The organism is Dactylosporangium sp. NPDC048998 (genome assembly GCF_043197855.1).
In the GTDB taxonomy this organism is placed as follows: Bacteria; Actinomycetota; Actinomycetes; order Mycobacteriales; family Micromonosporaceae; genus Dactylosporangium.
Genome location: NZ_JBICTV010000017.1, coordinates 1 through 55,188, shown reverse-complemented (window position 1 = coordinate 55,188; position 55,188 = coordinate 1). Strand labels below are relative to the sequence as shown.

The 55,188-nt window shown below is 72.5% G+C and carries 57 protein-coding genes, 2 tRNA genes and 2 pseudogenes (1 of these 61 only partly in view); 32 read left to right on the top strand and 29 right to left on the bottom strand.

Features of this window, described 5'->3' with window-relative positions:
* The 4 genes in view from ACGFI8_RS30600 to ACGFI8_RS30585 are tightly spaced (at most 2 nt apart) and all read left to right on the top strand, a layout consistent with a single transcriptional unit that may run on beyond the window.
* Positions 1-20, top strand: the end of a protein-coding gene (locus ACGFI8_RS30600) for an ABC transporter permease (RefSeq protein WP_392810191.1). It extends 775 nt beyond the left edge of the window; 20 of the gene's 795 nt are visible here — the last part of the coding sequence; its start codon lies beyond the left edge, outside the window; its stop codon occupies positions 18-20.
* Positions 17-979: an ATP-binding cassette domain-containing protein gene (locus ACGFI8_RS30595; RefSeq protein WP_392810190.1), complete on the top strand. Its 963-nt coding sequence runs from the start codon at positions 17-19 to the stop codon at positions 977-979. The genes ACGFI8_RS30600 and ACGFI8_RS30595 overlap by 4 nt, the downstream gene beginning before the upstream one ends.
* Positions 976-1,614 (top strand): HAD family hydrolase, encoded by a 639-nt coding sequence (locus ACGFI8_RS30590; protein WP_392810189.1) that lies wholly within the window; start codon positions 976-978, stop codon positions 1,612-1,614. Before ACGFI8_RS30595 ends, ACGFI8_RS30590 begins: the two co-directional genes overlap by 4 nt.
* Positions 1,615-1,616: 2 nt before the next feature.
* Positions 1,617-2,243: a maleylpyruvate isomerase N-terminal domain-containing protein gene (locus tag ACGFI8_RS30585; RefSeq protein WP_392810337.1), complete on the top strand. Its 627-nt coding sequence runs from the start codon at positions 1,617-1,619 to the stop codon at positions 2,241-2,243.
* A 50-nt stretch (positions 2,244-2,293) separates the two neighbouring features.
* Here the strand turns inward: ACGFI8_RS30585 and ACGFI8_RS30580 are convergent, their stop codons facing one another.
* The 4 genes from ACGFI8_RS30580 to ACGFI8_RS30565 form a co-directional block, all read right to left on the bottom strand.
* The gene (locus ACGFI8_RS30580) at positions 2,294-2,527 is read right to left on the bottom strand and encodes a hypothetical protein (RefSeq protein WP_392810187.1); all 234 of its coding nucleotides are present in this window, start codon (positions 2,525-2,527) and stop codon (positions 2,294-2,296) included.
* A gap of 88 nt (positions 2,528-2,615) precedes the next feature.
* Positions 2,616-4,706 carry a xanthine dehydrogenase family protein molybdopterin-binding subunit gene (locus tag ACGFI8_RS30575; RefSeq protein WP_392810185.1) on the bottom strand — a complete coding sequence of 697 codons (2,091 nt, stop codon included), beginning with the start codon at positions 4,704-4,706 and terminating at the stop codon, positions 2,616-2,618.
* The gene (locus tag ACGFI8_RS30570; protein WP_392810184.1) at positions 4,703-5,680 is read right to left on the bottom strand and encodes an FAD binding domain-containing protein; all 978 of its coding nucleotides are present in this window, start codon (positions 5,678-5,680) and stop codon (positions 4,703-4,705) included. Before ACGFI8_RS30570 ends, ACGFI8_RS30575 begins: the two co-directional genes overlap by 4 nt.
* The gene (locus tag ACGFI8_RS30565; protein WP_392810183.1) at positions 5,677-6,126 is read right to left on the bottom strand and encodes a (2Fe-2S)-binding protein; all 450 of its coding nucleotides are present in this window, start codon (positions 6,124-6,126) and stop codon (positions 5,677-5,679) included. The genes ACGFI8_RS30570 and ACGFI8_RS30565 overlap by 4 nt, the downstream gene beginning before the upstream one ends.
* A 106-nt stretch (positions 6,127-6,232) precedes the next feature.
* On the opposite strand from ACGFI8_RS30565, the gene ACGFI8_RS30560 reads away from it, so the two are divergent.
* The gene (locus tag ACGFI8_RS30560) at positions 6,233-7,192 is read left to right on the top strand and encodes a zinc-binding dehydrogenase (protein WP_392810182.1); all 960 of its coding nucleotides are present in this window, start codon (positions 6,233-6,235) and stop codon (positions 7,190-7,192) included.
* On the opposite strand, the gene ACGFI8_RS30555 is transcribed toward ACGFI8_RS30560, so the two are convergent.
* On the bottom strand, positions 7,189-7,614 hold the full coding sequence (locus tag ACGFI8_RS30555; protein WP_392810180.1) for a rhodanese-like domain-containing protein: 426 nt from the start codon (positions 7,612-7,614) through the stop codon (positions 7,189-7,191). The genes ACGFI8_RS30560 and ACGFI8_RS30555 overlap by 4 nt on opposite strands.
* Positions 7,615-7,686: 72 nt before the next feature.
* On the opposite strand from ACGFI8_RS30555, the gene ACGFI8_RS30550 reads away from it, so the two are divergent.
* Positions 7,687-8,658: a helix-turn-helix domain-containing protein gene (locus ACGFI8_RS30550; RefSeq protein ID WP_392810178.1), complete on the top strand. Its 972-nt coding sequence runs from the start codon at positions 7,687-7,689 to the stop codon at positions 8,656-8,658.
* 59 nt (positions 8,659-8,717) lie between these two features.
* Here the strand turns inward: ACGFI8_RS30550 and ACGFI8_RS30545 are convergent, their stop codons facing one another.
* Both ACGFI8_RS30545 and ACGFI8_RS30540 read right to left on the bottom strand, forming a co-directional pair.
* Positions 8,718-9,347, bottom strand: a complete 630-nt coding sequence (locus tag ACGFI8_RS30545) for an LUD domain-containing protein (protein ID WP_392810176.1) — start codon at positions 9,345-9,347, stop codon at positions 8,718-8,720.
* An 80-nt stretch (positions 9,348-9,427) separates the two neighbouring features.
* Entirely contained in the window at positions 9,428-10,321 is an 894-nt protein-coding gene (locus tag ACGFI8_RS30540; protein WP_392810175.1) for a Dyp-type peroxidase, read from the bottom strand.
* Positions 10,322-10,423: 102 nt separating this feature from the next.
* Between ACGFI8_RS30540 and ACGFI8_RS30535 the strand changes: the two genes are divergently transcribed.
* From ACGFI8_RS30535 to ACGFI8_RS30510, 6 genes are all read left to right on the top strand, one after another.
* On the top strand, positions 10,424-11,296 hold the full coding sequence (locus ACGFI8_RS30535) for an ABC transporter ATP-binding protein (RefSeq protein ID WP_392810173.1): 873 nt from the start codon (positions 10,424-10,426) through the stop codon (positions 11,294-11,296).
* 2 nt (positions 11,297-11,298) lie between these two features.
* Positions 11,299-12,036 carry an ABC transporter permease gene (locus ACGFI8_RS30530; RefSeq protein ID WP_392810171.1) on the top strand — a complete coding sequence of 246 codons (738 nt, stop codon included), beginning with the start codon at positions 11,299-11,301 and terminating at the stop codon, positions 12,034-12,036.
* Between the two features lie 13 nt (positions 12,037-12,049).
* On the top strand, positions 12,050-13,144 hold the full coding sequence (locus tag ACGFI8_RS30525) for a sensor histidine kinase (RefSeq protein ID WP_392810170.1): 1,095 nt from the start codon (positions 12,050-12,052) through the stop codon (positions 13,142-13,144).
* Positions 13,145-13,277: 133 nt separating this feature from the next.
* Positions 13,278-13,628, top strand: coding sequence for a hypothetical protein (locus ACGFI8_RS30520; RefSeq protein WP_392810168.1), 351 nt, complete (start codon positions 13,278-13,280; stop codon positions 13,626-13,628).
* Positions 13,625-14,233 carry a DNA-binding response regulator gene (locus ACGFI8_RS30515; protein WP_392810166.1) on the top strand — a complete coding sequence of 203 codons (609 nt, stop codon included), beginning with the start codon at positions 13,625-13,627 and terminating at the stop codon, positions 14,231-14,233. Before ACGFI8_RS30520 ends, ACGFI8_RS30515 begins: the two co-directional genes overlap by 4 nt.
* A gap of 180 nt (positions 14,234-14,413) precedes the next feature.
* Positions 14,414-14,830 (top strand): Hsp20/alpha crystallin family protein, encoded by a 417-nt coding sequence (locus tag ACGFI8_RS30510; protein ID WP_392810164.1) that lies wholly within the window; start codon positions 14,414-14,416, stop codon positions 14,828-14,830.
* Between the two features lie 940 nt (positions 14,831-15,770).
* Here the strand turns inward: ACGFI8_RS30510 and ACGFI8_RS30505 are convergent.
* Complete coding sequence (locus ACGFI8_RS30505) at positions 15,771-16,127, bottom strand: Lsr2 family protein (RefSeq protein WP_392810162.1); 357 nt, start codon at positions 16,125-16,127, stop codon at positions 15,771-15,773.
* Positions 16,128-16,460: 333 nt separating this feature from the next.
* Complete coding sequence (locus ACGFI8_RS30500; RefSeq protein ID WP_392810160.1) at positions 16,461-16,871, bottom strand: TIGR02611 family protein; 411 nt, start codon at positions 16,869-16,871, stop codon at positions 16,461-16,463.
* 677 nt (positions 16,872-17,548) lie between these two features.
* Here ACGFI8_RS30500 and ACGFI8_RS30495 point away from each other — a divergent pair.
* A complete protein-coding gene (locus tag ACGFI8_RS30495; RefSeq protein ID WP_033356715.1) occupies positions 17,549-17,980 on the top strand; it encodes an SsgA family sporulation/cell division regulator in 432 nt (143 codons plus the stop codon).
* Positions 17,981-18,559: 579 nt separating this feature from the next.
* On the opposite strand, the gene ACGFI8_RS30490 is transcribed toward ACGFI8_RS30495, so the two are convergent.
* Both ACGFI8_RS30490 and ACGFI8_RS30485 read right to left on the bottom strand, forming a co-directional pair.
* Entirely contained in the window at positions 18,560-19,408 is an 849-nt protein-coding gene (locus ACGFI8_RS30490; protein ID WP_392810159.1) for a CAP domain-containing protein, read from the bottom strand.
* A 106-nt stretch (positions 19,409-19,514) separates the two neighbouring features.
* Positions 19,515-20,042 (bottom strand): TetR/AcrR family transcriptional regulator, encoded by a 528-nt coding sequence (locus tag ACGFI8_RS30485; protein ID WP_392810157.1) that lies wholly within the window; start codon positions 20,040-20,042, stop codon positions 19,515-19,517.
* 136 nt (positions 20,043-20,178) lie between these two features.
* On the opposite strand from ACGFI8_RS30485, the gene ACGFI8_RS30480 reads away from it, so the two are divergent.
* Positions 20,179-20,847 (top strand): pentapeptide repeat-containing protein, encoded by a 669-nt coding sequence (locus tag ACGFI8_RS30480; protein WP_392810156.1) that lies wholly within the window; start codon positions 20,179-20,181, stop codon positions 20,845-20,847.
* Here the strand turns inward: ACGFI8_RS30480 and ACGFI8_RS30475 are convergent.
* A complete protein-coding gene (locus tag ACGFI8_RS30475) occupies positions 20,792-21,250 on the bottom strand; it encodes an STAS domain-containing protein (RefSeq protein ID WP_392810154.1) in 459 nt (152 codons plus the stop codon). The genes ACGFI8_RS30480 and ACGFI8_RS30475 overlap by 56 nt on opposite strands.
* 69 nt (positions 21,251-21,319) lie before the next feature.
* Entirely contained in the window at positions 21,320-21,886 is a 567-nt protein-coding gene (locus ACGFI8_RS30470) for an O-methyltransferase (RefSeq protein WP_392810153.1), read from the bottom strand.
* 51 nt (positions 21,887-21,937) lie between these two features.
* Here ACGFI8_RS30470 and ACGFI8_RS30465 point away from each other — a divergent pair, with 51 nt between their 5' ends.
* Positions 21,938-22,645, top strand: a complete 708-nt coding sequence (locus ACGFI8_RS30465; RefSeq protein WP_392810151.1) for a hypothetical protein — start codon at positions 21,938-21,940, stop codon at positions 22,643-22,645.
* On the opposite strand, the gene ACGFI8_RS30460 is transcribed toward ACGFI8_RS30465, so the two are convergent.
* From ACGFI8_RS30460 to ACGFI8_RS30435, 6 genes are all read right to left on the bottom strand, one after another.
* Entirely contained in the window at positions 22,642-23,856 is a 1,215-nt protein-coding gene (locus ACGFI8_RS30460) for a serine hydrolase domain-containing protein (RefSeq protein WP_392810149.1), read from the bottom strand. The two genes, ACGFI8_RS30465 and ACGFI8_RS30460, sit on opposite strands and share 4 nt — an antisense overlap.
* 29 nt (positions 23,857-23,885) lie before the next feature.
* Positions 23,886-24,461 (bottom strand): ClpP family protease, encoded by a 576-nt coding sequence (locus ACGFI8_RS30455; RefSeq protein ID WP_392810147.1) that lies wholly within the window; start codon positions 24,459-24,461, stop codon positions 23,886-23,888.
* A 75-nt stretch (positions 24,462-24,536) separates the two neighbouring features.
* Entirely contained in the window at positions 24,537-26,414 is a 1,878-nt protein-coding gene (locus tag ACGFI8_RS30450) for a propionyl-CoA synthetase (RefSeq protein WP_392810336.1), read from the bottom strand.
* Positions 26,415-26,605: 191 nt separating this feature from the next.
* Positions 26,606-26,884 carry a DUF6295 family protein gene (locus ACGFI8_RS30445; protein WP_392810145.1) on the bottom strand — a complete coding sequence of 93 codons (279 nt, stop codon included), beginning with the start codon at positions 26,882-26,884 and terminating at the stop codon, positions 26,606-26,608.
* Between the two features lies 1 nt (position 26,885).
* The gene (locus ACGFI8_RS30440; RefSeq protein WP_392810144.1) at positions 26,886-27,620 is read right to left on the bottom strand and encodes a dienelactone hydrolase family protein; all 735 of its coding nucleotides are present in this window, start codon (positions 27,618-27,620) and stop codon (positions 26,886-26,888) included.
* Positions 27,621-28,259: 639 nt separating this feature from the next.
* The gene (locus tag ACGFI8_RS30435; RefSeq protein ID WP_392810143.1) at positions 28,260-31,016 is read right to left on the bottom strand and encodes an ATP-binding cassette domain-containing protein; all 2,757 of its coding nucleotides are present in this window, start codon (positions 31,014-31,016) and stop codon (positions 28,260-28,262) included.
* A 115-nt stretch (positions 31,017-31,131) separates the two neighbouring features.
* On the opposite strand from ACGFI8_RS30435, the gene ACGFI8_RS30430 reads away from it, so the two are divergent.
* The 11 genes from ACGFI8_RS30430 to ACGFI8_RS30380 all read left to right on the top strand — a co-directional run bounded on the left by ACGFI8_RS30430 (position 31,132) and on the right by ACGFI8_RS30380 (position 40,658).
* Entirely contained in the window at positions 31,132-32,301 is a 1,170-nt protein-coding gene (locus ACGFI8_RS30430; RefSeq protein ID WP_392810142.1) for a S8 family serine peptidase, read from the top strand.
* A 98-nt stretch (positions 32,302-32,399) separates the two neighbouring features.
* Positions 32,400-32,990, top strand: coding sequence for an RNA polymerase sigma factor (locus ACGFI8_RS30425; RefSeq protein WP_392810140.1), 591 nt, complete (start codon positions 32,400-32,402; stop codon positions 32,988-32,990).
* Between the two features lie 28 nt (positions 32,991-33,018).
* Positions 33,019-33,468: a hypothetical protein gene (locus ACGFI8_RS30420; RefSeq protein ID WP_392810137.1), complete on the top strand. Its 450-nt coding sequence runs from the start codon at positions 33,019-33,021 to the stop codon at positions 33,466-33,468.
* 46 nt (positions 33,469-33,514) lie between these two features.
* On the top strand, positions 33,515-33,691 hold the full coding sequence (locus tag ACGFI8_RS30415) for a VOC family protein (RefSeq protein WP_392810135.1): 177 nt from the start codon (positions 33,515-33,517) through the stop codon (positions 33,689-33,691).
* Positions 33,682-33,754: transfer RNA gene (locus tag ACGFI8_RS30410), tRNA-Ala, on the top strand. The genes ACGFI8_RS30415 and ACGFI8_RS30410 overlap by 10 nt, the downstream gene beginning before the upstream one ends.
* Positions 33,755-33,961: 207 nt before the next feature.
* Positions 33,962-34,038, top strand: a tRNA-Met gene (locus tag ACGFI8_RS30405).
* A 30-nt stretch (positions 34,039-34,068) separates the two neighbouring features.
* Positions 34,069-35,301, top strand: a complete 1,233-nt coding sequence (locus tag ACGFI8_RS30400) for an SDR family NAD(P)-dependent oxidoreductase (RefSeq protein ID WP_392810133.1) — start codon at positions 34,069-34,071, stop codon at positions 35,299-35,301.
* The gene (locus tag ACGFI8_RS30395) at positions 35,295-36,407 is read left to right on the top strand and encodes a gala protein (RefSeq protein ID WP_392810131.1); all 1,113 of its coding nucleotides are present in this window, start codon (positions 35,295-35,297) and stop codon (positions 36,405-36,407) included. Before ACGFI8_RS30400 ends, ACGFI8_RS30395 begins: the two co-directional genes overlap by 7 nt.
* Positions 36,404-38,014 (top strand): ankyrin repeat domain-containing protein, encoded by a 1,611-nt coding sequence (locus tag ACGFI8_RS30390; protein ID WP_392810130.1) that lies wholly within the window; start codon positions 36,404-36,406, stop codon positions 38,012-38,014. Before ACGFI8_RS30395 ends, ACGFI8_RS30390 begins: the two co-directional genes overlap by 4 nt.
* Before the next feature lie 71 nt (positions 38,015-38,085).
* On the top strand, positions 38,086-39,264 hold the full coding sequence (locus ACGFI8_RS30385; protein ID WP_392810129.1) for an AAA family ATPase: 1,179 nt from the start codon (positions 38,086-38,088) through the stop codon (positions 39,262-39,264).
* Positions 39,261-40,658, top strand: coding sequence for a VWA-like domain-containing protein (locus ACGFI8_RS30380; protein ID WP_392810127.1), 1,398 nt, complete (start codon positions 39,261-39,263; stop codon positions 40,656-40,658). Before ACGFI8_RS30385 ends, ACGFI8_RS30380 begins: the two co-directional genes overlap by 4 nt.
* A 393-nt stretch (positions 40,659-41,051) precedes the next feature.
* Here ACGFI8_RS30380 and ACGFI8_RS30375 read toward each other — a convergent pair whose 3' ends face one another.
* Complete coding sequence (locus ACGFI8_RS30375; protein ID WP_392810335.1) at positions 41,052-41,381, bottom strand: cellulose binding domain-containing protein; 330 nt, start codon at positions 41,379-41,381, stop codon at positions 41,052-41,054.
* Between ACGFI8_RS30375 and ACGFI8_RS30370 the strand changes: the two genes are divergently transcribed.
* On the top strand, positions 41,281-41,529 hold the full coding sequence (locus tag ACGFI8_RS30370) for a hypothetical protein (RefSeq protein WP_392810334.1): 249 nt from the start codon (positions 41,281-41,283) through the stop codon (positions 41,527-41,529). The genes ACGFI8_RS30375 and ACGFI8_RS30370 overlap by 101 nt on opposite strands.
* A 656-nt stretch (positions 41,530-42,185) precedes the next feature.
* On the opposite strand, the pseudogene ACGFI8_RS30365 reads toward ACGFI8_RS30370, so the two are convergent.
* From ACGFI8_RS30365 to ACGFI8_RS30355, 3 genes and pseudogenes are all read right to left on the bottom strand, one after another.
* Positions 42,186-43,025 (bottom strand): annotated as a pseudogene (locus ACGFI8_RS30365) (glycoside hydrolase family 44 protein); the annotation flags it as partial.
* Between the two features lie 390 nt (positions 43,026-43,415).
* Positions 43,416-44,156: a TetR/AcrR family transcriptional regulator C-terminal domain-containing protein gene (locus ACGFI8_RS30360; RefSeq protein ID WP_392810126.1), complete on the bottom strand. Its 741-nt coding sequence runs from the start codon at positions 44,154-44,156 to the stop codon at positions 43,416-43,418.
* A 26-nt stretch (positions 44,157-44,182) separates the two neighbouring features.
* Complete coding sequence (locus ACGFI8_RS30355) at positions 44,183-45,103, bottom strand: SDR family oxidoreductase (protein ID WP_392810124.1); 921 nt, start codon at positions 45,101-45,103, stop codon at positions 44,183-44,185.
* An 83-nt stretch (positions 45,104-45,186) separates the two neighbouring features.
* On the opposite strand from ACGFI8_RS30355, the gene ACGFI8_RS30350 reads away from it, so the two are divergent.
* Positions 45,187-45,849, top strand: a complete 663-nt coding sequence (locus tag ACGFI8_RS30350; protein WP_392810122.1) for a TetR/AcrR family transcriptional regulator — start codon at positions 45,187-45,189, stop codon at positions 45,847-45,849.
* A gap of 64 nt (positions 45,850-45,913) precedes the next feature.
* Entirely contained in the window at positions 45,914-46,840 is a 927-nt protein-coding gene (locus tag ACGFI8_RS30345) for a proteasome assembly chaperone family protein (RefSeq protein ID WP_392810118.1), read from the top strand.
* Between the two features lie 10 nt (positions 46,841-46,850).
* Here ACGFI8_RS30345 and ACGFI8_RS30340 read toward each other — a convergent pair whose 3' ends face one another.
* From ACGFI8_RS30340 to ACGFI8_RS30330, 3 genes are read right to left on the bottom strand one after another with little or no spacing between them, the layout of a single operon-like run.
* Positions 46,851-47,681, bottom strand: coding sequence for a phosphoribosylaminoimidazolesuccinocarboxamide synthase (locus ACGFI8_RS30340; RefSeq protein ID WP_392810117.1), 831 nt, complete (start codon positions 47,679-47,681; stop codon positions 46,851-46,853).
* A 57-nt stretch (positions 47,682-47,738) separates the two neighbouring features.
* Positions 47,739-48,479, bottom strand: a complete 741-nt coding sequence (locus tag ACGFI8_RS30335) for an ABC transporter permease (protein WP_392810115.1) — start codon at positions 48,477-48,479, stop codon at positions 47,739-47,741.
* 1 nt (position 48,480) lies between these two features.
* On the bottom strand, positions 48,481-49,377 hold the full coding sequence (locus tag ACGFI8_RS30330) for an ABC transporter ATP-binding protein (RefSeq protein ID WP_392810113.1): 897 nt from the start codon (positions 49,375-49,377) through the stop codon (positions 48,481-48,483).
* Positions 49,378-49,508: 131 nt separating this feature from the next.
* Here ACGFI8_RS30330 and ACGFI8_RS30325 point away from each other — a divergent pair, with 131 nt between their 5' ends.
* The gene (locus tag ACGFI8_RS30325; protein ID WP_392810111.1) at positions 49,509-51,284 is read left to right on the top strand and encodes a histidine kinase; all 1,776 of its coding nucleotides are present in this window, start codon (positions 49,509-49,511) and stop codon (positions 51,282-51,284) included.
* Complete coding sequence (locus tag ACGFI8_RS30320; protein WP_392810110.1) at positions 51,248-51,889, top strand: LuxR C-terminal-related transcriptional regulator; 642 nt, start codon at positions 51,248-51,250, stop codon at positions 51,887-51,889. The genes ACGFI8_RS30325 and ACGFI8_RS30320 overlap by 37 nt, the downstream gene beginning before the upstream one ends.
* Positions 51,890-52,179: 290 nt before the next feature.
* On the opposite strand, the gene ACGFI8_RS30315 is transcribed toward ACGFI8_RS30320, so the two are convergent.
* Genes ACGFI8_RS30315 through ACGFI8_RS30305 form a run of 3 tightly spaced genes read right to left on the bottom strand, consistent with a single transcriptional unit; the run spans position 52,180 to position 54,439 of the window.
* The gene (locus ACGFI8_RS30315; protein WP_392810109.1) at positions 52,180-53,961 is read right to left on the bottom strand and encodes a hypothetical protein; all 1,782 of its coding nucleotides are present in this window, start codon (positions 53,959-53,961) and stop codon (positions 52,180-52,182) included.
* Between the two features lie 57 nt (positions 53,962-54,018).
* Positions 54,019-54,237 carry a hypothetical protein gene (locus tag ACGFI8_RS30310; RefSeq protein ID WP_392810108.1) on the bottom strand — a complete coding sequence of 73 codons (219 nt, stop codon included), beginning with the start codon at positions 54,235-54,237 and terminating at the stop codon, positions 54,019-54,021.
* A gap of 4 nt (positions 54,238-54,241) precedes the next feature.
* Positions 54,242-54,439: a hypothetical protein gene (locus ACGFI8_RS30305; protein WP_392810107.1), complete on the bottom strand. Its 198-nt coding sequence runs from the start codon at positions 54,437-54,439 to the stop codon at positions 54,242-54,244.
* A gap of 359 nt (positions 54,440-54,798) precedes the next feature.
* Here ACGFI8_RS30305 and ACGFI8_RS30300 point away from each other — a divergent pair.
* Positions 54,799-55,188: pseudogene (locus ACGFI8_RS30300) on the top strand (LuxR family transcriptional regulator); the annotation flags it as partial.

Sequence of the window (55,188 nt, the reverse complement as noted above, 5' to 3'; positions counted from 1 at the left end):
ACACCGGGACGGGCTCATGATCATCGAAGTTTCCCAGCTTCGGCGGTATTTCAAGAAGGTCGCCGCCGTCGACGGCCTGACGTTCGGCATCGAACGGGGCGCCGCGGTCGGCTACATCGGCGCGAACGGCGCCGGCAAGTCCACCACAATCAAGATGCTGACCGGCATCCTGCGCCCCACCTCCGGCACCGTGCGCACCTGCGGCCTGGAGCCGCTGCGGCAGCGCCGCCGGCTGGCCCGGCGCATCGGCGTCGTCTTCGGCCAGCGCAGCCAGCTGTGGTGGGACCTGCCGCTGCGCGACTCCTACCGGGCGCTCCGCGCGATCCACCGCATCGACCACCGCCCGCGCCTGGCCGAGCTCGCCGAGCGCCTCGACCTGGTGTCCTTTCTGGACACTCCGGTGCGCCAGCTGTCCCTGGGCCAGCGCATCCGCGGCGAGGTCGCCGCCGCGCTGCTGCACGCGCCGGAGCTGCTCATCCTCGACGAGCCGACGATCGGCCTGGACGTGCTGAGCAAGGAGCGGCTGCGCGCGTTCCTGGTCGAGCAGCGCGCCGCGTTCGGCACCAGCCTGCTGCTGGCCACGCACGACATGGGCGACGTGCGCCGGCTCACCGAGCGGATCCTGCTCGTGGACCACGGCCGGCTCGCGTACGACGGCACGCTCGACGGCCTCGCCCGGCACGCCGGCGCCGAGCGCATCCTCGTGCTCGACCTCGTCGAGCCGGCCGCCCCGCTCGACGCGGTCCCCGGCACCAGGCTCGTCGGCGTCGAGGCCGGCGGCCTGCGCCAGCGCCTGTCGTTCGCCCCCGGCACCACCACCGTCGCCGCGATCCTGGCCGCGGTCGCCGCGACCGCGCAGGTGCACGACCTCACCATCGAGGAGCCCGACATCGAGGCCGTCGTCCGCGAGCTGTATCAATCCCCCGGCGGGGCTTCCTCCGCCGGAGTTCCGGTACAGCGAGACGGAGGGCGGCCATGACGGTGCTGCACGTGTTCGACATGGACGGCACCCTGCTGCGGGGCAGCACCGCGAGCCTGCAGATCGCCGCGGCCCTCGGCGCCCTCGATCCGCTCGTCGCCCTGGAGCGCCGCTTCGCCCTCGGCGAGCTCGACACCCGCGGCTTCGCCCGCGAGCTCCGCTCGCTGTGGACCGGCCTCACGCCCGCCCACGTGACGGCCGCCTTCGCCGGCAGCCCGTGGCTGCACGGCATCCGCGAGGTCTGCGAAGACATCCGCGCCCGCGGCGAGCGCAGCGCGGTCGTCACGATGTCGCCGGACTTCTTCGCCCGCGGCCTGCTCGACCTGGGCTTCGACGAGGTGATCGCGTCGGCGTACCCGCCGCTGCCGTTCGCCGTCGACGTCGACCCCGCCGCCATCCTGACCCCCGCCGACAAGGTCACCGTCGTCGACGGGCTGCTCGGCCGCTTCGAGGCGACCCGCTGCGTGGCGTACGGCGACTCGGTGTCCGACGCCCCGCTGTTCCGGCACCTGTCCGCCACCGTCGCGGTCAACGCCGACACGCACCTGACCGGTCTGGCCTCCGCGTCGTACCGAGGGGACTCGTGCATCGCCGCCTACGAGATCGGCCGTGGCCTGCTAGCGTCGGCGCCGTGACGATGAACGGCACCGACGTGCTCACCTCCGTCTCGCTCGTACGCCACGCATTCGGCGACGTCCCCGACGACGGCTGGGACCGCCCGGCCGGCACTCTGTCGTGGTCATGCTGGGAGACGGTCGAGCACATGGCCGACGACCTGTTCGCCTACGCCGGCCAGATCGCCCCGTCCGACAGCCCGCAGGAGTCCTACCTCCCGTTCGTCTGGCGCGAGATGCGCGCGGGCGGCCCGTCGAGCACGGTCTTCGTCGAGCGCACCGCCGGCACCCTGGGCCTGCTGCGCGTCCTGGAGGCGTGCGCCGCCATGCTCGCCGGCGTGGTCGACGCGGCCCCGTCCACCCGCCGCGGCTGGCACCCGGAGGGCATCAGCGACCCGGAGGGCTTCGCCGCGATGGGCGTGGTCGAGGTCCTGGTCCACGCCTGGGACGTGGCCGACACGGTCGACCGCCCGTGGACTCCCCCGCCCCACCTCTGCCAGGCCGTCCTGGACCGCCTCTTCACAGACCTGCCACCGCACCCGGACCCGTGGGAGACCCTGCTGTGGGCCACGGGCCGCGGCGAACTCCCCGGCCACCCGGCCCGCACCTCATGGCGCTGGGACAGCCGCCCACCGGCCGAACGCACCTGACCGCGCCCACGAACATCCCGAACGAGGACCGCTGAACCGCAGGCCGCGGCTCAGGCACCGCCGACCTCGATCAGGTCCCACAGGGCGCGCGCCCACCAGCACTGGAACTCGCCGGTTTCGGCCTGCCGGGTCAACTCCTCGCGGGTTATGCCGATCTCGTCGAGCGCCCGCTGGATCGACGCGGTCAGTTCCTCCTTCGTCGGGCGCCAGATGCCGAGTTCGTCGAAGCCGTCCTCGTCCAGTTCCGGTCGTGGGGGTCGTTGGGTTGGGATGGTCGTGGTCATCGCGTCGTTCCTCCCGTGTACGCGAGCCGCCGGCGACCATGATGGCACATGTGGTCAATCGCCACAACCAAATAGGGCCATAATTGACCTAGAACAGGGAAGACGGGGTGATCGGGAGGCTTCTGACCCGGGTGCCCGTCGCGTGGTGGACGGCGTTCGCGACCGCGGCGGCCGCGCCGACGATGCCGAGTTCGCCGATGCCCTTCGAGCCCATCGGGTTGAGGTGCGGGTCCTCCTCCGGCACGAACTCCACGTCGATGCGCGGGACGTCGGCGTTCACCGCGACGTGGTACGACGCCAGGTCCGACGTCACGAAGTCGCCGCTGCGCGGGTCCAGGATGGTCTGCTCCATCAGCGCCATCGACGCACCCATCGTCATCGCGCCGAGGAGCTGGGAGCGGGCCGTGGTCGGGTTGATGATCCGGCCCGCCGCGAAGACGCCCAGCATGCGGTCGATGCGGACCTCGCCGGTGGACGGGTCGACGCGCAGCGCGCAGAACTGGGCGCCGAAGGCGTGCCGGGCGTACTCGTCGCGGGCGGCGATGTCGGCGGTTGTGTCGGCGCTGACCGCGACGCCCTCCGGCGGGACGCTGCCGTCGTGGTCGCGTTCGATGCGCTCGATCAGGAGGCGGCAGGCCTTGGTCACGGCCCAGCCCCACGAGGAGGTGCCCATCGAGCCGCCCGCGACCGCGGCCGGGCCGATCGCGCTGTCGCCGACGGTGATCTCGACGCGGGACGCGTCGCAGCCGAGGGCGTCGGCGGCGATCTGCCGCATGACCGTGCGCGCGCCGGTGCCGATGTCCGCGGCGTTGACCGCGACCTCGAAGTGCTCGTCGGCGGTGGCGCGCGCGGTCGCGGTCGACGGCCAGGTGATCGCCGGGAAGGAGGCGGACGCCACACCGGTACCGAGGAGCCAGCGTCCCTCGCGGCGGGCCGCGGGTCGCGGGTCGCGCCCGGCCCAGCCGAACAGGTCGGCGCCGTGCCGAAGGCACTCGACGAGGTGCCGGCTGCTGAACGGCAGGCCCTCGGCGTCGGTCGCGGTGTCGTTGCCGATGCGCAGCTGCACGGGATCCCAGTTGCCGGCGATGGCCAGCTCGTCGATGGCCGACTCGAGGGCGAACGAGCCCGGGCAGTCGCCGGGGGCTCGCATCCAAGTCGGCGGCGGCACGTCGAGGGCGACGACGCGGTGCGTGGTGACGTGGTCGGGCGGGTTGTAGAGGACGCGGCTGACGACGGCGCTCTGTTCGGTGAACTCCACGAGCCGCGACGTCTGCGAGATGGCATCGTGGGCGAGGGCGAGCAGGCGCCCGTTGCGGTCGGCGCCGAGCCTGACCCGCTGGATGGTCGGGGTGCGGTACCCCGCCAGGGCGAACAGCATCTGCCGGCTGAGCGCGAGCTTGACCGGCCGGCCCACGAAACGGGCGGCCATCGCGGCGAGGACCACGTTCACCCGCGGCTGGCCCTTCGAGCCGAAGCCCCCGCCCACATGCTCGTTCTGCACGCGCACGAGCTGCGGCGGGAGCTCGAAGAGGGCGGCGAGGGTGTCGCGTACCGTGGTCGAGGACTGCGTCGCGTCGAACACGACGAGCCTCCCGCGCTCCCAGAACGCCGTCGTGGCGTGCGGCTCCATCGGGTTGTGGTGCTCGATCGGCGTTCGGTACGTCGCGTCGACGCGCACCTCCGCGGCGGCGAACCCGGCGTCGAAGTCGCCCTTCTCCACCCGGCCGACGTAGCCGGCGTTGACGGTCGCCGGTTCGTAGAGACCCGGATGGTCGGCGCGCAGCACGGTGTCCGCCGGCTGGACCTCCGCCTGCACCACGACCGCCTCCGCACCCTCCCGCGCGCTCTCCAGGGTCGTCGCCACGACCAGCGCGACGACCTGCCCGTGGAAGGCGACGCCGGGCGACTGCAGCACGAGCAGCGTAGGGTCATTGGCGGGCTCGAGGCGCGGCGCGTTGCCGTGCCACAGCACCGCGAGGACCCCGTCGATCGCGAGCGCGGGAGCGGTGTCCACGCCTTTCACGCGCCCGCGGGCGAACGCCGCCTGCACCGGCCAGGCGTAGACGGCGCCGGGCAGGGGGCGGTCCACGGCATACAGCGCCTGCCCGGTGACCTTCTCGCGCGCCTCCAGCCGCGGCTGGGCGGTGCCGACGTTCGCGGCGGTGCGCAGCGTCGTCATGAGATCATCTCCCGCAGTACCTCGACGGTCAGGTTGCGCAGCAGCGGCACCTTGTAGCCGTTGTCGCGCAGCGGCCGGGCGCCGGCCAGCTCCTCGTCGGCGGCCCGCGCGAAACTGTCCGCTGTGGCCGGTGCGCCGCGCAGCGCGCGCTCCGCGGCCCAGGCGCGCCACGGCAGGTGGGCGACGGCGCCCCAGGCGATACGGGCGTCGTGCACGACGCCCTCGCGCACGTCCAGCGCGGCCGCGATCGAGCCGGCGGCGAAGGCGAAGGACGCGCGGTCGCGGACCTTGCGGTAGACCGACGTCGCGGCGATGGGCAGCTCCGGCAGGACGATCCCGGTGATCAGCGCGCCGTGGGGCAGGTTGGTGTCGCGGTCGGGCCGGTCGCCCGGGCGGCGGAAGAGGTCGTGCACGCTGATCGCGGCGGTGCCGTGCGGTCCGATGTACTGCACCGAGGCGTCCATCATGGACAGTGCCACGGCCATGTCCGACGGGTTGGTCGCGACGCAGTGCGGGGACGCGCCCAGGATCGCGAGGTCGCGGTGCTCGCCCTCGCGCGCGTCGCAGCCCGAGCCCGGGGCGCGCTTGTTGCACGCCTTGGTGACGTCCTGGAAGTACCGGCAGCGGGTGCGCTGCAGCAGGTTGCCGGCCACGGTCGCGCGGTTGCGCAGCTGCCCGGAAGCGCCGGCGAGCACCGCTTGCGACAGGGCCGGGTAGGCCGCGCGCACGGCCGGATGCGCGGCGAGGTCGCTGTTGGGCACCAGCGCGCCGACGTACAGGCCGCCGCCCGGCAGGGCCTCGATGTCGCGGTACGGCAGGTGACTGAGGTCCACCAGCACGTCGGGCGCGGTCACCCCGAGCTTCATGAGGTCGACGAGGTTGGTGCCCCCGGCCAGGTACACCGCGCCGGGCTTGACCATCGTCGCCAGCGCGCCCTCGGCGTCGCCCGGTCGTTCGTATGCGAATGGTCTCATGACGCCGACGCCGCCTCGTAGACGGCGGCGGTGATGTTCACGTACGCCCCGCAGCGGCAGATGTTGCCGCTCATCGCCTCCCGGACGTCGGCCAGGGAGGCGGTCTCCTCCGGCGTGAGCCCGGCCGCGGAGCAGATCTGGCCGGGCGTGCAGTAGCCGCACTGCAGCGCGTCGTGCTCGATGAACGCCTCCTGAATCGGGTGCAGGCCGTCCCCGGCGCTGAGCCCCTCCACGGTGGTCACCTCCGTGTCGTCGGTGGTGACCGCAAGGATGAGGCAGCTCACCACCCGGCGGCCGTCCAGCAGCACCGTGCAGGCGCCGCACTGGCCGTGGTCGCACCCCTTCTTCGTGCCGGGCAGGTCGAGCCGCTCGCGCAGCACGTCCAGCAGCGTCGCGCGGTTGTCCACGTGCAACTGATGCGCGTGCCCGTTGACGCGCAATGTCACGTCGCTCGAGGTTCGTGTCTCACGCACGGCGCGTGTGCTGCCCCGGCCCCGGCCGTTTAACCCGTCCGCTTGACATGAACCGCGCTTGAGGTCCGAGGGTGGTTTCATGCGTGCGATAGAGGTTGCCCGCTTCGGCGGGCCGGAGGTCCTGGTCCCGATCGACGCGCCCGACCCGTTCCCCGGGCCCGGGCAGGTCGTCGTCGACGTGGCGGTCGCCGACACCCTGTGGCTGGAGACCATGGTGCGGGCCGGGCGCGGCGGCGACGTGTTCCCGGTCGAGCTGCCGTACCGGCCGGGCGTCGGCGTCGCCGGTACGGTGTCCAATGTGGGCAGCGGCGTCGCTCCACAGTGGATCGGCAGGCGGGTGGCGGCCCGCACCGGCCACGCCGGCGGCGGCTACGCGACCCGCGCCCTCGCGGAGGCCGACGCGCTGGTGGTGATCCCCGACGGCGTCGAGGCGGCCGACGCCGCGGCCGTGCTGCACGACGGCGTGACGGCGCTGGCCCTGCTCGAGGTGGTGCCGGTGCACCCCGGCGACCGGGTGCTGGTGACCGCGGCCGGCGGCGGCATGGGCGCGATCCTGGTCCAGCTGGCCAGGGCGCAGGGCGCGACGGTGGTCGCCGCGGCACGGGGCGCGGCGAAGCTCGAGCGCCTGCGCCTGCTCGGCGCCGACCAGGTCGTCGACTACTCGACGCCGGACTGGACCGCCGCGGTCGAGCCGGTCGACGTGGCGCTCGACGGCGCCGGCGGCGACTACGGCCGCGCCGCGTTCGCGCTGGTCAAGGACGGCGGCCGGTTTTCCGGGCACGGCACGCCGGCGGGCGGCTTCGCCATCGCCGACCCCGAGGCGGCGCGGGCGCGCGGGATCACGGCCACCGGCATCGCGGCGGTGCAGTTGCGCCCCGCGAGCTTCCGCGCGTACCTCGGCCGCGCCCTCGCCGCCGTCGCCGAGAGGCGCTTCACGCCGCTGGTCGGGCAGGTGTACGGATTATCCCAGGCGGCCGAGGCGCACCGGGGCATCGAGCAGCGCACCGCGATCGGCAAGACCTTGCTGGCAGTGGGCTAACAGTCGCACGACACGGCCCGGCGCGGGGCGGTGAGCTCGTCGGCGGGCCGGCGCTGCGGGCCCGCCGGCGTGGCGAACTCCAGACCCTCGCGCACCCAGTACTCGTAGCCGCCGAGCATCTCGCGCACCCGGTAGCCGAGCTTGGCGAACTCCAGCGCCGCGCGGGTGGCGCCGTTGCAGCCCGGGCCCCAGCAGTACGTGACGACCTCGGAGCCGGCCGGGATCAGCTCAGCGGCGCGGACGGCGATGTCGGCCGTGGGCAGGTGCACGGCGCCCGGGATGTGCCCCTGCGCCCACGCCTGCGCGCCGCGCGAGTCGACGACGACGAGGCCCGCCGCGCCGTCGGTCATGGCCGCGTGCACGTCGCTGACGTCGGTCTCGAAGGCGAGGCGGGCGGTGAAGTGCTCGATGGCGTCGGTCATGCCCAGAAGCATGATCCCGCGGCGGTACCGCGGGACAGTGGCGAAAACGACGCCGTCCGCTAACATCTCGCCATGCGCGTCCACGTCGGTGGCCCCACCGTCTCGGTCCTGGCCTTCAGGGGGATGTCGCTGTTCGAGACCGGGATCGTCACCGAGGTCTTCGGGCTGCCGCGGCCGGAGTTCGACGTCCCGTGGTACGAGCTGCGCATCTGCGCCCCGACCTCGGCCCCGGTGCCGGTGGTCGGCGGCGCCACCCTGCACCCCGGCGGCGGCCTCGCCGAACTGGCCGCCGCGGACACGGTCATCGTGCCCGGCGTCGAGAGCGTCCACGCCGACCCCGCGCCCGCCGTCCTCGACGCGCTGCGGTCCGCGCACGAGCGGGGCGCGCGGATCCTCTCCATCTGCTCGGGCGCGTTCGCGCTCGCCGCCGCGGGCCTGCTCGACGGCCGCCACGCCACCACGCACTGGCGCTACGCCGGCGTGTTCCGCGCCCGGTTCCCGCACGTCGAGCTCGACCCCGACGTGCTGTACCTGGCCGACGGCGACGTGTGGACCAGCGCCGGCAGCGCCGCGGGCCTGGATCTGTGCCTGCATGTCGTGCGGACCGACCACGGCGCCGCGATCGCCAACGCCGTGGCCCGCCGCCTGGTCGTGCAGCCGCATCGCGACGGCGGCCAGGCCCAGTTCATCGAGGCGCCGATGCCCGCCGACGCGTCGGACGACCGCATCGCCGCGAGCCTGACGTGGGCGCTGGCGCACCTGTCCGAGCCGCTGACCCTGCCGGCCCTGGCGCGGCAGGCGCACATGTCGCCGCGCACGTACCTGCGCCACTTCACGCGCGCCACCGGCACCAGCCCGATCCGCTGGCTGCTGCGCCAGCGCGTGCAGGCCAGCCTCGCCCTGCTGGAGACGACCGACGCCCCGATCGAGCAGATCGCCGCCACGGTCGGCTTCGAGACGCCGGTGACGTACCGCCACCACTTCGCCAACGCCATGCGCACCTCGCCGTCGGCGTACCGGCAGGCCTTCCGCTCCCGGGTCTAGCCTGTTCGCGCACTGCGCCGCCGCGGCCGAGGCCGTCATCGCCGCGAAACGGTCTGGTTTCAGAATCCGATGGCTTCCCTGAGCAGCAGGACGGTGCCGCGCCCGGGGTGGAGTTCCGCATTGAGGACGAGAAGGCGGTTGATCGCACTGGGCTGCCCGTAGGCCACCTGGGCGCGGGCGCTTTCCAACGGGAGGGCATGGTCTTCGACGCGGCGTAGCGCGGTGCTCAGGTCGGGTACCACCTTCTGTGCCCCGACGATCCAGATCGCGCGGGCGGCGCCGCCGCCGTAGGCGGGCACCTGGCTTCCGCTCGCCGAGGCGACCACGAGGGAGCCGGTCTCGGTGAGCGCGGCGACGCTGCCCACGACGACGTCGGGGGTGGCGGCCAGCCGCCGGATCTCGTCGGCGCCGGTGGCACGGTCCATCGCCAGAAGGCGTGGCTTGAGGGCCTGGTACCGCCCGCTGGCATTGATGTCCTCATCAATGCCGGACAGGCGCAGGGTCTCGCTGGCCGCGGTGAACACGCTGGCGCCCTCGGGGATCAGATCTTTGACGCGGGTACGCGCCGCGGCGGCGTCGTCGAGGATCTCGGCGGTGAAACCGTTCGCCATCAGGGAAGTGGCCGCCCGCTCCAGGCGCTCCGCGGGCGCCGGGTCGGTGAACAGCGCTGCCGGAATCGGGGTGGTCATGATGCCTCCTGGGCTGGTCGTGGTGTGTTCCTCTCAGCAGTCCGACGACACAGTTCCCCGGAATGTGAGGCGACGCGCCCTCAGTCCTCCGCGGCGGGGGCGAAGGGTGCCAGCGCCTCGACCGGCGGGATCACGTAGTACGCGCCGGTCAGCGGCGCCGTGTAGCGGGTCAGCGCATCGCGGACGCCGTCGCCGACGCCCGCCATGCGGCGCAGCATCTCGGCCAGCGGGTGCTGGCTCGCGCAGAAGCCGACGAACATCGTGCCGTGGTCGCGCACCGTGCCGTAGGCGGTGTTGCGGCGGAAGATCTTCAGCTCCTCCCCGTTCTCCTCCACGACCGTGCGGGACACGTGCGACGTCGGCGGCTTGTGGTCCTCGTCGAGCTCGACGGAGTCCGCCTTGGTGCGGCCGATGACCAGCTCCTGCTCCGCGACGCTCAGCGCCTCGAAGGCGGCCGAGTCGTGCCGCCACTGCTGGACCAGCGCCACGCTGCAGCCCGCGCCTGGGCCGTCCGCGGCGGCGGCGACCGTCGGGGCGAGGCTGCGGGACGGGTTCTCGGTGCCGTCGATGAACCCGGTGAGGTCGCGGTCGTGGTGGTACACCCAGCCGGAAACCTCGCAGGCGCAGGTCGCGACGGGCTCGAGCAGGCCGAGCGCGGCGCGCGTGTAGTCGAACAACGCGGTGCGGTCCGCGCCCGACAGCCACAGCCACGCGTCGTGCTGCGTGGCGGGCATCGTGAACCCGTCCGGGCCGGCCACCGCCTCGCTGAAGTCCGCGGCGACGATCGGCTCCCACAGCGACGGCCGGATCCCGATCACCACGTTGATCGCGCCGGTCGCCGGCATCGGCTCGCCGACCGCGGTCAGTGCCGCGATCAGGGCCCGCAGCGGCACGCCCGGGCGCAGATCGAACTCCAGGTACGAATGCTCGGCCAGGGCAGCGGCGAAGATGCCCGGCTGCGGGGTGGGTGCCATGCGGCGATGGTATCCGCGTCAAGATTCACAGGACATTTGTCACCGCGGTGTTGCGACGGACGAATCTGTACCCACCGTCACCGCCTCCCTAACGTTGCGTGCATGAACGCCGTCGATCTCCAAAAACTGTCGTACGCCTATGGCAGCGTCCACGCCGTGGAAGACATCACGCTCAGCGTCGCCGCCGGGGAGGTCGTCGCGATCCTCGGGCCCAACGGGGCCGGCAAGTCGACGATGCTGCTCATGCTGCTCGGGCTGCTGCCGCCGCGCACCGGCAGCGTGCGGCTGTTCGGCGGCAGCCCACAGGCGGCCGCGGCGGCGGGCCGGATCGGCGCCATGCCGCAGGCGGGCGGGCTCCTGCCGCGGTCGACGGTCGGTGATCTGCTGACGTTTCTCCATCGGGTGTACGCGCACCCGATGCCCGTCGCCGAGGCGCTGGACCTCGCCGACCTGACCGCGCTGGCGGGGCGGACGGTGGAGAAGCTCTCCGGCGGCCAGGCCCAGCGGCTGCGCTTCGCGATGGCCGTCATCGGCCGGCCCGACCTGCTGGTGCTCGACGAGCCCACGGCCGCGCTCGACGTCGAGTCCCGGCACGCGTTCTGGGCCGCGATGCGCGCCTACGCGGGGCAGGGCCGCACGGTGCTGTTCTCCACGCACTACCTGGAGGAGGCCGACGCCAACGCCGATCGCATCGTGGTGCTCGACCGGGGCCGGGTGCTCGCCGACGGCACGGCCGCCGAGGTCAAGCGGCGGGTCGAGGTCCGCACCGTGAGCGTCACAAACCTGGAACAGGATTATTCGGTACTGCCCGGTGTGGTCGCGTTCGTCGTCAAGGACGGCCGGGCGGTTCTGACCAGCACCGACTCCGACGCCACCGTCCTGGCGCTCGCCGAGGCGGGCCTGCTGCGCGACCTCGAGGTCGCCGGCGCCGGCCTCGAGGAGGCCTATCTCGCACTGACCCGGTTGGAGGCCTGACCGTGCTGCCCTACATCCGCCTGGAGCTGCGCCGGCTCGCGCGCATGCCCGGCCTGCTGATCTTCGTAGTGCTCATGCCGCTGCTGAGCTACCTGCTGTTCACCAACCTCAACACGATCACCGGCCAGGACAAGAGCACCGCCGCGACGTACACGATGGTGTCCATGGCCGGCTATGGCGCGATCGGCGCGCTGCTCAACTACGCGTCGGGCCTCGTCGTCGACCGCTCCATCGGCTGGCTGCGCCAGCTGCGGCTGACCCCGCTGCCGCCGGTCAAGGTGGTGCTGGGCAAGGGCCTGGCCGCGATGGCGGCCGCCCTGCTGCCGGTGTTCGCGCTGTGCGGGGCGGCGGTGCTGGTCAACGGCGTGCAGCTGCGAGCCGGTCAGTGGCTGGCGATCCTGCCGCTGCTGTGGCTCGGCTCGCTGCCCTTCGCCCTGCTCGGCCTGGCGATGGGCTACCTCGCCACGAGCCAGACGGTGCAGCCGCTCAATTTCCTGGTGTACCTCGGGCTGTCCATCGTCGGCGGCCTCTGGCTGCCGCTGGACGTGCTGCCCGGCTGGGTCGCCGCGGTCGGGCGGCTGTTGCCGACCCACGCCTACGCGGACATGTCGTGGCGGGTCGCGTTCGGCGGCGCCCCGACCGTCCGCGACGTGGTGACGCTGGCCGTGTGGCTGGCGGTGTTCGCCGCCCTGGCGGTGCTCGGGTTCCGCCGGTCCGTGCGCAGCGTCGCGGCGCTGTGAAAGGGTGGACGCCGTGAAGCGCACGCGGTGGCGCCCGTCGATCGGGGGGATGCTCTGGGTCGCGGTCTGGACGTTCCCGCTGCTCGAGCCGCTGAGCAACGCCACATCCGCGCTCGCCGTCGCCGGCCTGGTCGCGTTCGAGCTCCTCTACGTCTACACCGCCACACTCGGCTTCGACGGCGGGGGCACGCCCCGGATGCGCTCAGTGCTGTTCGTGATGGTCGCGGCGCTGGGCCTGGCGCTGCCGATCGCCTCCGGGGAGCACTCGCTCATCCTGCTGCTGTACGTCTCGTGCTGCGGCATGGCCGTATACGCGGGGGCCGAGCGCCCGGTCACCGCCGTGCTCGTGTTCCTCGGCGTGCTCGCCGCGCAGGTCGCCATCGGCCTGGCGATCGGCGCGCAGGGGTGGACGCTCGGCTCCACCGTCGTCGGCACGATCCTGTCGTCGCTGCTCGTCGGTGCGATACGGCGAATGGGCCGGCTCATCCACGAGCTGCGGCACACCCGCGAGGCCCTCGCCGAGGCCGCGGTCGCCGAGGAGCGGCTGCGGTTCTCCCGCGACCTGCACGACCTGCTCGGCCACACGCTGTCGGTCATCGTCGTCAAGGCCGAGATCGTGCGCCGCCTCGCCGAGCGCGACCCGGCCGCGGCCGCCGCGCAGGCCGCCGACATCGAGCAGGTGGGCCGGCGCGCGCTCGTGGAGATCCGCGAGGCGGTCACCGGATACCGGGAGATCGGACTGACCGCCGAGCTCACCCGCGCAAAGGGCGCCCTGTCCGCGGCCGGCATCGCCGCCGACGTGCTGCGCACCGCCGACCCGCTGCCGGACTCCGCCGACCGCCTGCTGGCCTGGGTGGTACGCGAGGCCACCACCAACGTGGTCCGCCACAGCGGCGCCCGGCACTGCGAGATCGCCGTCACCATCGACGACGGCGCCGCGAGCCTGCGGGTCACCGACGACGGCGACTTCGCCGCCACCGCCGCGCCCCCGCCACCGGGCAACGGCCTGCGCGGCCTGACCGAACGGCTCGACGCCGCCGGCGGCACCCTGGAGACCGGTCCCCGCCCCGGCGGCGGCTTCGCCCTCACCGCAAGGCTCCCCCTATGACCGCCCACCGCACTCCCCCACCACCGCGCAACGCCCCGCCCCGCCCAACCAAACGCCCCAACGCCGCACACAGCACCCCGGAAACCGGCCCCCGCCCCGGCGGCGGCTTCCCCCTCACCGCAAGGCTCCCTCTATGACCCTGCACCGCATGACCCCGCACCGCACGCCCCCACCGCCACGCGACTGGACGGCGCCCGCACGCTCCCGCACTGCCAGGCCCGCCATCGCGTCCCCGGCTCCCTGCTCCGCCGCTCCGATCGCCGCCGCGGCGCCAGCCACCTTCGCCCAGGCCGAGAACCAGGCACGGCGGACCACCCCGACGGTCTCCTTCGTCGGAGCCGGGGACCGGGCGCGCCCGACCATCCCGACGGCCACCACGGCGCCGGCCACCTCCGTCCGGGCCGGGGACCGGGTGCGGCAATCGGTCTTGCCGGCCCACGTGGTGCGGGCGGCGGGCGCGGACGGGACGGGGGTGGCGGCGTGACGATCCGGGTGCTGCTGGCCGAGGACCAGGGCATGATGCGCAGCGCGCTGGCGCTGCTGCTCGACCTCGAGCCCGACCTCGAGGTGGTGGCGCAGGTGCCCACCGGCGACGCCGTCGTGCCGACCGCGCTGCGGGTGCGGCCCGACGTGGCGCTGCTGGACATCGAGATGCCCGGCGGCGACGGGATCACCGCGACGGCCGAGCTACGGCGGCGGCTCCCCGGCTGCCGGGTGCTGATCCTGACGACGTTCGGGCGGCCCGGCTACCTGCGCCGCGCGATGGAGGCGGGCGCGAGCGGCTTCCTGGTCAAGGACGGCCCGGTGGAGTCCCTGGCCGCGGCCGTGCGGCGGGTGCTCGCCGGCGAGCGCGTCGTCGACCCGGCGCTGGCCGCCGCCGCCCTCGCCGCCGGCCCCGACCCCCTCACCGAGCGCGAGCGCGACGTGCTCCGCGAGGCCGCCGACGGCTCGACGGTCGCCGACATCGCCGCGCGCCTGCACCTGTCGGAGAGCACCGTGCGCAACTACCTGTCGGCCGCGATCACCAAGACCGGCACCCGCAACCGCATCGAGGCCGTCGGCGTGGCCCAGTCCAACGGCTGGCTCTGACCAAACAGCGCCGGCGGCGGTCCCGGGCCACGCGGCCTCGGGTCGAGATCGCGCAGCGGGGCGCGCGGGCAAAGTTGAGTCTGGGTGACTCAGGTCACGTGCATTGACGGAAGAGGGTGGGTGGTCCGTCCGTTGTAGGACTTGAGCGACACGGGCTCAACCTTGGAGGGACTCACCATCATGTTGCTGCGCACCGCACCGTTCCGGAACTTTGACGCGTTCGACCAGTTCTTCGGTGGGCCGGCCGTCCGCGCCGCCGCGCCGCTGGACGCCTACCGCGACGGCGACACGTTCTACGTCGAGATCGACCTGCCCGGCGTGGACCCGGCGACGATCGACGCCACCGTCGACCGCAACGTGCTCACCGTGCGCGCCGAGCGCACCCACACCCAGCGCGAGGGCGTCCGCCGCGTCATCACCGAGCGCGCCACCGGCACCGTCACCCGCCGCCTGGTCCTCGGCGACACCCTGGACACCGACCGCCTCGAGGCCAGCTACGACGCCGGCGTGCTCACCCTGAGCATCCCGGTCGCCGAGAAGGCCCGCCCGCGCAAGATCGAGATCAGCACCTCGCAGCGCGAGCTGGCGAACGCCTGATCAACGCCTGATCTCAGCCGGCCGGACCGGCCGCTTACCGGGGGCACGCCGCCCAAAACGGCCGAGCTCCGGGCAAGCCGACCGGACCGGCCGAACGAGCTTCCGCCGATCGAGGCGCCGGGCCCGAGTGCGTCGACCCGCCATCGGGATGCCCCGACCGGGTCGGCCGGATCGATCGGAGCGGGGGCGCCGGCGTTCCGAGCGCCTGACGAGGTGCGATCCGCGTCCGCGAACGAGCCGCGATCCGGGCACGGGTCGCGGCTCGTCGCGTTTCCGTACGCATTCCTCATCGATCGTCGTCGCCACAGCCGGTTATTCTCGCCGCGCCCGCGGTGATCATCCGGCGTAATTGGCTCCCTGGCGAAATGCCTTGCAAGGCGGGCCTGGAGTCCGGACCGGGCGCGATGCTAACGACGCCGCGCGGTGCGCAAAGGCGAGCAAAGCCGCCCCGGCCGGCGGCCAAAGCGGAGCCGCGCGGACCCGCCGCCAATGGGGTCGGGTGCGACGGACGGGCAAAGCAGACCGGATCGATGGGCAATACGAACCCGCCGCCGGCGGCAAACCGAGCGACCCGGGTGGGCCGGAAGGCAAAGCGTGCAATGCCCGCCGCGAAGTGCAAATCCGGGCCGCATAGCGGCAGCAGATCGGACGTATGGCCTCAGGAATGAGGCCGAACATGCACGTGAAAAAACGAGCGGGCCGGGCGCGTGAATCGCGCACCCAACCCGCCCGAATACCGTTCACACCACCCCGGCGGCGGCCCGAGCGCCACCGCGAGGGGCGGCACGCAAGCCGCCCTGCCGGCGCCGGGAACGCCCGGCACCTCGACGGGTGTCGTGCTGACGACGCCGCGACGGCGGCCTCACCGAGCCGTGGAGGCGGCCCGGAAGGCGCCGTCGAGGCCGCACGAGGCTCCGCCCGGACGGCCGCGAAGCATCGGTCAGCGACCGGCCTCCGCGTGGTACCGGTCGACGATCTCCTGCTTGATGCGGCCCCGATCGGACACCTCGATGCCCTTGGCCTGCGCCCATTCGCGGATCGCGCGGTTCTGGTCACGATCGCCGCGGGTCACGGCGCGGCCGCGGGCCTCGCGTCCCCGCGAGGTCGCAACCACACCACCCCGGCCGATCTTCGTCGCGGCGGCGACGAAGGGGGCCACCGCGTCGCGCAGCTTCGCTGCGTTGGCCGCGGACAGGTCGATCTCGTACTGCACGCCGTCGAGCGCGAACACGATGCTCTCGGCGGCAGGCTTGCCGTCGATGTCATCGATCAGCTCGTGGATGACGCGTTTTGCCATGAGTGGCCTTTCCTCGGTGGTACCCAGGTGTACAGAACCGATGTGTACGGAACCGATCCGGACCTCGGCACTGAGCGCACCGGCCGTATCATTCGGGCACAAACAAGATGCTTGACGACATGCTACGCCGGGACTCGCAGAGATTACCTCCACGGTAGCCCTTTCGCGCGCCCGCCACGTAAATCAGCATGTCACGAAACGCATACAACACGAAACGCACACGATCGGTAAAGGCAACGCGGCGATATTGGGGGAACGATCAGGCCGCGGAGAGCCACCCGGGCAGGATGGGGGGAACTCACCCGCACGATCCAGAAGATCGCAGATGTGGAGTCAGGCGAGCATCCGCAGCGACAGCAGCAACGCCCCACCGACCACCAGGAGCAGGCCGCCGACGGATACGATCCGTACCAGCCACGAACCCTCCCGCACGAGTCGGGTCCAGCGCAGCAACTGCTCGCGCGTGAAGTGCAGCAGCCGCCTTGCCCAGTGGAATTCCATCGCGAGCAGGGCCAGGCCACCAAGGATGACCACCCAGCCGGGGCCGGGCAGCGGCAGCAGCACCACACCGACGGCGATGATCAGGGCGCCCACCACGGCGACCGCGATCTTCACGATCAGCCGGCCCAGCGGGGTGGCGTAGGCGCGCGCACGCAGCCGCAGCATCGCGGCCCGCGCGCGAGCGACCCGTTCCCGCCAGGGGCTCGTCGCCGCAGTTCGCGGCCTGGACTCGGACTCGGGCACGGACTCAGGATCGGGCTCGGCCGCGGCGCCGGGGAGACGAACGGCGCCATTGTCACGAGAACCGCTGACACCGTCACGAGGACCGTCGCCACCGTCATGAGAACCGTCGACAGCGTCGGGACGACCGTCGGCACGGCCGGGACGACCATCGGCAGCGTCACCGGCCTCGGAGGCCGCCGGACCATCTCCCGAAAGGTCGGCGGAACGCCCCGAATACGCCGTGGAAACGGACGAATGGTCCAGGTCAGGTTCAAATGGGGCGAGATCGGTCGAACCAGTTGGGTCGACGACCGGTACCGCGCCATCATGGGGTGCGGCAGCGACACGCCGGAAGTCACTCGCGCGTGCGGCCGGGCGTCCGGAATCAGGCGTAACGCCCGACCCGTCCGCCTCACTACCGCGCAATTCTCGTTCCACTCACTCGATAACCCGTCACTCCCATGGACCACTGGACGTTACCGGAATGAATTGGCGTACGGCCCACACGTCACGCCGAGGACCCCGACCGCGCCCAGAAAACTGGACATCAGACGCACGATGTTCGGTTGACGGCAAATCGGGCCCAGAAACACTACAGAGTGAGATCGTAGAATCACTACGCGTAACACTGGGAATCGCCTCAACATAGGAGAGGCGGGGCACGGCATGCTCCGCAGCGGTGCCGGGGGGAGTACGACATGAGCGCTATCCGACCATCGACCGTCGAGGTCGAGACATCCCTACGACTCGTCGCGCCCGACGCGACCGCACTGCCGGTGCGAGCCAGCCTGCGCTACGACCCGAACGACCCATACGCGGTGCACGTCCTCTTCCACGCCGAGTCGGCGGGGGGCGAGCCGGTGAGCTGGTCGTTCGCTCGTGAGCTGCTGTTCACCGGGCTGGACGAGCCGGCGGGCATCGGCGACGTGCGGGTCTGGCCGTGGAACGGGCCGCGCGGCGACTTCGTCGCCCTGGCGCTGTCGTCGCCGGACGGCAACGCGCTGTTCGAGGTGCCACGCAGCGTGTTGGTGCGATTCCTGCGCCGCACGTACAGCGTAGTGCCACGCGGGCACGAGACGGACCACCTCGACGTCGACAACGCCGTGAACCGGCTGCTGGCCGGTCGCTGAGCCTCCGCAGCGCGATCTCGCCGGCACTACCGCGGCACGACCGGCCACGCCGGCGAGCGAGCGCGAAGCGTCACCACCGCCGCCGGGAGCCGGCACGAGGAGGCAGCTCCCGCGGCGAGCACGCGCACCACGGGCGGTGCACCCCGCGGCACCACCCACCGGCGAGCAGGCGCGAAGCGGCACCACCGCACCGAAGCGCGGCACCGGCAAGGTGCGCATCACCAGGACGGGCGACACCGGGCGCCACGCCGGCCCACTTCCCAAGCAGTCCGCCAGCTGCGGGGACCGAGGGCCGGGCGTGGCGCCCGACGCCGTTTCCGGGCGCGTGCCACGTGCACATGGTTCGACCCTCATCACGAGGCCTGTGATCTCTTGCATGCCGGGATCGCGGGACACTCCCCCGGAGGCGCGCTACTGTTCATGGAGTCGGTGTGCTGTGTGTCCCCGGGCCTCACCACACTGCCTTCACGGAATACCGTTCGGCTGGAGCCGTGTCGCGCCTATCGCCGCGAGGCGACCTGGCACACCGACCCAAAACTTCCCACGGCGAACCGGCTACCGCAGCACCGCGTCCCGCGGCTACATCTGGGTGCCGAAGTCCTGGGTCCAGATCGGGGTCTTGCCCTGGTAGGCCAGGCCCACGCCGAGGTCCTTGAGCTTGCAGTTGAGGATGTTGGCGCGGTGCCCGGAGCTGTTCATCCACGCGTTCATGACGTCCTCGGGCGTGCGCTGCCCCTTGGCGATGTTCTCGGCCGCGTTCGACCAGCGGTATCCCTCGTTGGTGATCCGGGTCGCGAACGAGACCCCTTCCGGGGTGTCGTGCGAGAAGTAGTTGCGCGCCGCCATGTCGGCCGAGTGCTTGTACGCCGCGGCCCGCAGCTTCGCGTTGTAGGCGAGGGGCTGGCAGCCGGCCTTCGCCCGCTCGGAGTTCACGATCGTGAGGACCTGCGCCTCGTACGCCGCGTTGCCGCCCTGGGCCGCGGCCGAGGTCTTGGGCTTCGCCGGCGGCGTGGTCTGCTTCGTCGGCGCTGCGCTGGTGGCACGGGTCGTCGGCGTCGGGGCCGGCGAGGCGGTCGCCTTCTCGACGGGGTCGTCGGACCCGGCGGCCGACGGGTCGCCGCTCGCGCCGCCGAACAGGTCGCCGGGCTCGGCCGAGGCGGCGCCGGCCACGTTGGACTGCGGCGCGTGGCTGGAGGTGCGCGACATCACCAGGGAGCCGGCGAAGGCGACGGCGCCGACCACGATCAGGGCGATGGTGCCGATCACGGCGGCCACGAGCATGCGCGAACCGTGCCGGTGTCGCGGCGTGTGCGGCTCGACGCCGCCGTCGAAGGCGCCGCCCGGAAAGCCACCGTCCTGGAAACCGCCGCCCGCGTACCCGGCGTATGGGTCGTAACGGTCCGGGTCGCCCTCACCGAACGCTGACACCAGGGGCCTCCATGATCACGCAGCGACGCAGCCGCAACAGACACTAGAAGGCCGCAGACACGAAAAACGATCGCGGAAGGCGATTTAACGGCGGTCTAAGCCAAACTTATGCCGGCACTGGGGCCGGCAGCAGCGCGCTCACGACCAGGCGGAGCACGGCCGTGGCGGCGGGCACGTCCAGGTGCAACTGGTCGCGCCACATCGACCAACCGGCAAACGTCGCGGCGACCATGAGCGCGTCGAGCACCTCGCCGCGGCCCGGGCCGGCGGCGGCCAGCTCCGGGGCGAAGAGCGTCTCGATCTCTTCGCGGACGATCTGGAGGTACCACGCCCGGTTCTTGCGCAGCTGCGCGGAGAACGGCTCGCGGATGCGGGCGGCGCGGGCGGCCGGGGCGATGAGCTCCAGCAGGCGCGCACGCTGGGCGCAGTACCGCTCGATGCGCTCCGGCAGGGGCAGCTCCGTCGGGATCGGGCGCCACTCCGCGCGCTGCCGCTGCATCAGCCGCTCGCCGGCCGCCGCGAACAGGCCCTCCATGTCCTTGAAGTTGGTCCACAACGCGCGCAGGGACACCCCGGCGCGCTCGGCGATCCGCTCGGCGGTGGGGCGCAGCTCGCCCTCCTCCAGCAGTGCCAAGTGGGCGTCCGTTATGGCCTGCCGGGTCCGCTCCGCCCGTAAGGTCCGTCCGTCCACCCGCTGACGCACCCCAGCATCGTTCATGACCTGAGAGCCTACGTGCCGGACCGTCGGCCGACCCTTTACGGTGAGGTACGTGGCATTGCGCACCGTGCACGACATCGATATCGAGCTGCCGGTCTTCGACCCGGGTGAGCTCGAGCCGGTCAGCGCGCCCTGGGGCGGCAACCTCAACGAGGCCCACGTGCAGACCGGCCGCGCCATCCGCACGACCCTCATCGACGCCCGCCTGCGCCGGTCCCACCTGGAGAACCTCGACCTCAACGGGGTCGTGTGGGAGGACGTGGCGATCAGCGGGTGCCGGTTCGAGAAGGTCGACTTCACCGCCGCGCGGCTCACCGGGCTTTCCCTCGAACGGGTGCATTTCGTCAACTGCAAGCTGACGTGGGCCAATCTCGCCGAGACGCGCCTGTCGGACGTGCTGTTCGAGGGCTGCCGGCTCGACGGCGCCTCCCTCGACGACGTCAGCACCGCCGGCCCGACCGGCTTCGTGGGCTGCGTGCTGGTCAACACCAACCTGCGCGACTGCGTGCTGCCCTACGCGGCGATGCAGGGCTGCCGGCTGCGGCAGATGTCGTTCGAGAGCTGCGACCTGCGCGGCGCCGACCTGCGCGGCAACCAGCTGTCCGAGGTCAGCGGGATGAGCAGCCTGCGTGGCGTGACGATCGAGCCGGCCCAGCTGCCCGGGCTCACCGACGCGGTGATGCGGGACCTCGGCGTGATCGTGCGCGGCCCGAAGGGTTGACCCGCCAGCGCGGGCGGCCGTGCGGGAAGGTGCGCGTCGGCGGGTCGTCGACGCAGGCGGCCACCGACTGCGCGGCCGTGCCCAGCAGGTCGCGCGGGTCGGCGTCCAGGGCGCCCTCGACCGAGGCGAACGTGGCGATCCCGCTCATCCCGGCGGCGACGTGCAGCCACGAGCGGATCGCCGGCGAAGGTGCGGCCAGGCGCAGCTCGCCGCCGCGGTCGCGGGCCATGCCGGCGACGTTGACCAGCAGCGCCGCTCCGGTCGTGTCGCACACGGTCACCTGCGACACGTCGAGCACCAGCCGGGGCTCGTCGGCGACGAGGAGCCCGGCGAGCACCGGCTCGATCGTCGCGACCGTCCCGTCCACCAGCAGCCCGTGCAGGGCCAGCACGACCGCACTCATCGTTGCTGACGGTACCGATCTCGACCGCCGCGCGTCAGCGGCCGGGCGGCCGACCCCCCGTGGGGCCGTTCAGCCTGCGGGAGGTCGACGGACGCCGATGATGACGCCGGTGCCGTGCTCGAGCTCGACGCAGACCAGCCCCGGGTCGTCGAACAGGGTCCTGCGCACCCGGTCCTGCAGGACCTTGAAGGCGTCGGGCCAGTCGTCGACCGCCCGCATGTCATCGACGACGATCGTCCCGCGCGGGTTGAGCCGGGCCAGGGTGTGCTCGAGCCCCTCGGACTTGCCGGCCTTCGCGTCGGCGAAGATGAGGTCGAAGCCGCCCTCCGCCGCGGCCAGGAACTCCAGGCCGTCGCCCACCCGCAGCTCCACGAACGCGGGCCACTCGCCCTGCGCGGCGACCGCCGAGGTGGCCGGGTCGAGCTCGACCGAGACGACGCTGACGTCGGTGCGCGGCAGCAGGCCACTGGCCAGCCAGGCGGTGCCGACGCCGGCGCCGGTGCCGAGCTCCAGCACCCGGGCGCCGGGCGGCAGGGCGGCCGCGAGCGTGGCGAGGAGCCGCCCGACGGGTGGCTCGCAGGACAGTTCGAACCCGTTGGCCGCGGCCCGGGCGTAGGCGGAATCGACGAGGTTCACGGCAGCGACCCTACCGAAGATCGTCGCGCTCCCCGTGCAAAGCTGTGCCCCGTGAAGTCACTGCCTCTGCGGGTGCTCACCCCCGCCGCCGTCGCCCTGCTGGCCCTCGGCGCCTGCGCAAGCCCCGAGCCCGCGCCGAAGTCGCCCGGCAAGGACGCGCCGGAGCAGACCGCCAGCAGCTCGTTCGAGGTGAAGGACGACGTGAGCGTCGTCGAGGTGGACAGCGAGGGCGGCTCGATCACGATCAAGGTGGGCGCCGGTCCCACGATCAAGGTGACGGAGACCCAGCGGTACAAGACCGACAAGCCGGAGCGCAAGCAGACCCTCGATGGCGGCGAGCTCATCCTCGCCTCGACCGGCTGCGCGAAGAGCGACTGCTCGATCTCGTACGAGATCGAGATGCCCTCGACGCTCAGCGTGCGGCTGGACAGCTCCGGCGGGCAGATCGCGATGACCGGCCTCACCGGCCTCATCGACGTGCAGTCCGACGGCGGCGCGCTGTCCGGCGAGGGCCTGGCCCCGCCGGAGCTCAACGCGCGCACCGGCGGCGGCCCGGTCGACCTGAAGATCACCCAGGCGCCGGACCGCATCGACATCGACAGCGGCGGCGGCAACGTCAACCTGCGGCTGACCTCGGACGGGTACGCGCTGGACGCCCAGCTCGACGGCGGCAAGCAAAGCGGCACGGTCAAGAACGACGCCGGCTCGGTGCACAAGCTGAAGGTGGCCACCGGGGGCGGCAGCCTGTCCTTCGTCTAGTCGGTGAGGGCGCTGTAGATCAGCTGGCGCAGCTGGGGGCGCAGCGGATATGTGCTGGACGGCACGAGCTGGGTGTAGAAGCCGACGGTGAGCCGTTCGACGGGGTCCACCCAGAAGGCCGTGCTCGCCGCGCCGCCCCAGTAGAACGTGCCCGGGGAGCTCCACACCCGGGCCGGCACCGGGTCCCGGACCACGGCGAAGCCCAGGCCGAAGCCGATGCCCTCGAACGTGGTCTCGGCGAAACCGCCGGTCTGCAGCGTGTCCAGGTCGGCGCCGCCGGGCAGGTGGTTGCGGGTCATGAAGCCGACCGTGCGCGGGCCGAGCAGGCCCTCACCCCGGTTGAGCAGCATGTTCATGAACCGCTGGTAGTCGGCGGCGGTCGAGATCAGGCCGCCGCCGCCGGACGGGGCCTTCGGCTCCTCGTACGCCAGGCCGCCCATCGGGTCGAAGCGCACCCGGCGGCCGTCTGGGCCCGGGACGTACAGTGCGGCCATCCGCGGCTCGCCCGGCTCCACCGACCAGGTGGTGTCGCCCATGCCGAGCGGCTCAAGGATCCGCGTGCGCACGAACTCGGGCAGGGACACCCCGGAGATCACCTCGACGAGCCGGCCGAGCACGTCGGTGCTCACCCCGTAGCCCCAGGCGGTGCCGGGCTGGAACAGCAGCGGCAGGGCGGCGTAGTCGCGGCACGTCTCGGCCAGGTCGGCGCCCGGCTTGCTGTACACGTCGTAGCCGGCCTTGCGGTACAGGGCGTCGACGACGGAGGTGTTCAGGAAGCCGTACGTCAGGCCGGAGGTGTGGGTGAGCAGGTGCCACACCCGGATCGGCTCGGCCGCCGGGACGGTGAACGGCTGGCTCGCCGAGCCCTTCTCGTAGACGCGCATGTCGCGGAACTCGGGCAGCCAGCGGTCGATCGGGTCGGTGAGCTCGAAGCGCCCCTCCTCCCACAGCATCATCGCCGCGACCGAGGTGATCGGCTTGGTCATCGAGTACAGCCGCCAGAGGGTGTCCGGCTCGACCGGCAGCCCGGCCTCGGCGTCGCGGTGGCCGTAGACGCTGCTGTGCACCACCCGGCCGTCGCGCGCGACGGTGAGCTGCCAGCCGGCCAGGCGGCCGTCGTCGACGTACCGGGCGAAGTGGGCGTCCAGGCGGGCCAGCCGCCGCGCGTCGAATCCGGCCTGCTCTGGCGCCACTTCGCGGTCGATACTCACACTGGGGACTGTAGATCTTCTCGTGCGGCCTAGGAAAGGGCGAGCTGGTCGGCTGCCGCCACGACCCGGTCCACGAACCCGTAGGCGACCGCCTCGGGCGCGGTGAACCAGCGGTCCCGGTCGGAGTCCTCCTCGATCTGTGCGGAGGTCTGCCCGGTGTGCTCGGCAATGAGCCGCTGGATCGTCTTCTTCGTGTACACCATCTGCTCGGCCTGGATGGCGATGTCCGCGGCGGTACCGCCGATGCCGCCCGACGGCTGGTGCATCATCACCCGCGAGTGAGGCAGGGCGTAGCGCTTGCCGGGCGTGCCGGCGCTGAGCAGGAACTGCCCCATCGAGGCGGCCATGCCCATGACGACGGTCGAAATGTCGTTGCGGACGAACTTCATCGTGTCGTAGATCGCCAGCCCGGCGTGCACGGCCCCGCCGGGTGAGTTGATCCAGAAGCTGATGTCCTTGTCGGGGTCCTCGGCGGCGAGCAGGATGAGCTGCCCGCAGATGCGGTTGGCGCTCTTGTCGTCGACCTCGGTGCCGAGGACGATGATGCGCTTGCTGAGCAGCCGGTCGAACACGGCGCTGTCGAACGGGATGTCAAGGTCGGCCATGTCTCGACGGTATGGCCGGCTGCCCCGCTCGGGACCCCCCGTTCGCCGTGAGCGTGTTCGCTCTCAGCTTGGCCCTCAGTTCGGCCGGAGCACCCGGCGCAGGGCATCGAGGACCGCCGGGTCCTCGATCGTCGACGGGACCGGCTCGTCGCGGCCGTCGGCGATGCCCCGCATGGTGCGGCGCAGGATCTTGCCGGAGCGGGTCTTCGGCAGCGCGGCCACGACCTCGACGTCGCGCAGGCTCGCCACCGCCCCGATCCGATCACGGACCAGCTGGACCAGCTCGGCCGCCACCGCGTCGGGCGCGGTGTCGACGCCGGCCCTGAGCACCACGAAGCCGCGCGGCACCTGGCCCTTGAGCTGGTCCTCGACGCCGATGACGGCGCACTCGGCGACCGCCGGGTGGCCGGCCAGCACCTCCTCCATCGCGCCCGTGGACAGCCGGTGGCCCGCGACGTTGATGACGTCGTCGGTGCGGCCCATGACGAAGAGGTACCCGTCCTCGTCGAACCGGCCGCCGTCGCCGGTCAGGTAGTTGCCGGGGAAGGCGCTGAGGTACGACCCGACGAACCGCTCGTCGTCGCCCCACAGCGTCGGCAGGCAGCCCGGCGGCAGCGGCAGCCGGATGACGATCGACCCGTCGGTGCCGGCCGGCGCGTCCGACCCGTCCGGCAGGACCACGCGCACGTCGAAGCCGGGCACGGGTACCGACGGCGAACCCGGCTTGGTCGGCATCGCCTCCAGGCCGCGGGGGCTCGCCGCGACCGGCCACCCGGTCTCGGTCTGCCACCAGTTGTCGACGACCGGCACGCCGAGGCGCTCGCCGGCCCACTCGTACGTTTGCGGGTCGAGGCGCTCGCCGGCCATGAACAGCGCGCGCAGCGACTTCGTGCGGGCGCGGTCGATGCGCGCGCCGTCCGGGTCCTCCTTGCGGATCGCCCGGATCGCGGTCGGCGCGGCGAACAGCACGTTGACGCCGTGGTCCTCCACCACCCGCCAGAATGCGCCGGCGTCCGGGGTGCCGACCGGCTTGCCCTCGTACAGCACGGTCGTCACGCCGGCCAGCAGCGGCGCGTACACGATGTAGGAGTGCCCGACGACCCAGCCGACGTCGGACGCGGCCCAGAACACGTCGCCGGCGGCGCAGTCGAAGATGTTCGCCATCGACCAGGTCAGCGCCACGGCGTGGCCGCCGTTGTCGCGCACGATCCCCTTCGGGCGCCCGGTGGTGCCGGAGGTGTAGAGGACGTACAGCGGGTCGGTCGCCGCCACCGGCACGCACTCGGCCGCCATGGCGCCCGCCACCGCGTCCGCCCAGGTCACGTCGCAGTCACGCAGCTCGCCCGGTGCCTGCTCGCGCTGCAGGATCACGCAGCGCTCGGGCCGGTGCGCCGCCTCGTCGAGCGCGGCGTCCAGCAGCGGCTTGTACCGCACGATCCGGCTCGCCTCAATCCCGCACGAGGTGGCCACGATGACCTTCGGGCGCGCGTCGTCGATGCGGGCGGCGAGCTCCTTCGGCCCGAAGCCACCGAACACCACCGAGTGCACCGCGCCGAGCCGCGCGCACGCGAGCATGGCGACGACGGCCTCGGGAACCATCGCCATGTAGATGACGACCCGGTCGCCCCGGCCCACGCCGAGCCGGCGCAGGGCGCCCGCGAAGATCGCGACCTCGTCGCGCAGTTCCCGGAAGGTGTACCGCCGGACGGTTCCCGTCACCGGGCTGTCGTACACCAGCGCGGTGGCGTCCCCGCGCCCGGCGTCCACGTGCCGGTCGAGGGCGTTGTAGCAGGTGTTGAGCTCGGCGTCGGGGAACCACCGGAAGAACGGCGGCCGGTCGGCGTCGAGGATCCGAATCGGCATCCGCGCCCAGTCCACGCCCGCGGCGGCGTCGCGCCAGAACCACTCGGTGTCGGTGAGGCTGCGCTGGTACGTGTCGTGGTAGGCGCCCATGCCCGGATCCTGCTCCGCCCCGCCCGCGTTTGGGTAGGTCACTTTTCCCGAGGATTTCCTGGCTGTTTCCTCTTGCGTCGCCGAGAGCCTTGCTGGATCCGGACAAGTCATGACACTTCCAGCGTCACGACTTGTCCGGATTTATCATGACATTCCCGGGTGTTCGGGCCGGGCTGGTCAGAACGCGGCGTTCAGGCTGGGGCGTTCGCGCTGGCCAGGCCGGCCGGGGCGTGGGCGATCGCGCGCTGGATCGCGGCCACGAGCGCCAGCGCCGCCTCCTCTGTCAGCTCGACCGCGACCCGCGCCGACGGGCCCTCGGCCGGGTTCGCGAAGTCAATGTTCACGGTGTGGCCGAACGGCGCGCGCTGCGGGTGGTCGACGTACACCGCGGCCCGCGTCAGGTCGAACCAGCCCGCCGCGCCCTTGCCGGCGCCCTCGATGTCGACGGTCTCCGTCTCGTACGTGCACATGTCAGGCCCCCAGGTGCTGGTCGAAGAACGCGAAGATGCGCCGCCAGCCGTCGACGGCGGCCTGCGGGCGGTACGAAGGGCGGTCGACCGCGAAGAACGCGTGGCCGGCGCCCTCGTAGCTGTGGTGCTCGAAGCTCTTGCCGTGCTCGGCCATCAGCTCGGCGAGGCGGGCGACCTCCTCCGGCGCGGGATACTTGTCGTCGTCGCCGAAGAGGCCCAGCACCGGGCAGCGCACGTCCTGCAGGCGGTCCTTGATCGGCTGCGCCTTCAGCCCCACGCCGGCCGGCGGCGCCTCCAGCGCGAACGCGCCGTAGCAGTCGACGGCGGCATCCAGGTCGACCGCCGTGGAGACCAGCAGCGCCTGGCGCCCGCCCGAGCAGTGCCCGATCACGCCGACCTTGCCGTTGGCGTTGTCCAGCGCGCGCAGCGCCGCGGCCGCGGTCGCCACGTCGCGGATGATCTGCTCGTCGGGGATGCCGCCCTGGCCACGCACGAAGGCGGAGGCGTCGTCGGGCGCGGCGTTCGGCGCCTCGCGCCAGAACAGGTTGGGGCAGATCGCCGAGTACCCGTTCGCGGCGAACTTGCGCACCATCTCCTTGGTAGCCTCGTCGAATCCGGGCAGGTGGTGGATCACCACAACGCCGGGCACCGCCCCGGCGTCGAGCGGCCGGGCCTGGTACGCCTGGATCTGCTCCTCCCCGATGAACACGGTCTCGGCACGGATCGCGTCTGACATCGTCTTCTCTCCGTCGTTCTCGCGGCAGTTTTACTTAGCCGAGCGAACAATATCCCCGACCGCTCAAAAGGGTTCACGCGACGCTCATCACGCCCGCACGGCCGAAACGTCCCCAGGAAGGCCGGCCATCGCGATTCGTGGAGAGCCCGACCACGAGAACGCCACGGGTTCACACGGCCGCCGGGCAACGCGGCCACTCGCCACAGCAAGGCGCGGCCCATCCGGTCAGCGTGCACTTTCACCCACTGGCCGGCGCCGGTTTACGCCCATTTCGCCCGCCCGCCCGTCAGCCCGGCCACCCGGCAGCGCGGCCGCGTTGGCACCACGGCCGCGCCCGGCAGCGCTACCGTGCGGATGGCGCGGCCAGCCGACGCCGCAACCCACCCCGACCGCACGGTCGCGCGCGACAGCGGCCGCGTTGGCACCACGGCCGCGCCCGACAGCGCCGCCGTGCGGGTGACGCGGCCAGCCGGCGCCGCAACCGCCCCCGCCGCACGGCTAACCGGCGCCTGACCGCCCCGGCACCACGGCCGCACCCGGCAGCGGTCGCTCGGCCGAGCGACCGCCCCGGCGGCGCGGTCGCGCCGGCGGCCCGCGGTTCGCGCGGGCCCCCGGGAAGGCGGGCGCCGCGCGAAGGTGTCAGTGGCGGCCGGGCTCCGAGCGGCGCAGGGCCAGCCGGGCCAGGCCGATGAGCAGGACGATCTGGACGAGCAGGATGAATACCGAGCGCCACCAGGCGCCCGTCGTGTGCTCCCACAGGGAGTCCTTGAACGGGATCATGGACTGCAGGTCGACCGTCGACGCGCCGGCGGCCAGGCCCCAGCGGGTCGGGAAGAGCCAGGAGATCTGCTCCAGGACATTCTGGCCGTCGAGCTCGAACAGGCCGCCGGAGAGCACGAGCTGGGCCATCACCACGACGACGAGCACCGGGGTGGTCTGCTCGGTGGTCTTCACCAGGGCGCTGACCAGCAGGCCGAACGCCATCGACGCCAGCGCGACCAGGGCGACCGGAATGGTGATCTCGAAGAGCCAGTGCTTGGGGAAGATCAACGGGTCCTGCGGCGGCTTCTTGCCCAGCAGCGCCAGCCAGGTGAACAGCGCCGTCTGCACGATGATGATCAGGGAGAAGACCAAGACCTTGGAGGCGAGGTACGCCCCGGCGGAGAGACCGACGGCGCGCTCACGCTTGTAGATCGTCGACTCGTTGACGATCTCGCGGATGGCGGCGGCCGTGCCCAGGAACGCGGCGCCGACGGCGAGCACGACGAGCAGCCGCTGGGCCTCCAGGCTGAACCGCGTCAGGCCCGGTGCCAGCCCGTTGTCCCCCGGCACGGTGCGGGTGAGCAGCGCCAGGGCGAGCGGCAGCCCGAGCATGAAGACGCTGAAACCGCGGTCGGCGGCGGTCACCCAGAGCATGCGCAGGCAGAGCGTGAGGAACTGCCGGACCGGCGCCGCGGGGTGCAGCGCCCGGCTGCGCAGCGACGCCCCGCCGAGCCTGACCCGGGCCCGGCCGACCGCCACGTCGGGCCGCTCGCCTGCGGCCCCGCCGCCCGGGGTGGCGCCGCGGGCACCGGCGGCGGGATGGTCCGCGGTCGCCGGGGCGGGGCGGGGCGGGGGCTGCTGCTCGGCCGTCGGCGACTCGGGCGGCGCGGTCGGCCGCGCGGGCATCTTCTCCGTGACCGGCGACTCGCCGGGGACGGCAGCCGGCCGCGCGGGGATCTTCTGCGTGGCCGTCGACTCGCCGGGGACGGCGGCCGCGACGGCCGCGGAAGGCCGCGCAGGCACCTTCTCCGTGGCCGGCGACTCGTCGGCGACGGCGGCCGCGGAAGGCGCGACCGTGGGAGTGGCGGCGGTGGGGGCGGCAAGGGCAGCAGGCGCGGTTGTGCGCCGGGCCGGGACCGAGGTGCGAACCCGCTCGACCGCCTTCGGCTTCGGCGGCGGCGCCTTCGCGATCTGGTCGGTGACGTAGCGCGCGTAGAGGTCGGAGCTGCGGTATCTGCTCACCCAGTGCTCGGCGTTGTTGGTGACCTCGCGGAACACCTCCGCGTAGTCCTCGGCGCCGAAGAAGTCCAGCAGCTCGCCGGGCGGCCCGAAATATCCCATCCGGCCGCCGACGGTGAGCACCAGGACGCGGTCGGCCAGGTCGAGGTGCATGACGTTGTGGGTGACGACGGCGACCGTGCGGCCCCGATCGGCCAGCTCGCGCAGCTCCTCCATGACCTCCTTGTCCAGCGCCGGGTCGAGGCCGGAGGTGGGCTCGTCGAGGAAGAGCAGCGAGGGCTCGGTGAGCAGCTCCAAGGCGACGGAGACGCGCTTGCGCTGGCCGCCGGAGAGGCTGTCGATGCGCTGCTTCGCCCGCTCGGTGAGGTTGAGGGTCTTGAGCACCTCGGCGACCCGGGCGCTGCGCTCCTTGCGCGGCACGTCGTCGGCGAAGCGCAGGGCGGCGGCGAAGCGCAGCGCGCGGCGCACGGTGAGCTGGCGGTGCAGCACGTCGTCCTGCGGGACCATGCCGATGCGGTAACGCAGCTCCGCGTAGTCGGCGTAGAGGTCGCGGCCGTCGTAGCGCACCGTGCCCTGGCTGGCGGGGCGCAGCCCGGCGACCGCCTTGACCAGGGTGGACTTGCCGCAGCCGGAGGGGCCGATGACGGCGAGCACGCTGCCCTCGGCCAGGGCGAAGCTGACGTCGTCGAGCAGGACCGCGTTCTTGATCCGCACCGTGAGGTCGTCGGCGATGAGCGAGGACGGGCCCGCGTCCTCGAACTCGTGCAGCCGGGCACCGTCGAAGATGAACTCGTGCCGGCCGATCGAGATCAGGTCGCCGGGGCTCACGTCCTGGCGGGTGATCTGCCGGCCGTTGTGGAACGTGCCGTTTCGGCTGCCTAGGTCGACGACCTCGAAGCCGGTCGGGGTGCGGCGCAGCTCGGCGTGGTTGCGCGAGCTGCGCAGGTCGCTCAGGACGATGTCGTTGCCGGCGCCGCGGCCGATGCGGATGCTGCCGGCGCCGAACTCGTGCTGCGTCGCCTCGCGCAGCTGTGGCGGCGAGGGCTGGACCGGCACCGACTCGGTGATCGTGACCACCTTGAACCGCACCGGCGGGCCGTCGGCCGAGCCGAGGTGGACCTCGCCGCCGTCGGTGGCGGCGATGAACGCGGCCTTCTCCCCCGCCACGAAGGTGCCGTTGCGGCTTGCGAGATCGCGCAGGAACCAGCCGTCGTCGTTCCAGATCACCTCGGCGTGCCGCCGGGAGATCAGGTCGCCCTCGACCACGAGGTCGTTGGCGGCGTCGCGGCCGATGGTCACGGTGTCGTCCGGCCGGACGACGGCCTTCTGGTCCCCGCTGGTCACCTCGAGCACGGTGAGCTCTCGGGTCTCCGTCTGCTGATCGATGCTCGCCACGGCGCTCATCATGCCGTGGGGGTACGACAAGAAACAGCGGGGGTGGGTGTATCAGGAAGCCGACGGCGCTCCTCATATGTGTCGAGACCGACGACGACACGGCGAGGAGGAGCCCATGGCCGCGGACGCCCGTTCCGACGAATGGCGCTCCCGGCGCGCCCGGCGGCTGGGGGGCCTGTCCTGGGTGCGCCGCGAGGACCGGACGGACGGCACGCCGGTGCGCTTCGTCGCCGACGAGCTGCTGGTGCTCGACGACCACTTCGCCACCGCGCGGCAGGCGTTCGCGGAGCAGGGCTTCTCCGGTCGGGACATCGTGGAGGAGGGGGATGTCCCGGACGGATACCGGCGGGTGCGGCTGGCCGGCCTGGACGTCGCGCGGGCCGCTCGGCGCGTGCGCGTACAGGCGGAGGCGGCCGGCGACATTCGGGTGGCCGCCGGGCCCAACCACGTCTTCGTGTCGACGGCGTTCGAGCACACCGGGCCGTACGGGCCGCCGCGCCCGGCGCCGCCCGGGGCGCTCACCGCGCAGGACGGCACCGACGGGGTAGGGGTGCTGGTGCTGGACGCCGGCGTGTGGTTGAACAGCCCGTTGCCGAAGGACCGGTACGTCACGGAGGACTACGAGTCCGACGCGGACGTCGGCGACGACGGGATCAGGGACGGCGACGCGGGACATGCGAACTTCGTCGCCGGGGTCATGCTGGGCCGGTCGCGGCGGGTACAGCCGAGGTTGATGCGGATCGTCGACACGTTCGGGGTCTGCCGGGAGAGCGACCTGGTCGCGGCGCTCCGGCAGGCGGGCGACGATCCGATCATCAACCTCTCGCTGGGGGGATACACGCTCGACGACCGGCCGCCGGTCCTGCTGACGGCGGCTCTGGCGGGCCTGCTGACCAGCGGCGACCGGGTGGTCGTGGCGGCGGCCGGCAACGACGGCCAGCACGACCGGCCCTTCTGGCCGGCCGCGTACGCCGGGACGAGCGCGCCGTGGCGGCGGCGCGTGGTCGCGGTCGCCGCCCACGACGGCCGGCGCGTCTGTGAGTGGAGCAACACCGGGACGTGGGTCACGCTCGTGGCCCCGGGCGCGGACGTGGTCAGCACGTTCGTGCACCACGAGAGCTTTCCGGACGGCTGGGCGAGATGGAGCGGGACGTCGTTCGCCGCGCCGTTCGTCGCCGCGGCGATCGCCGAAGCGCTGCCGGCGGCCGGGTCCGCCCGGCTCGCCGCGGAGGCCGTCATCGCCGGGGCCGGCCTCCGGTTCGGCCGCTATGCCGGTGTGGCGTGACGGCCATGCATCACACCAGGGGGAGGGGGGTGACGGGGTGTGGCGCGCTGGTCGCCGCGCCCCGTCGCCCGGGGGCCGCGATGCTACCCTTCGGAGCCATGGCCGACCCCGAAAGTACCGGTGAGCACGCAAATGCCGCACTTCTGCGGGCGGCCGCGGCCGGCGACCAGCAGGCGTGGGAGTCCATTGTGGACAGGTACGCCAACCTTGTCTGGTCGGTGGCGCGCAGCTTCCAGCTCGGCCAGTCCGACGCCGCCGACGTGAGCCAGGCGACCTGGCTTCGCCTGGTCGAACACGTCGACGACGTTCGCGACGCCGACAAGCTCGGCTCGTGGCTCGCCACCACCGCCCGGCGCGAGGCGATCGCCCTGCTGCGCAAGGGCGGCCGCGACGTCCCCGCGGGCTCGGCCGGCGACTTCGTCGGCCACCTCGGGGTCCAGATCGGCCTCGACCAGGTCGAGGACGAGCCCGACGCGGGCCTGCTGCGCGACGAGCGCGACGCCGTGCTCTGGCAGGAGTTCCGCGCGCTGTCCGGCCAGTGCCAGCAGCTGCTGAGGGTGCTCATCGCCGATCCGCCGCCGAGCTACGCCGAGGTTTCGGCCGCGCTCGACGTGCCGATCGGCAGTATCGGTCCGACTCGCAAGCGCTGCCTGGGCACGCTGCGCCGACGATTGGCGGCTTCGATATGACCCACTGCTGCTGGGCAGGGCCGACCCGATGATCGGGGAGGAAGAGGTGCTGAGCTCATTGCGTGAGATCGCCGGCCGGCACGACCCGGTGCCACCCGCCGTCCTGGCCGCCGCGCGGGCGAGTCTCGCGTGGCGCAACCCTGACGCGGCCCTCGCCGAGTTGGTCCGCGACTCCCTCGACCGGCTGATCGCCGTCCGCGGTGGCACGCCGCGGGTGCTGACGTTCCTCGGCGGCGCGCTGACCATCGACGTGCAGGTGACCTCGCACGCGGGCGCCGTCGACGTGGTCGGCGAGCTCGCGCCGGTCGTCGCGGCGCGGGTGGTGGTCGAGTCGCCGGGCGGGTCGCACGAGACGTCGGCCGACGCCGAGGGGCGCTTCCGGGTCGAGGGCATCGCGGCGGGGCCGGTGCGGCTGCGCTGCGAACCCGAGGTCGAGGGGGCATTCGTGCCGGTCCGCACAGAATGGGTGCAATTGTAGAGATCGCCGCAAAGCTCCTGGTCGGAAGCGGTACCGTGCGAGAAAGGTGCCGCGACGTTGCGAGGAGCCGGCCGAGAGCGGCATCATCTTCGACTCGCCGATCGAGGAGGGGCTGTTCTCGCGGGTCACCAGCTTCTCCGACCCGGACGGCAACACCTTCGTGCTCCACCAGCTCTACCAGCCCCGCCCACGCCCGGTAAGCTTCGCGCCGGCGAGGTCGTAGCGCAGAGGTCGTCGCGCCGGCGCAGCAGGCTGGAGGACGTCGGTTCGATTCCGACCGGCCTCGTCGCTGGGCTCACCCTGCTCGCACGCCCTTCGGGCGGGCTCGCCTGGGGCTCCTCGGATTCCCCGCGCTCGCTTCGCTCGCTCCCCGGTGGGGGCTTCGCCACCCACACCCCCGCGTCGGTGGTTGCGGCCCGGTCCGCGTCAACACGCTCGCGGTCGCTCGGGCTCAGCGTGCTCGTGCGGGGCGTGCCGCTAAGCTGCCGTCTCGGCGGGCCGTAGCGCAGAGGTCGTCGCGCCCGGACTCATAATTCGGGAGGACGCCGGTTCGATTCCGGCCGGGCCGCCCCTCTTTCGCCGGCTGGTTACCATACTGCGGTGCCGCTGGACCCCGCCGACGTCGAGGCGTGCCTTCGCGTGCTCGCCGCCGTCGGCGACGCCGACCCCGCGGACGAGCGGGCGCGCGCGGTGCGGGAGGCCGTCGACCAGGCGTACAAATCCCGGAAGAAACGGCAGCGAAGCGCCCGGCGCGCGGCGGCCGGCGAGCACGACCGCCGGCTGCTGACCGCGCCTTCCCCCGATGATCCCGATCTGGTACGGCCGAGACGCTGCTACGTCTGCAAGTCCCCGTATCGCACGGTTCCCCAGGACTACCCGCAGATGTGCGCGGAGTGCGCGGCCGGCAACGGCGCCCGGCGTACCGCCCGCTGCGACCTCACGGGGCGCCGCGCGCTGGTCACCGGCGGCCGGATCAAGATCGGCTTCGAGACGGCGCTGAAGCTGCTGCGCGACGGCGCCGAGGTCGTCGTCACCACCCGGTTCCCGCGCGACGCGGCGCGCCGCTTCGGGCTCGTCCCCGACGCCGGGCAGTGGCTGCCCCGCCTGCACATCCACGGCGTGGACTTCCTCGACCTGCCCGGCGTCGTCGGCCTCGTCGACGCCGTCGCGAAACGCTGGGACCACCTCGACATCCTGGTCAACAACGCCGCGCAGACGATCCAGCGTCCGCCGTCGTACTACCGCGAGCTCGCCGCCGCCGAGGGCCGCCCGGCCCTGCCGTCGTCCGCGGCCGAGCTGTTCTTCCCGGCCGGCGCCCTCGACGAGACCGGCGAGCCGCTCGACCTGCGCCCCGTCAACAGCTGGATGCTCAAGCTGCACGAGGTGACCCCGCGCGAGTGGATGGAGGTGCAGGTCATCAACGCCTTCGTACCGTTCCTGCTGATCGCGCGCCTGCGGCCGCTGCTGCGCGCCTCGCCGTTCCCGGACCGGTACGTGGTGAACGTCTCGGCGATGGAGGGCAGCTTCAGCCGCGAGAACAAGACCGCCAACCACCCGCACACCAACATGGCCAAGGCCGGGCTGAACATGCTCACGCGGACCATCGCGGGCGAGTATGCGGCCGAGGGCATCCACGTGACCAGCGTCGACACCGGCTGGGTCACCGACGAGCGGCCGCAGCCTGCGCGGGAGGCGTTGCACGGCAAGGGTTTCCGGGTGCCGCTGGACGTCGTCGACGGCGCCGCGCGGGTCTACGACCCGATCGTGCGCGGCGTGCACGGCGACCGGGTGCACGGCGTGTTCCTCAAGGATTACCGGGTGGTGCAGTGGTAGAGATCGCGTGTCCGGTGCTGGCGGCTCCTGCGGTACCGCAGGCGGATCTGACGCTCCTCGAGCCGCTCCTGTCGCGGCTGGCCGACCCCGCCGACGTCGGCGGCACCGAGCGGTTCCCGCTGGGCACGCTCCAGCCCGACGGGCGGCTGGACCTGTGCAAGCAGGGGCTCGGCGCCGACGGCGTGACCCGGGTGCTGGACCGCGTGGTCGGCTCACCACACGCGGTACACCTGCTGCTCGGAACCAACGGCCTCGGCGCGCCCGGCGCGGCGGCCCTGGCGGCGTCGCTGGCCCCCGGCCACGGCGTCCAGACGCTGTACCTCGGCTGCAACGCGATCGACGCCGGCGGCGCGGAGCCGCTGTTCGAGCGCCTCGCCGGCGACTCGACGGTGACCGCGCTGTGGCTCAAGCGCAACCCCCTCGGCGACGCCGGGATCGCGTCGCTGGCGGCGATGCTGCGCAGCAACTCGTCGATCTCGACCCTCGACCTCGTCAACACCGGGCTGACCGAGGCGGGCCTGGCGCAGCTGGTCGACGCGCTCGCGGCCCGGTCGCGGCCGGTGACCCGCGTCTTCCTCGGCGGCAACGGCCTCGGACCGTCCGCCGCGCCCCTGCTCGGCCGGCTGCTGTCGGAGTGCGGGGTGACGGGCCTCTTCCTCGCCGCGAACCGGCTCGGCGACGACGGCGCCGCCCGGCTGCTGTCGGAGCTTTCATCCGGCAGTACCACACTGGGCCTGGGCGGCAACGGCCTGACCGACGCCGGGCCGGTCGCCGCGCGCCTGCCGCTGCTGGACAGCCTGGACCTCAGCCGGCCGCAGTCGCTGCGCGTGCTCGGCGCCGTCGACAACACGATCGGCGACCCCGGCGCGGCGGTGCTCGCCGAGGCGCTGCCCGGCAGCCCGCTGCGCCGCCTCGATCTGCGGCACACCGGCGTGCGCGGCCGCGGCGCCAAGCTCCTGCTCGCCGCCGTCCAGAGCGGCCGCACCGCGCTGCGCCGGCTCGCGCTCGGCCCCGACGTACCGCGCCGCGTCAAGCGCGCGATCGCCGAGCTGCTGCCCGGCGGCGAGCCCCCGCTGGCGAGCGAGATCGTAAGCGTGTACCGGTGAGCGGCACCCTCGTCCCCCGCGCCGAGCTCGGCGCCTGGTGCCGCATCCGCCGCTACGCCGTGCCGCGCCCGATGATCGAGGCGGCCACCGCCGCCCGCCTGGCCGGCGACTGGCGCGCCGCCTGCGCCGCCGCCGGGATCGCGGTGGCCGCGGGCAAGCGCGAGCTCGCGCCGTTCGCCGACGAGCTGCGCCAGCTCGTACCCGACCTGCTGCGCTGGCACATGCCCCGCTCCCCCGGGCGCGGCGAGACGACCATCGACCCCCGGACGCTGATCACGCTGGCCCGGCGCGGACCCGCGGCCCTCGCCGTCGCGACCCCGCGCGTGGGTTTCGGCACGCAGCGGCTGGCCCTGCACGTCGTCACGGACGTCGACGAGGAGCGCTACCACATCGAGGTTGATTGGACGGACTCGCGGCATCTCTGGCACGCTTGGCACGCGGGCGAATTGGTCGCGCGCACGTGCGGCCCCAACGCCCTCACCGTCCTCGCCCGGCAGGACGCCGGCCGCCCCACCGAGGCATGGGCGGCGGCCGGCGTCGAGGTGCCCGAGCCGCCGAGCGGCCGCAAGGGCGAGTGGCGGACCGCGAGGCTCCGCCGGGACTTCGCCGCACTCGACGCCGACCCGTCGTGCCTGCTGGCCGCCGCGCGGGCGACCGGCCTCCCGACGGTATCGATCGCCGTCTCGGCCTATCACGACCTGCGCCTGCACGACCTCGACACCGACCGCCCGCGCGCCGAGTGGGTGGAATCGAGCAACTGGCGGCGCCCCGACACGCCGGACCGGGTCCGGATCGAGCCACTGCGACGGCCGGTCGACCTGCACCTGGTACGCCTCGGGCTCCTCTCCCCCGCCGACCTGCACCCACTGATCGGCCCCCTGCTGGCCCCGTTCGCCGGCGGCTCGTTGCCACCCGGCGCCGCGCGGCCGTTTGACGGCGGCCCGCAGCCGACCGGCGGCGCCGCGGAGTTGGTCATTCCCGACATTTCCGAAATATCGAATTCAGGGCGCTCGCGTGACGGCGTCGTGCGGGTGCGATGCGGCGGCGAGTGGCACGAGGTCGGCTGGGACGGCGGGCAGCTGCGCATCCCGCACGGCGAGGACGAGCGCCGCCGCGAGGAGACCCTGCGCGCGCTCGGCGGCGACCTGCAGGGATGCTTCGCCGCGGCGCACGGCTGGCGGGACCGCTCGGTACGGCTGCCCCGCCGGCTCGAACAGCAGCGGCGCGACCTGCTGCTTCGCGCCCAGCACGGCGACCTCGACGGAGTGGTCGCGCTGCTCGACGCGGGCGTCGACCCGCACGCGCGGGACCCACACGGGCGGACCCTGCTGCACCTGCTGCCGTGCCTCGACCACCTCGGCGAGCCGGCCATCGCGCTGCTCGGACGGCTGCTCGCGGCGGGGCTGGACGTGGACGACCGCGACAACCGCGGCCGGACGCCGCTGCACGCCGCGGTGCACGGGGACGGCTCGCCCGCCCTGGTACGCGCGCTGCTCGACGCCGGGGCCCGCGCCGACGGTGAGGACTTCGTCGGGGACAGCATCGCCGACGCGTTCGAGCGGCACCGGCAGGACGACCTCCCCTTCCTCGCCGAACTGCTGCTGTAAACACCCCCGCTCACCTGGAAGTCCTTTGTGGAGAGCCGGTTTTGTCGTACCCCCTCGCTACTCTCGGCGGCATGACGGAGGCATCGACCTTGCTGGCGGCGGCGGACGAACTGCTGGCGGCGACGCGCGCGACCCGGGTGGAGCGGCGGGACAACGTCCAACTGGAGGCCCTGGCGCTGGCGGTGTCGGCCAACCTGCCGGTGCTGCTGTGGGGCGAGCCCGGCATCGGCAAGTCGGCCGCGCTGCAGCAGCTCGCCGACCGGCTCGAGGTGCCGATGGAGACCGTCATCGCGAGCATCCACGAGCCGTCGGACTTCGCCGGCCTGCCGGTCGTCGGCGACGACCCGGCGACCCAGGGCGTGCCGATGGCCCCGCCGGACTGGGCGGTCCGGCTCACCCGCCGCGGCGTCGGCCTGGTCTTCTTCGACGAGCTGTCCTCCGCGCCGCCGGCCGTGCAGGCCGCGCTGCTGCGCGTGGTGCTCGAGCGGCGGGTCGGCAGCCTGGAGCTCCCGCCCGGGATCCGGGTGGTCGCCGCGGCCAACCCGCCCGCCAGTGCTGCCGACGGCTGGCACCTGAGCCCGCCTTTGGCCAACCGGTTCGTGCACCTGCACTGGACGCACGACCCCGCAGTCGTCGCCCGCGGCCTGGCCGGCACCTGGCCGACCGCCGACATCCCGCGCATCGACCCGCGCCGGGCCGGCTCCGCGCTGGCCCGCGCCCGCGGCACGCTGTCGGGCTTCCTCACCGCCCGCCCCGGCCTCACCCACCACCTGCCGGCCGACGCCGAGGCCCGCGGCGGCGCCTGGCCGTCCCCGCGCACCTGGGAGATGGCCCTGCGCCTGCTCACCTTCGCCCTGGCCAGCGACGCCTCGCGGGAGGCCCTGTCGACCGCGCTCATCGGCGCCATCGGCGACGGCGCCGGCCTCGAGCTCATCAACTACCTCGACGAGCTCGACCTGCCCGACCCAAACCGGGTCCTGGCCAACCCGGACGCGTTCGCCCTGCCCGACCGCGGCGACCGCCAGCTGGCGTTCCTCACCGCGGTCGTCTCCGCGGTCCAGTCCGACACCACCCGCCCCCGCTGGGAGGCCGCGTGGACGGTGCTGGCCAAGGCCGTCGACGCGGGCGTACCGGACGTGGCCGCCCGCGCCGCCACCGACCTGGCCACGATGCGCGAGCGGTCGTGGCCGGTCCCGCCGACGATCGACGCATTCGTCGACATCCTCCGCCTGTCGGGCGCGCTGCGATGACCACCGCTGCGTCCCCGCCTGGCGGCTCCCCGCCCACGGCCGCGTCCCCGCCCGGCGCCTCGCCCACGGCCGCCCCCTCGCCCGGCGACTCCGTGCCAGGTTTGCCGGCCGCGGCGGCGATGTCGGGCGACGCGGCGGACGAGGAGTCCGTGCTCGGCGTCGACCCGGCGAAGCTTGAGCGGCGGCCCGCGGCGGGGAGTGTGCTCGACCGGACCAGGCTGCTCGCGGCGCGGTATCGGGCGGCGACGCAGCGGCCCTACCTGGCCTCGGCGCTCTACTCGCTGTCCGTCGTGCCGGCCTGGCACCTCGCGACGATGGGCGTCGACCGGCACTGGCGGCTCTACGTCAACCCGGACTTCGTCGCGGCCCACTCCGTGGAGGAGCTGGCCGGGGTGTGGATCCACGAGGTGGCGCACCTGCTGCGCGACCACCACGGGCGGGCAGACCGGCTGGTGCACGCCGACCGGGAGGACCATCACCGGGTCAACCTCGCGCAGGACTGCGAGATCAACGACGACCTGGTCGAGGACGGGCTGGCGCTGCCGGTCGACCGGGTGGAGCCCAAGACGTTCGGGCTGGCGACGGGGCGGCTGTTCGAGGAGTACTTGGCGGGCATCCCGCGCTCGCCCGTGGTATACGTCCAGTGCGGCTCGGGCGCGCACAACGGGCCGGTGGCAGGCGAGCTCGGCACCGACGGGGCGCCCGCCGTGCGCGCGGTCGAAGCGGACGCGATCCGGCGGCAGACCGCGGACGCGATCCGCGCGCACGTGCGCTCGCGCGGCACCGTTCCAGCGGGCTGGCGGCGGTGGGCCGACGAGATCGCCGAGCCGGTGATCGACTGGCGGCGGCTGCTGACCGGGGCGCTGCGGCAGGCAGTGGTGTGGGCCAGCGGCGCGGTCGACTACACGTACGCGCGCCCCGGCCGTCGCAGCGGCGCCCTCCCGGGCGTGGTGCTGCCCAGCCTGCGCCGCCCGCTCCCGCGCGTGGCGATCGTGATCGACACGTCGGGCTCGATGAGCGCCGACGACCTGGGCGCCGCGCTCGGCGAGGTGACCGGCGTGCTGCGCGCGGTCGGCATCCGCGGCAACCGTGTGACGGTGCTGGCGTGCGACGCCGACGTGCACGCCGTGACACGCGTGACGAAGGCCGACCAGGTCCAGCTCGGCGGTGGCGGCGGCACCGACATGCGGGTCGGCATCGAACGCGCCCGCGCGGCCCCGGACCCACCGAACATCATCGTCGTCCTGACCGACGGCGCGACCCCCTGGCCCGCCGAACCGACCGGCTGCCGCCTGATCGCCGGCCTGGTCGGCGAGCGTCCGCCGACGCCACCGTCGTGGATCGAGGCCATCCACATCACCGACCACCCGACCCGCGCGTCCCCGCGCCCCTGACCTCGACTCCGCCCCCGCTCACCGATCGGCGAGGTCGGGCGGCCGGCGGAAAGGCGCGGCAGCCTCCGCACGGACGGCGACGCGAGGACAGAAGGCCGCCCAGCGCGGAAGCACACGGCCTGGCCGCCGCCGCAAGGCCGCCGCCAAGCCGCCGCGAGGCCGCCGCAGAGCGAAAGGCCGGGGCGGCCACGGCCATCGCTCGGGCGGGCGCACGCGGTCCAGGACGCCAGCCCGCGAACCGGCGACCGGATGAGCAGGCCGCGGTGCTCGGCGAGGGGCGGGTGCTGTTCATCGAGGATGCGCGCCGGTGTCTGGCCCTGGGCGCGCGCCGGCTGTGACCGAGCCACCTCGCCGGCCTGGCGATCCGGCTGGACCGCCAGGCCGGCTGGGCGGTCAGGTCGCTGAACAGGTCACCGCGGCGGGAACGGTGTTCGCGCCGGTCCAGCTGCTGAGGAACCCGAAGCTCGTGCTGCCGCCCGTGGCGATCGTCCCGTTGTAGGCGACGTTCTTGGCCGTGACCACGGCACCGGCCTGCGTCACCGTGGCATTCCAGTATTGGGTGACCTTCTGCCCGTTGGCGAAGGTCCAGGTGACCGTCCAGCCGTTGGTCGGTGCCCGGCCGGTGTTGCGCACCGTGACGTCGCCCTGGAAGCCGTCGGACCACTGGCTCGTGATCTGGTACGTCGCCGTGCAGGACGCACCCGCCGACGCGGACGGCGACACCGAGGGCGAACGCGACGCGGACGGCGAGACCGACACCGACGGTGACGCCGACGGCGAGCGCGATACCGAGGGCGACACCGTGACCGAGGGCGACGGCGACGCGCCGGGGCCGCCGATGACCACGGTCGTGATCGAGTTGGCCGCGTAGCTGCCGGTCATGGTGGCCAGCGGCGGGCAGGTGGCGCAGACCGGTGCGGGCACGACCTGCCGGCCCGGCAGCGCGACGATCTTCGAGGTGTCCGCCGCGCCGAACTGGTAGAGCTTGGCGGTCAGGCCCGCCGGGAGCTTGGGGGTGAAGTTCACCTGGCTGCTCAGCTCCTGGCCGGTCTTGTTGATGATGACGAGGGTGACCGTGCCGTCCGCGCGGGTGGACGCGTACACCGAAAGCTTGTCCTGATCGGTGCTGGTCGCCTTGACGCTGGTGTCGCCGAACTGCGAGCCGAGGCCGTCGAAGTTGCGGAACATCCGGAACGCGTACGCGCCGGGCTGGCCGGCCGTCGGCGGATCCCACAGCGTCGCCAGGTCGAGCCCCTCGCGGCCGAAGATGCCGAGGACGTCGGCCTGCGCCAGAGCGCCGTTGATGTCGCCCAGCGCGCCCCAGTTGTACTCGGTGATCGCCGTCTTCGTACCCGGGTAGTTGGCCGCAACGAGGCTCTTCATCCGCGGGATGATCTGGGTGGCCTGGTTGATCCAGCTCTCGTCGACGTACGTCGGATCCCACAGGTTGCGGGTGGAGCGCAGCCGCAACGCGTTGGTCGTCGGGTCGGTCGCGTTCGACAGCGTGACGTTCGACGCCTGCGGGTACCAGTGGTTGTCGTAGTAGTCGAGGATCCGGACGCCGCGCGAGCGCTCGTACGCCTGCATCTGCCCGAGGTACCAGGCACCGAAGTCGACGCTGCCGTGCGCGGTGTAGTCGGGCGGGCTGGACCAGCAGTTCGGCGGCGGCGTGGGCAGGCCGCACGCCTGCTGGTCGTAGCCCGATCGGGTGATGGAACTCCATCCCCACCCGGCCGGACCGAGGGTCTGCGCGCCCGGGTCGGCCGCCTTCACCGCCCCGGCGATCGCGTACGTCTGGTCGCGCATCTCGTCGTAGGTGGCGCCGGTCGGGTGCACGTCCCGGTGCGTGCTGAACCAGATGTCCGGTTCGTTGTCGAGGTTGTAGTACTTCACGCCGCCCTTGGCGGCCGTACCGTACGTCGTGGTGAGGTGGTTCAACCACGCCTTCACGTAGTCCGCGCCGGCCGGCGAGCTGGTGTCCCGCGGGTCGTTGCCGGTGATCTTCGTGCCGTCGGGCCTGATGCCGTTGCCGCAGTCCGGGCGCCATTGGTCGGTGGCCTGCTGCGCGCCGTACTTCGCGACGCTGAACCCGCACGAAGCGTCTCGCGCCTTGGGCACCCAGCCGATCAGCGGCACGGTCAGGATCGAGCCGCTGCCGGTCCTGCGATCCTGATCGACGAACTTGTCGGTCTCCGAGCCGTTCGGCAGCTTGGCCGGGTCCGCATTGCCGGCCACGTTCTCGAAGTACCAGTCGGAGCCCCGGTTGGTCTCGTCGAGGGCGTAGTTGTAGCGGGTCGTGGCGTTGCCACCCCAGCGGCGTACCGGAAGCTTCAACTCCTTGGCCAGCGCTTCGTCGGCGAAGTTCATGCCGTAGATGTCAGCGCTGATCGGATGGTTGCCGGCCGTCAGGTCGACGCTGAGCGTCGGTCCGGTGACCGCGTCCGCGTGGGCGGGGAGCGTGGTCAATCCCAAGATCCCGGCACCGAGCAGCGGAAGGCCCGCCGACAGTGCCAGCGTGAAGACTCGTCGCATCGCTCACCTCTCGGACTGTCCGGCCGGCCGTACGGCGGGCGGTGAGCACGCTAGATTTGCGCCACGGACCAGTCAACGAAGGCGCCGAGGCCCGGCCGCCGCGGGACGGGCCTCGGCGGGCCGCCGAGCTGCGCCTCTTACGAAAAGTAACGGATGTCGCGGGCCACGACGCCGACCAGAGACATCAACAATCATCGAAACTTTCACGGGTCGCGGCCGACTCACCTAGACCCCGAACATGATGCGCGCGGCCACGCCGTCGAGGACGGCCTGCAGGCCGCGCTCGAACTGCGCGGCCACGCCGGCCTCGTCGACGGGCGGGCCGGCCACCTCGGCGTCGCGCGGGTCGCGGCCACCGAGCAGCGCGGCGGTGTGCGGGAAGCGGCCGGTGTGCAGCTGCCGCATGCCGTAGGCGACGATCGCCTCGACCTCGGCCGGGTCGGTCTCGCCGCGGCCTCGGGCGTCGGCGGCGCGCAGCGCGCTGCCGAAGACGTACGCGTCGACGATCGCAAGCAGGTCGAGCTTGGCGGCGTTGTCGAGCCCGGTGCCGGCCAGCGCGGCAAGGCTCTGCTCGAAGTGCAGCATCGCGTTGGGGCCGATGGCGGGCCCCTGCCCCACCGTGATCGCCCACGGGTGACGGGTGAGCACGGTCCAGGTTCGCCGGGCGATCTCCGCGGTCGCCTCGCGCCAGCCGGCCGGCAGCTCGTCCGCGGGGACCACGGCCTCGGCCATGAGCGCGTCGTCCATGAGGGCGAACAGCTCGTCCTTGGTCTCCACGTAGTTGTAGAGGGTCATCGTCCCGGCGCCGAGCCGCGCGGCGACGTTGCGCATCGAGACCGCCGCGATGCCCTCGGCGTCGGCGATCTCGAGCGCGGCGGCGGCGATGCGCTCGCGGCTGAAGCGGGGCGCCCGGGCGCTGGGCTCCGGGCGCGCCCAGATCGGGGGTCGGGGCGCGTCCGTCGGCATGCCCGTAGTCTGACGCACCCGGCGGCTCAGCGGTGGTAGCGGTGCGCGATGAACCCGGGCGAGGGCGGCTCGGGCCGGTCGGGCGGCACCGCGGCGGTGTGCGCGCCGAAGCCGCGGCCCAGCGAGCGCACCTGCTGCTCCATGACCGGGACACTGCGCCGGGCCTGCGACTCGATGACCTTCTCCGACAGGCGGCTGTTGAGGAAGGTGCGCAGCCAGTACACGAACATCACGCCGCGTGGCACGAACACCTTGCGGCGGCGGCGCTCCAGCGCGTCGGCGAACGCGGCCGCGCACCGCTCGACCGAGGTGGTGGAGCCCAGCGGGGGCGGGAGCCGGCGCAGCGAGTCCTTGAAGGCGGGCAGGTCGTCCTGGGCGTCGCGGACGAGGTCGGTGTCGATCCACGAGGGGTGCGCGGTGCCGACCGCGACGCCGTGGTGGGCGACCTCGAGGCGCAGGGCGTTGCCGAAGTGCTCGACGCCGGCCTTCGACGCGCAGTACGGCGCCATCCCGGGCAGCGCGGCGAACGAGGCCGCCGAGGAGACGATGAGCAGATACCCGCGCGCGGCGATGAGGTGCGGCAGGCACGCCGCGGCCGTGCGCATGACGCCGATCAGGTTCACCTCGACGGTACGCACGAGGGCCTCGACGTCGCCGGTGGCCACCGTGCCGCGGCTGGCCACGCCAGCGTTGGCCACGACGGCGTCGATGCGCCCGTACGCGCCGAGCACCCCCTCGACGGCGGCCGCCATACTGGCCTGGTCGGTCACGTCGGCGGCGAACCAGACCGCGTCGAGCTCTGCGGCCAGCGCCTCGAGCCGCTCCGGTTCGAGGCCGACCAGCGCGAGCCGGGCGCCGCGGGCGGCGGCCTCACGGGCGGTGTGTTCGCCGATACCGCGCGCGGCGCCGGTCACGAGCACCACCTGGCCGGACAAGGTGCGCTTCACACGGGCCCTCCCATCGGCGGTACCGTTCAGTACCAGGCAAACTAACACCTGGAGACATTGTCGCGAAAGGGCGAGGCAACCGCATGACGAGCACCAGGACCGCCGAGGAGCTGCGGCTGGACCTCACGGGCGGGCTGGCGCAGGCGATCGCCGGGAAAGGCTACGCGGCCACGACGATCGCGGACATCGTCATGCACGCCCGGGTGTCGAAGCGCACGTTCTACGAGCACTTCGCGGACAAGGAGGCCTGCCTGATGGCCCTGTACGAGCAGGGCTGCGAGCAGCTGCTGTCCGTCGTGCGCGGCGCCGCGGGCGAGGGCGGCCGGCCGTGGAAGGAAATGATCAACGACTGGGTGACCGCGTACCTCACCGCGCTGGAGAGCATGCCCGCGGTGACCCGCACGCTGCTGGTGGAGATCCAGGCGGCCGGCCCGAAGGCGTTCCGGCTGCGCCAGCAGATGCAGCGGCGCTTCGCCGACGCGCTGGTCGAGGTGGTGGAGGAGGCCCGCGCCGCCGACCCGGCCATCCCGCGGCTGTCGCCGCTGCTGGCGATCGCGCTGGTGGGCGGCGTCCACGAGATGATGCTGCAGGTGTCCGACCCGTACACCGGCGCCGGCCCGTCGTTCACGTCGCTGACGCCAGCCGTGGACGAGCTCGTGTACGCGATCCTCACCAATCCCTGGGCCGTGTCGGGTGGCATGACCGGTCCGGAGCGAAGCGGAGGCCGCACGCCGCGGATGGAATGACCGGATGGAATGATCGGACGTACGGACGGGTTGCAGGACTAAACAGAGGAAGGGACTCGTTGCGGTGCTGAACCCCAGCGAACTTTACGAGCTCACTGACGACCTGCCGGCGGTCGACCGGCCGGTGCTCGTGCACGCGCTGACGGGCTTCGTCGACGCCGGCAACGCCAGCCGCCTCGCCCGGGAGCACCTGCTCACCGTGGGCTCGCCGCGCACGATCGCCACGTTCGACCTCGACCAGCTCTACGACTACCGCAGCCGGCGCCCGGCGATGCTGTTCGTCGAGGATCACTGGGAGCACTACGAGCAGCCCCAGCTGCTGCTGCGGGTGCTGCGCGACGCGACCGGCACCGAGTTCCTGCTGCTCGACGGCCCCGAGCCCGACCTGCAGTGGGAGCGGTTCACCGCGGCGGTGCTGGAGCTCATCGAGCGCTTCGACGTGCGCGCCACCGTCGGGCTCACCGCGATCCCGATGGCCGTACCGCACACCCGCCCGACCGGCGTGACCGCGCACGGCACCAGCCGCGACCTGATCGCGGGCTTCGAGCCGTGGCTGCAGCGGGTCCAGGTGCCAGGCAGCGTCGGCAACCTGCTCGAGTTCCGCATCGGCCAGCAGGACCGCGACGCGTTCGGCTTCGCGGTACACGTGCCGCACTACGTCGCGCAGGCGGAGTTTCCGGCGGCGGCCGAGAAGCTGCTGGCGTGCCTGGCCGCCGCGACCGGCCTGCGGGTGCCGATGGACGAGCTGCACACCGCGGCCGACTCGGTGCGCTCGGAGATCGACGTGCAGATCGCCCAGGCCGACGAGGCCGCCTCGCTGGTGCGGGCGCTGGAGGAGCAGTACGACGCCTACACCCGGGGCCGCGCCGGCAACAACAACCTGCTGGCCGAGTCGCCGGCGCCGCTGCCGACCGCGGACGAGATCGGCGCCGAGCTGGAGCGCTTCCTCGCTGAGCACACCCGCGGGGACGAGCCTCCCCTGGGCGGGTGAGCCGGCCGGCCTACCAGGGTGTGCCGGTGAGCCGCTCGTAGACCTCCACGTAGCGGGCCCGGGTCCGGGCGACCACGTCGTCCGGGATCTCGGGCCCGGGCGCGGTCTTGTCCCAGCCGCTGCGCAGCGACCAGTCGCGCACGCTCTGCTTGTCGAAGGAGAACTGGGTCCGGCCCGGCTCCCACCGGTCCAGCGGCCAGAAGCGCGACGAGTCCGGGGTGAGCACCTCGTCGGCGAGCACCACCGTGCCGTCGGGGGCCCGGCCGAACTCGAGCTTCGTGTCGGCGACCACGATCCCGCGCTCGGCGGCGAGGGCCGCGCCACGGTTGTACACCCGCAGGGTGAGGTCGCGAAGCTCGTCCGCGAGGTCCTTGCCGATCTGCTCGCGCACCTCGTCGAGCGTGACGAACTCGTCGTGCTCGCCGACCGGTGCCTTGGTCGTCGGGGTGAAGATCGGCTCGGGCAGGCGCGAGCCCTCCACGAGCCCGGCGGGCAGCGGCACCCCCGAGACCTCACCGCGGGAGTTGTACTCCGAGAGGCCCAGACCGGCGAGGTATCCGCGCGCGATGCACTCGACCGGCAGCATCGCGAGCCGGCGGCACCGGATGGCCCGGCCGGCGAACTCCGTGGGCACGTCCGCCGCCGAGATCACGTGGTTGGGCACGATGTCGGCGAGCTGCTCGAACCACCACAGCGACAGCCGGGTGAGCACGGCGCCCTTGTCCGGGATCGGCGTCGGCAGCACCACGTCGTAGACGGAGATGCGGTCCGAGGCCACCAGGATCAGGTCGTCGCCGTCGGCGTAGACGTCACGGACCTTGCCGGAGTGCAGGAGTTCCACGCCGGTCAGCCTATCGGCTCGGCCTCGGCCAACGGCGATCCGGGCGGCGGCGGTCCATCACGCCGGGCGGTAGTAGCGAACCGCCAGGCCGCCGGCGACCAGGAAGCTCGCGGCCAGCACCGCCAGGTGCAGCGGGCGGGGCACATCGCCGACCCAGGCGGCCTGGATCGCCTGTCGGAAGGCGCCGAGCGGGGTGAAGTCGCCGATGCGGCCCAGGACCGAAGGCATGTACTCCACGGGGACGTACAACCCGGCGAAGAACGCCGACGGGAACCACAGCGCCAAGGCGTACCCGGTCGCGGCCTTCGCGGTGCCCGCCACCGACGCCACCAGCAGCCCGATCGGGAACAGGCCGAGCAGGCCCAGCAGGAACGTCGGTACCACCAGCAGCAGGTCGGGCAGGCGCATGTCCAGCGCCGCCACGCCGATGGCCAGGGTCAGGACCATCGAGACCAGCACGACGCCGGCGTTCATGACGAGCTGGGCGCCGAGCAGGGCGGCGGGCTTCACCGGGGTGGTCGCGAAGCGGCGCAGGACGCCCTTCTCGCGGTAGGTGGCCAGCACCACCGGCAGCATGAAGAACGCCACCATCGCCATCGTCACCATGATGGACATCGACGGGATCAGGGTGTCGATGCTGCGGTGGCCGCCGAGGACCGGGTCGGGCTTGCGGGTGTTGCCGGGCAGGCCGAAGACGACCAGCAGCGCGACCGGCAGCAGCACGGTGAACATCGGCGGGGAGATCTCGCGGAGCATCAGCCGGGTCTCGATCAGGGTGAGGCGGGCCAGGGCGCGCATGTCAGGACTCCTTGCTGGTGAGGGCGACGAAGGCGGACTCGAGGTCGGCCTGGACGATGTTCAGGGAGAGCGGCACCACCGAGCGGGCGGCGAGCGCCGAGGACACCTCGTGGGCGAGGTTGCCGCTGCCGGTGACGGTGAAGAGCCCGTCCTCGACGCCGACCGAGCCCACCCCCGGTACCGTGGCGAGATCCTCGGCGGCGAGCGGCGCCGAGGGACGGAAGGTCACGGTCACGCCGGACGACACCCGCCGGATCAGCCCGGCCGGCGTGTCCAGCGCGACGGTGCGGCCCCGGTCGACGACCGCGATCCGGTCGCACAGCCGCTCGGCCTCGTCCATGAAGTGCGTGACGAGCAGGACGGTCACGCCCCGGTCGCGGATGTCGGAGATGAGCTGCCAGGTGTCCCGGCGGGCCTGCGGGTCCAGCCCGGTGGTCAGCTCGTCGAGCACCGCGACCTCCGGCGAGCCGACCAGCGACAGCGCGATCGACAGGCGCTGCTTCTGGCCGCCGGAGAGCCTCTTGTACTGCTGCTTCGTGTGCTCCGCCAGCCCCAGCTGCTCGAGCAGCCGAGCCGGCGAGCCGGGGTTGTCGTAGAAGGACGCGAAGAGCTCCAGGGCCTCGCCGACCCGGATGCGGTCCGGCAGCTGCGACTCCTGCAGCTGCACGCCGAGGCGCTGGCGCACCGCGGGGTCGCGCGGGTCCAGGCCGAGCACCCGCACGCTGCCCCCGTCGGCCACGCGCAGGCCCTCGACACACTCGACCGTGGTGGTCTTGCCGGCGCCGTTGCGCCCGATGATGCCGAAGATCTCGCCGCGCTGCACCGAGAAGGACACGTCCTGCACGGCCACGCGGTCGCCGTACCGCTTGTGCAACTGCTGAACGTCGATGACTGTCATGCCGAGAACTCTCGCGATTTCCACGGCCCGGCAGAATGACGCTGGACGCCGAGCTGGGGTGGGGATAGCTACACCCCTCTCCGGTAGCCAGGACCGATGTCTGCGGCGGCGCGGGAACGGAGGCTGATCGCATGACCTACGTGAGGGCGCTGGCCCGCAGCGCGCAGCTGCTCGGCCTGGCCTTGCTCGTCTTCGCCGAGTTCCTCGGCTCGGTGCTGCTGCTCGCGGTCGGCGTGATCACCGGCCTGCGGATCGCCCGGGCGACCACCAACCGCCGGCGGGTGCAGTTCGGCGCCTGGCTCGGCCGCGAGATCGCCGAGCCCTACCAGCCGCCCCCGCCACCGATCGAGCCGGACGAGGAGGGGCTCTACCGGCACGACGCGACCCTGTACCGCGGCCCGTGGTTCCCGAACTACATGCGCCGGCTGGATTGGATGGTCAACGACCCGGCGACGCACCGCGACCTGATCTGGCTGATGTGGTTCCCGCTCGTCGTGCTGCTCGTCGTGCCGATCGGGCTGCCGGTCGCACCGTGGACCGTGCGCGGGGTCGCCGCGTGGAGCGCCTGCCTGCTGCGCCCGACCACGCGGGTGAAGCGCCCACGGCGCACCGACCGCGTCCTGCTCGACTGGGCCCGCTGCGGCCTGCTGTTCCTCAGCGCGGTGCTGCAGGTGGCGCTGCTCGCGGTCACCCTCGCCTGCTTCACGGTCGGCTTCGGCCTGGGCATCATCTTCGTGATCCCGGTCGGGCTCACGCACTTCCGCTGGCTGGTCAATCTCCGCCGGCAGTACGTCGGGTGGGCCGGCGAGCCCGTCGAGCGCCCGTACACCCCGCGGCTGCGCCCCGAACTGCGCGCGGACGGGCTCTACCGGGTGCACAGGTCGCTGTACAAGACCGAGGGCATGGCGGAGTTCAACGCGCGCTGGCAGTGGGTCTGGCACGACCCGGCCACCTGGCGGGACCTCGTGTGGCTGGGCGCCGACGCGGTCGTCACCGGGGTGCTGGCCGGCATCCCGGCGCTGGCCGGCGTGTACGGCGCCTTCGGCCTGGCGCTGCCGTGGGTGCAGACGGAGGCGACCGGCGCCGAGTGGGGCACCTGGTACGGCGCCGTCGCCGGCAACCGCACGGCCGGGCTCGTCGCCGGCGTGCTGCTGGTGGCCGGGGCGCTCGCGGTGGCGCGGCCGGTGCTGCGCCTGGTGTCGCGCTGGACCCCGCTGCTGCTGCGGCCGACGGCCAAGGAGCGGCTGCGGCGGCGGGTGGAGCGGCTCACCCAGACCCGCGCGGACGCCGTCGACGCCCAGGCCGCCGAGGTCCGCCGCATCGAGCGCGACCTGCACGACGGCGCCCAGGCGCGGCTCATCTCGGTCGGCCTGACCCTCGGCGCCATCGAGCGGCTCATGGACACCGACCCGGACGCCGCCCGCCGCCTCGTGGCCCAGGCGCGGGAGACCTCGCAGACCGCGCTGACCGAGCTTCGCGACCTCGTCCGGGGCATTCACCCGCCGGTACTGTCGGAGCGCGGCCTGCCCGACGCGGTGCGCGCCCTCGCGCTGGACACCGCGGCCGAGGTCACCGTCACCGGCCGCCTCACGGGGCGGCTCGCCGCGCCGGTGGAGTCGGCGGCGTACTTCGCGGTCAGCGAGCTGCTGGCCAACGCCGTCCGGCACGGCCACGCCGAGCACGTCACGGTCGACATCCGCCACCACGAGGGCCTGCTGCGCATCAGCGTCACCGACGACGGCGAGGGCGGCGCCGACCCGTCGCGGGGCACGGGGCTGCGCGGGATCGAGCGGCGGTTGGGTACCTTCGACGGAACGTTCGCCATCAACAGCCCCGATGGCGGGCCGACCGTCGCGACGCTGGAGCTGCCTTGCGCGTTGTCCTCGCCGAAGACCTCTACCTCCTGAGGGACGGCCTGGTCCTGCTGCTGCAGAGCCACGGCTTCGAGATCGTGGCGGCCGTCGACACCGGCCCGGCCCTGCTCGAGGCCCTGCTCGCGCACCGCCCCGACGTGGCCGTCGTCGACGTGCGGCTGCCGCCGAGCTTCACCGACGAGGGCCTGCAGGCCGCGCTGGCCGCCCGCCGCGAGGTCCCGGGCCTGCCGGTACTCGTGCTCTCGCAGCACGTCGAGCAGCTGTACGCCCGGGAGCTCCTCGCCGACGGCACGGGCGCGGTAGGTTATCTCCTCAAGGATCGGGTGTTCAACGCGGAGCAGTTCATCGACGCGGTGCGCCGCGTCGCCTCCGGCGGCACCGTCATGGATCCTTCGGTGATCGCGAAGCTGGTCTCCCGCCCGACCCCGCAGTCGGGCACCCTGACGCCGCGCGAGCGCGAGGTGCTGACGCTGATGGCGGAGGGCCGCTCGAACGCCGCGATCGCGAAGCAGCTGTTCCTGAGCGAGAGCGCGGTGGGCAAACACATCGCGAGCATCTTCGGCAAACTGAACCTGCCGGTCTCGGACGACGACAACCGCCGCGTCCTGGCCGTGCTGGCTCATCTCCAGGGGCAGTAGCAGTCCCTAGGCCCCCTGGTCCCGGCGTGAGCGACCCCCCGTTGCCGTCGGCGGTGACGGTGAGTTTCGGTCGTGTCCGGGTAATCTGGATCCAGAAAGTGCCTTCCGTACCGGTGTGATGAGACCTTCGACAAGCCTCATTCTCCCAGTTCAGAAGGCACCTTCGCGTTCATGTCCATCTCGTGGATCACCGATCCTGAAACACCCGGGCTGAGCCTCCTCAACCAGCGATTGACGGTGGGGGCGCGAGCCACATGGCCCTCGCCCCCACCGCCGGCTGGGTCAGCTCGTCATTTCGCGAGCCGGAGGTTGGTGATGGGGAACCCCCAATACGGTGCATCCCATACCTGCTGCAGGCCCAGGTTCCACTGGCCGCCGTAGATCCGGTGTTCACGCATCGCCCCGCCACCGACGTCGGTGACCACGGCGATGTCTGTGTTGCCGTCGTTGTTGTAGTCGCCCGTGGTGAACCGCGAGTTGGTGATGGGGAAGCTCCACGACGGGAGGTCGATCGCGCGGAATGGCGTGCCGAGACTGTTGCCCTGCCACACCCAGACGCCGATGTGGCCATTGCCGTAGTCGAGGAATCCGACGATGTCACTGCCGGAGCTGTAACCGAAGTGGCCAGCGACGAACCGCAGACTGGTGATCGGCATCCCCCAGTTCGGCGCGTCCCACACCTGCTGCAGGCCCAGGTTCCACTGCCCGCCGTAGATTACGTGCTCCCGCAGGTGACCGCCGCCCATGTCGGTGACCACGGCGATGTCCGTGTTGCCGTCGTTGTTGTAGTCGCCCGTGGTGAACCGCGAGTTGGTGATGGGGAAGCTCCACGACGGGAGGTCGATCGCGCGGAATGGCGTGCCGAGACTGTTGCCCTGCCACACCCAGACGCCGAGGTGGCCATTGCCGTAGTCGAGGAATCCGACGATGTCACTGCCGGAGCTGTAACCGAAGTGGCCAGCGACGAACCGCAGACTGGTGATCGGCATCCCCCAGTTCGGCGCGTCCCACACCTGCTGCAGGCCCAGGTTCCACTGCCCGCCGTAGATTACGTGCTCCCGCAGGTGACCGCCGCCCATGTCGGTGACCACGGCGATGTCCGTGTTGCCGTCGTTGTTGTAGTCGCCCGTGGTGAACCGCGAGCTGGTGATGGGGAAGCTCCACGACGGGAGGTCGATCGCGCGGAATGGCGTGCCGAGACTGTTGCCCTGCCACACCCAGACGCCGATGTGGCCATTGCCGTAGTCGAGGAATCCGACGATGTCACTGCCGGAGCTGTAACCGAAGTGGCCAGCGACGAACCGCAGACTGGTGATCGGCATCCCCCAGTTCGGCGCGTCCCACACCTGCTGCATCGCCGTCTGCCCGCCGTACTGCACAAACAAGCGCAAACCGCCGTTGCCCATGTCGTTGAAGACCGCGATGTCTTCCTTACCGTCGCCATTGAAGTCGGCCTTTACCGACGGGGCGCTCGTTGGATCGTCGTCTACCTGCTTTGCGCTACCGTCGTCGATGATGTTGATGTATCGACGGGCTATGTATTCGGAGTTCGGATGCCCGTCGAACTCCGCCGCGGAGATCGAGATGTTGGTCTTGAGCTTGACCGGCGTCGAGCCGAACGAGTAGTAGTCGAAGGCGGCGTGCGAGCTGTCGGTCCATCGCTTGAACAGGATCACGTGGTGTTGCTCGTCGTTGAGGATGTCACCGGGCTGCAGGTCGGAGCGGCTGATCACGTTTGAGATGTTGGCCATGTTGTATGTCGTGTTGTCCGTGCTGGTGTGCCAGGCCATGTCGACGTAGCCGGAGCAGTCACGGCGGTAGTTCCGCGAGCCGGTCGGGTCGGGTGAGTATCCGCTTCCGTCGGTTGTGTAAGGGCCGGGCTGATGGTCTAGCCAGTATTGTGCGCGTTCCATGACTTCCGAGCGGGTGATCTTGCCGCCGACGGTCGAGGTGAAGGAGGCCTGCGCCGGCGCGGCGAGCGCGGTGAGACCGGTAACCGCCATCACACTGCCGAGGAGACCGACAAGAATTCGCCGGAGATGCGAGGTTTGCATTGTTGGCTGACCTTTCATGAGGGGTGGAAGGTGACCGCGGTGATCACCTACGGTGGGATTGCGGGCTGCAGCCGATCAGCCGCAGGCGGAGAGCTTCGGGGCGACATCGTCGGGCACGAAGCCCTCGCAGAAGAGTCCGACCTGCAGACCATCCGGCCCGGCGCGGGCGCTGATGTGTTCCAAGCCGTCGCCCGGCGTCGCTTCCGCCCTGATCGCCTTGACCAGCAGGTTCGGTTCGAGGACCGGGAACGCGGCTCGGGCGGTCCGCTCGATTGCGACGGTGACCAGGTACATCACGTCACCCCCAGATCGCGCCGTCGGGCTGCGCGGGCGGGGTGGTCGACGGGGACGGAGCAGGGTCGGACGGGGTCACCGTGACGCCGTCAGCCCGCGTCGGCCCAGGTCCGGAGGCCGCCGCCGTCTGCAGCGCGAAAAACGCGGCCACGGCCAGGAGAATGGCTCCGATGATGCCGATCCGGCGGACTGAAAAAGACATGGCTTCGCCCCTGTTCGATAGCGTTGGTTGATGTCACCGCAGTTCTTGCGATATTCCCCGGTGGCGTTTTCCCCTCCGGTGAGGACTACTTTTCCGGAACCGGAAGCGGACGGGAAGGCTTTGCGCTTGTCCCCTTCCGGCCTGACCGGAACCGTCCACGCGGGAACCCCGGATCGGCGAAACACCAGACGGCGACGAGGGCCGGAACACGTCCGGCTCGCATGGTGATCGGCCCCTTGCTCCGCGCTTACCCCGCTGGGAGGATCACATCGATCGATCCGCGGGGGATCGCAGCACGGGGGAAGTACATGCTTGAGTTCTTCGGTCTGGACACGACCGCAGAAGGTGTCTACCGCCTCATGTTGACCAAGCCCGCCTGGGGCGTGGCCGAACTGGCCGAAGAGCTGGCCGTCGAGCAGGACGAGATACGTTCCGCGCTCGACGAACTCTTCGAGCTCTCCCTGCTGCGCCAGTCCGTCGAGCAGGACGGCCACTTCCGCGCCGTCACCCCCAGCGTCGGACTCCAGTCGCTGCTCGCCAGGCAGCAGGCGGAGCTCGACCAGCGCACCCAGCGCATCGCCGCGGGTCAGGCCGCCATGGCAGCCATAGTGGCCGAATACGCGGACCGGCAGTCGCCGCCGGATCCGGCCGAGACCGACCAGGTGCTCGGCATGGACGCCATCCTGCAGCAGATCGAGGAGCTGTCCGGCTCGGCCCGCGTCGAACTGCTGAGCATCATGCCCGGCGTA

Bases quoted from the DNA above. Each gene is read 5' to 3' on its own strand.
- ACGFI8_RS30440 (WP_392810144.1), bottom strand. From the start codon at position 27,620: ATGTCAGACGCGATCCGTGCCGAGACCGTGTTCATCGGGGAGGAGCAG.
- ACGFI8_RS30590 (WP_392810189.1), top strand. From the start codon at position 976: ATGACGGTGCTGCACGTGTTCGACATGGACGGCACCCTGCTGCGGGGC.
- ACGFI8_RS30445 (WP_392810145.1), bottom strand. From the start codon at position 26,884: ATGTGCACGTACGAGACGGAGACCGTCGACATCGAGGGCGCCGGCAAG.
- ACGFI8_RS30450 (WP_392810336.1), bottom strand. From the start codon at position 26,414: ATGGGCGCCTACCACGACACGTACCAGCGCAGCCTCACCGACACCGAG.
- ACGFI8_RS30420 (WP_392810137.1), top strand. From the start codon at position 33,019: ATGATCGGGGAGGAAGAGGTGCTGAGCTCATTGCGTGAGATCGCCGGC.
- ACGFI8_RS30575 (WP_392810185.1), bottom strand. From the start codon at position 4,706: ATGACGACGCTGCGCACCGCCGCGAACGTCGGCACCGCCCAGCCGCGG.
- ACGFI8_RS30535 (WP_392810173.1), top strand. From the start codon at position 10,424: ATGAACGCCGTCGATCTCCAAAAACTGTCGTACGCCTATGGCAGCGTC.
- ACGFI8_RS30585 (WP_392810337.1), top strand. From the start codon at position 1,617: ATGAACGGCACCGACGTGCTCACCTCCGTCTCGCTCGTACGCCACGCA.
- ACGFI8_RS30570 (WP_392810184.1), bottom strand. From the start codon at position 5,680: ATGAGACCATTCGCATACGAACGACCGGGCGACGCCGAGGGCGCGCTG.
- ACGFI8_RS30475 (WP_392810154.1), bottom strand. From the start codon at position 21,250: ATGAGTGCGGTCGTGCTGGCCCTGCACGGGCTGCTGGTGGACGGGACG.
- ACGFI8_RS30385 (WP_392810129.1), top strand. From the start codon at position 38,086: ATGACGGAGGCATCGACCTTGCTGGCGGCGGCGGACGAACTGCTGGCG.
- ACGFI8_RS30505 (WP_392810162.1), bottom strand. From the start codon at position 16,127: ATGGCAAAACGCGTCATCCACGAGCTGATCGATGACATCGACGGCAAG.
- ACGFI8_RS30360 (WP_392810126.1), bottom strand. From the start codon at position 44,156: ATGCCGACGGACGCGCCCCGACCCCCGATCTGGGCGCGCCCGGAGCCC.
- ACGFI8_RS30350 (WP_392810122.1), top strand. From the start codon at position 45,187: ATGACGAGCACCAGGACCGCCGAGGAGCTGCGGCTGGACCTCACGGGC.
- ACGFI8_RS30550 (WP_392810178.1), top strand. From the start codon at position 7,687: ATGCGCGTCCACGTCGGTGGCCCCACCGTCTCGGTCCTGGCCTTCAGG.
- ACGFI8_RS30595 (WP_392810190.1), top strand. From the start codon at position 17: ATGATCATCGAAGTTTCCCAGCTTCGGCGGTATTTCAAGAAGGTCGCC.
- ACGFI8_RS30325 (WP_392810111.1), top strand. From the start codon at position 49,509: ATGACCTACGTGAGGGCGCTGGCCCGCAGCGCGCAGCTGCTCGGCCTG.
- ACGFI8_RS30315 (WP_392810109.1), bottom strand. From the start codon at position 53,961: ATGAAAGGTCAGCCAACAATGCAAACCTCGCATCTCCGGCGAATTCTT.
- ACGFI8_RS30310 (WP_392810108.1), bottom strand. From the start codon at position 54,237: ATGTACCTGGTCACCGTCGCAATCGAGCGGACCGCCCGAGCCGCGTTC.
- ACGFI8_RS30335 (WP_392810115.1), bottom strand. From the start codon at position 48,479: ATGCGCGCCCTGGCCCGCCTCACCCTGATCGAGACCCGGCTGATGCTC.
- ACGFI8_RS30330 (WP_392810113.1), bottom strand. From the start codon at position 49,377: ATGACAGTCATCGACGTTCAGCAGTTGCACAAGCGGTACGGCGACCGC.
- ACGFI8_RS30580 (WP_392810187.1), bottom strand. From the start codon at position 2,527: ATGACCACGACCATCCCAACCCAACGACCCCCACGACCGGAACTGGAC.
- ACGFI8_RS30430 (WP_392810142.1), top strand. From the start codon at position 31,132: ATGGCCGCGGACGCCCGTTCCGACGAATGGCGCTCCCGGCGCGCCCGG.
- ACGFI8_RS30455 (WP_392810147.1), bottom strand. From the start codon at position 24,461: ATGGCCGACCTTGACATCCCGTTCGACAGCGCCGTGTTCGACCGGCTG.
- ACGFI8_RS30560 (WP_392810182.1), top strand. From the start codon at position 6,233: ATGCGTGCGATAGAGGTTGCCCGCTTCGGCGGGCCGGAGGTCCTGGTC.
- ACGFI8_RS30495 (WP_033356715.1), top strand. From the start codon at position 17,549: ATGAGCGCTATCCGACCATCGACCGTCGAGGTCGAGACATCCCTACGA.
- ACGFI8_RS30540 (WP_392810175.1), bottom strand. From the start codon at position 10,321: ATGGCACCCACCCCGCAGCCGGGCATCTTCGCCGCTGCCCTGGCCGAG.
- ACGFI8_RS30555 (WP_392810180.1), bottom strand. From the start codon at position 7,614: ATGACCGACGCCATCGAGCACTTCACCGCCCGCCTCGCCTTCGAGACC.
- ACGFI8_RS30305 (WP_392810107.1), bottom strand. From the start codon at position 54,439: ATGTCTTTTTCAGTCCGCCGGATCGGCATCATCGGAGCCATTCTCCTG.
- ACGFI8_RS30510 (WP_392810164.1), top strand. From the start codon at position 14,414: ATGTTGCTGCGCACCGCACCGTTCCGGAACTTTGACGCGTTCGACCAG.
- ACGFI8_RS30545 (WP_392810176.1), bottom strand. From the start codon at position 9,347: ATGACCACCCCGATTCCGGCAGCGCTGTTCACCGACCCGGCGCCCGCG.
- ACGFI8_RS30380 (WP_392810127.1), top strand. From the start codon at position 39,261: ATGACCACCGCTGCGTCCCCGCCTGGCGGCTCCCCGCCCACGGCCGCG.
- ACGFI8_RS30425 (WP_392810140.1), top strand. From the start codon at position 32,400: ATGGCCGACCCCGAAAGTACCGGTGAGCACGCAAATGCCGCACTTCTG.
- ACGFI8_RS30520 (WP_392810168.1), top strand. From the start codon at position 13,278: ATGACCCTGCACCGCATGACCCCGCACCGCACGCCCCCACCGCCACGC.